The following is a 57,671-nucleotide window of genomic DNA, read 5'->3' as shown; positions in this document are numbered from 1 at the left end:
TATAATTGAGGGAGTATTTTAAAAATATTGCGGGCGAGACTTTAAATGTAATTAATGATGGATATTATATTAATGACCTTAAGGAGAGAGTAGATATAAGAGACCTAGTAAATAAGGCTGTGGATGGTACAGAACTAATTAGCGAGTTTAGAGATTATAGTAAAACTTCAAATGCTTCTTTTAATAAATCAAAGCCAGCTATAGTTAATAATTCTACTATTAATACAATAATAGAGTTAAGAAACAGTGGAATTAGTGGAAATATAGTTGCTCTTAATTTTGCTTCTGCGAGGAACCCAGGCGGAGGCTTTGAAACTGGTGCTAATGCACAGGAAGAAAGCATTGCAAGAGCTTCTAGTTTATATCCATGTCTTATAAAATGTTCAGAGTTTTATGAATTTCATAGAAAGCAAGGTAGTCCATTATACTCAGATAAAATAATTTACTCACCTGATGTGCCAATCTTTAGGGATGACAGCGGCAAATTTCTAAATAAACCTGTTCTTTGTTCATTTATAACCTCTCCTGCGGTAAATGCTAATGTTGCAAGAGGAAGGAAAATTAGTGAAAGTATTATAAAAGAAACTATGAACATAAGGATTAGTAATATATTAAAGTTAGCTTTAAACAAAAATCCAAGTGCTATTGTACTAGGCGCTTTTGGCTGCGGGGTGTTTGGAAATAATCCTAAAGATATTTCACATATGTTTGCATTAAAGCTAAAAGAAAATATGAAGAGTATTAGTGATATAAAAATTGTTTTTGCCATATATGATAGGAATATGACAATGATAGATATTTTTCGTAAAGAGCTAAACAATCTATAAGGAGTGATTAAAATGGTTTTATTAGTAATTGATACACAAAAATTAATAGTAAATCAAAAATTATATGAATTTGATAAATTTATTTCTAATGTTAAAAGGATAATACATGAAGCTAGAGAAAACAATATTGAAGTAATATATGTACGCCATGATGATGGAGAAGGAACTGAATTGACAAAAGGAACTGATGGTTTTGAAATATATGAAGAGTTTCAGCCTATGGAGAATGAAAAAATATTTGATAAAAATGTTAACAGCGCTTTTAAAGGAACAGGTTTATTAGAGTATCTAAGGGATAAGGGAGAAAAAAATATAATCATTGTAGGGCTGCAAACGGATTATTGCATCGATGCTACTATAAAATGCGGCTTTGAACATGGCTTTAATGTTATAGTTCCAGCACATGCAAATACAACAGTTGATAATAAATTTATGTCCTCAGAGCAAAGTTATAAGTATCATAATGAATTTATGTGGAATGGAAGATATGCAAAATGTATTTCATTAGATGAAGTAATTAAAAGAATGAAATAGTAAAGGAGTGTATTTTGTGAAACGTATATTAGTTACAGGGGGAACTGTATTCGTCAGTAAATACATAGCAAAATATTTTGAAGCGAAAAAGTATGAAGTTTATGTTTTAAATAGGGGAACTAAAAAACAAATAGAAAATGTTAATTTAATATGTGCCGATAGAAATGATTTAAAAGATTGTTTATTAAAATATTCCTTTGATGCCATAATCGATGTGTGTGCATATAATCAAAATGATATAAGAAATATCTTAACAGCAGTAAGAGAATTTAAAGATTATATATTTATTAGCTCATCTGCTGTTTATCCAGAAACAAATGAACAGCCATTTTCTGAAAATCAAAAGACTGGTTTTAATTCAATTTGGGGCAAGTATGGGACCGATAAGCTTGAAGCTGAAGAATATTTGCTTTCAAAAGTTCCAAATGCATATGTTTTAAGACCTCCTTATTTATATGGACCTATGCAAAATGTATATAGGGAACCATTTGTATTTGAGTGTGCTTTAAAAAAAAGAAAATTTTATATACCTAATGATGGAAAGATGAAACTGCAATTTTTTCATGTGGAAGATTTGTGTAAAGTCATTGAAAAAATTTTAAAAACTCATCCAGGGGAACACATATTAAATGTTGGAAACACAGAATTAGTAGATATAAATACATTTGTTGAGCTGTGCTATAAGGTTGTAGGAACTCCTTTAGAAAAAGTATATGTAACTAATCACGATAATCAAAGAGACTACTTTAGCTTTTATAATTATGAATATGCACTAGATATTTCGAGGCAGAATGCTTTATTACCGGAACAAAAGGATTTATTTAAGGGATTAAAGGAATCCTATGATTGGTTTAAGGACAATCCTAATGAAGTTATAAAAAAAGATTATATAAAATTTATAAAGGAAAATTTTGAGTGATTTTTGAGGATACAAAGTAGATTTTAAAAGGCGAGTGAAAATGAAAAGAGTTCAAGAAGTTAAAAATGATATTTCTGTGGAGGTGGAATTTATGACTTTACTAGAAAGAGATAGAGAAAAAAGAGAAGAAGGAAGAGAAGAAGGAAAAGCAGAAGCAATAAAAGTGTTGATATTGAAACAATATAGTAAGGGACTTTCTGTAGAGTATATAGCAGAAATAAATGAAATAGATGTTGAATTTGTAAGAGCTGTAGTTAAGAATAATGTACCTAAAATTAATAATTAAAAAGTTAAATTAAAACCAATTATTTTAGATTAAGTATAAACCTTGCCATAAGTGCAGGGTTTATGTTTTTTTGTATGGAACAAAGTTTATTGATTAGAGAGTCATGCTACTGATAATTTTCAAAATCCTCAAATAGAGTGGAATGTAAATAATACGTACATTCAAAAGGAAGGCATTAACTGCGATTTTGGAGTGTTCAATTCATCTGATGAATTTTTTCAGAAGTATAAACAGTGGTTATCGCCAATAAAAAAGTGCATTTATCAAAATATTGGGTTTAAGTTTATGAATAGAAATGCAGAAAAAATTCGCGATTAGTAAAAGTTCATATTTTAAATAAGTGTAAAATAATACAAAAAGTACTTGCTACTTCCCTAGGGTAATGGTATAAATTAGTATTAAGATAGTTAAGTTTAGGAGATTATATATGGAGATATGGGAAAATAATCAATATGTAAGGAGCATAGAACTTAAAAGAGATAAAATAGAGTCTTATTCTAAGTATCCATTTAATTTGCCTGCAATAAAAAATTTGTCAAAATTAAAATTACACCCTAAAGTAACCTTTATAGTAGGGGAAAATGGTTCTGGCAAATCAACTATATTAGAGGCAATTGCAACTGCATATGGATTTAATGCAGAAGGGGGAACTAAGAATTTTAATTTTTCATCATGTGATACTCATTCTGAGCTGCAAAATTATATTAAACTAGTAAAAGGTATAAGGAAGCCAGAAGATGGATTTTTTCTTAGGGCAGAGAGTTTTTATAATCTTGCCACTAATATCGATAATTTGGATCGAGAACAGCCTTCAATTCCAAGGATAATAGATTCCTATGGAGGAATTTCGCTGCATAAACAATCCCATGGAGAATCCTTTTTTTCAGTATTCATGAATAAATTTAGGGGACATGGGTTATATATACTTGATGAGCCTGAAGCAGCGTTGTATCCATCAAGGCAAATGTCTATGATATCGAGGATGCATGAGTTGGTCGGTAAGAATTCGCAATTTATTATTGCTACGCATTCACCAATAATAATGGCATATCCAGATTCAATAATATATGAAATAAAAAATGGAATTAGGGCTGTTAGATATGAAGAAACTGAAAATTATATAGTAATGAAAAGTTTTTTAAATAATACTAAGGGAATTTTAAATATACTTTTAGAAAAATAATGCAAAGTAACAATGCTTCTACGGTAGTACAAGGAAAAAATTCCTCCGTTTCTACGGAATTTTAGGTGTGAATCTTTATAATGTAATATACAATATTTTTATACATTTATCATGAAATCATATTTAGTGAGGTTATCATACTGGAGGAAAAGCGAATATAACAAGAGAGGCTATATAAAATTGTGTTAAGAAAATAATAGAAAATTTATAAGTTAAAATGACAAGTATACTATGGAGGAATAATTTATGAAGCTATTTTTAATAAGACATGGACAAACAGATTGGAATGCAAAAGGAAAAATACAAGGAAGCTGTGATACTGAACTTAATGATACTGGTATGAAACAAGCAGAGGAACTGAGTAATATGGTACTAGAAAATGACTATAAATTTTCAAAAATCTATTCAAGCCCACAAAAAAGAGCACTTAAAACAGCAGAGGTTTTGAGTAGAATTACTAATGTTGAGCATGTAGCAATGGATGAGTTAAAGGAGATTAATTTTGGACAATGGGAAGGAATGTCCTGGAAAGAAGTTGAGGAAAAATATCCAACTGAATATGAAAAATGGCATATAAATCGAAGATACACAAAGCCGCCTAAAGGTGAATCTTATCAAGAAATGCTAGAGCGTGTTCTGCCAGTAATACATAAAATTATTAATGAAAATTATGATAATGTTGCAATTGTAACTCATAGTGCCGTAATTATGTGTGTACAATGTTATTTAACTAACACACCTTTTCATAAAATGCTGAGCTTTAAAACAGAGAATACTTCAATTACAGAAATTGATAGCGATTTATTAACTCAATGTAATAAATAAGTTTTTTCAATTAGTAACTTATGACAGTCTAATACTGGATATTCATGGGCTTAATAAAAATTATAGTGTACAAGTTTAAGGAAATATTTATATATGTTTACATATATAAATAAAATTGCTATAATTAATATGTTTATCTATGTACTGGGGAGGGTCAAAGATGAGAAAACAGACGAGAAAAATAATTATGTTAGTTGTTGCTATTGGAATTATCTTTTCATTAGGTGGGTGTAAAAAATCTAATAGCATTGTAGGAAAATGGCAAGATAAAAAAGATATAGTTGAGTTTAAAAGTGATGGAAGCTTCAAATCACAGTATTATTGGGGTGGTGGTGCTTACACTGTAAGTAAAAATAAGCTTACATTGTCACCAATTATGAGTAATAAAGAAGAATATACATATCAAATTGATAATAATGGTGATTTAATCTTAAAGGGTAAACAATCATATCATTTTACAAGTGTTAAATAATGAAAACAAAATGTATAATTGGTTAATGGCTTTTATTGATTTTGTAAAAATAACGATAAACTTATGTTTGTTGTTATTTTTTTACAATAGGATATAATTATAATAAGAAATACAAACAACGTTAGTAACATTTGGAGGTCGCAAAAGTGGACATAAGAGGGAAAAGCATTATATTAAAACCCTTAACAAGAGAATTGTGCCATGAAATATACAAAAAGTATGTAGCAGATCCAATGATGACAGATGAGACATATGAGTACTCAGTGGAAAAGGTGGATGTCTATTTTAATGAACGCGCAAAAGATCCTAAAAGAAGGATATTTGCTATTATTGTTAATGAAATTGCCATTGGTGAAGTTCAAATAAAATATATTGATAATATAATCAAAAAAGGAAATCTCGGCATTCATCTTGTAAATGATAGCGTAAAGGGAAAGGGATATGGAACAGAAGCAGAAAAACTTATGATTCAGTATGCGTTTGAAGAGCTTGGACTAAATACAATGTATGCTGATGCAGTTCTTAGAAATACAAGGAGTCAACATATTATGAGAAAATTAGGATTTCAATATATTTGTGAAGATGAAGTATTTAAGTATTATGAATTAAAAAAGGATAATTGGTTGAAGGAAGTCTCAGAGGAGTGAATATCATATGTTACCTAAAAGGTTATCGCGAAAAACTATTTATGAAAGTAAATGGGTAAATTTATATCGAGATGAAGTTCTTTTTCCTGATGGCAGGATAATTGATGAGCATCACATGTTAGATTTTCCAAGACAAGCAGTTGCAGCAATAGTAGAAAATGATAAAGGCGAAATATTATTTGTACATTCTTATAGATATACAACTAATTCTTTAGAATGGGAAATACCTGCTGGTGGAATTGAAGCTGGAGAAACTCCATGCATGGCGGCTAAAAGAGAAGTGTTAGAGGAAACAGGCTATGATGTTACAGAGTCTAATTTTATTTATTCTTACAATCCTTCAAATGGAATGTCGAATCAAGTATTTAATATTGTAAAATCCTCAGCTCTTGGAAGTGTTAGTGACTTTGATAAAAATGAAGTAAAAGAGGTTAGGTGGGTTTGTGTAAAAGAAATAAAAAGAATGATAAAAGATAATGAAATAAAAGATGGACTTTCACTTACTGCGCTGCTGCTGTATTTATTGAAATTATATTAGAATTTGCAGCCGTAATAAAGTGGAGATTAAGGAGGGCAATATGGATATAGCAGTACTGTCAGATATTCATGGCAATTATGTTGCACTAACGCGTTGCCTTGAATATGCATTTTCACGCAATATCAGCACATTTTTATTTTTGGGTGATTATATTGGTGAATTAGCCTACCCGGAAAAAACAATGCAGATATTATATGATTTGAAGGAAAAATATAAATGTTATTTTATCAAAGGGAATAAGGAGGATTATTGGCTAAATTACCGCGCTGATGGTGAAAAAGGGTGGAAGGACAAAAATTCTTGCAGTGGATCATTATTATATGCATACAATTCACTTACAGCTAGAGATTTTGATTTTTTTGCAAAGCTAAAGCTAACACAGGACATAAGTATTGGAGATATGCCAGCAGTAACTGTTTGCCATGGCTCACCAAATAAGATAAATGAAAAAATGTTACCAGATGATGCTAGGACTATAGAAGCTATGAATAGTGTGAAAACATCAATCATATTATGTGGTCATTCCCATGTGCAAAGAAAAATTGTATATAACAATAAATGTGCTTTAAATCCAGGGGCTGTTGGTATACCTCTTTTTAGTGGTGGAAAGACTCAGTTTTTGATACTGCATGGAAATGATGGAATATGGTCAGAGGAATTTATTAGTCTTGAGTATGATACTAATATGGTAATTAGAGATATGCATGAGGTAAAGCTTCATGAGCATGCACCTTACTGGAGCCTTATAACCGAAAATATTTTGCATGGAGGAAATATATCTCATGGTAAAGTTCTATCAAGAGCCATAAATTTATGCATGGAAGAGACAGGCAGTTGTGTGTGGCCAGATATTCCAGAAAGATTTTGGGCACAAGCTGTAAATGAAATAATAGGAGATTAATTGTGATAATAAAACATTTTATATAATGGAGGGGATTTTATGATTTTACCAACACATATAGTTGCTTCGGGTGGCATAATTACCAATGGGGAAAACAAAATTTTACTTGTGAAAAATCCACGTAAAGGTTGGGAATATCCAGGAGGCATAATTGAGCCAGGAGAAACATTACCTCAAGGACTAATTAGAGAAATAAGGGAAGAAACTGGTGTTAATGTACAGGTAGTTAATGTTGTTGGCATTTATTCAAATACTAAAAAGAAAAAAGGATATAATGGAGTTAAAGAAGTGCCAACGATTGTTACTATAGATTTTATTTGTAAGTACATATCAGGTGATTTAAGAACTAGTGAGGAAAGTGTTGAAGTAAAATGGTTCACTAAAGAAGAAGCCTTAAAGATAGTAAATCCAAAGCAGCAGTTAAGATTTAGAAGGGCATTAAATTATAAATCAGGTTTTTCGTGCTTAGGGTTTCAAGTAAATTCATCAAATGAAATTGAAGTACATGAAGAGTATTTATTTGATAGATGAATGGCAAAATTAATAATGCTAAGAGGTAATTTAAAAAATATATTGCTTGGGAAATAAAGAATGATTGGTGTAATTCTGAATAAATGCTTATGTGCTTTGAAATGGAGGATATAATATGGAAAAAGTATATTTTGTGAGACATGCAAAGCCAGACTTTTCAGTTCATGATGATTATTTAAGACCACTTACTGAAGATGGCTTTAGGGCATGCAAAAAGGTGACAGAATTTTTAAAAGATAAATCTATAACAAAAGTTTATTCAAGTCCATATAAAAGGGCCATAGATACTGTTAGGAATTTTGCAGAAAAATCAGCATTGGATGTTGAAATTATTGATGATTTTAGAGAAAGAAAAATTGATAATGTATGGATTGAAGATTTTAATGCTTTTGCTAAACAGCAGTGGAGTAATTTTGATTATAAGTTATCTGGTGGTGAAAGTTTAAATGAGGTTCAAAGCAGAAATTTAAAGGCTCTTATGTGCGTACTTGAAAAAAATGTGGACAAAAATATTGTTATTGGCTCTCATGGTACTGCTTTAAGTACAATAATAAATTATTTTAATAGTAAATTTGATTTTAATGAGTTTGAAAGAATTAAAAATTTTATGCCATTTATAGTTTGCTTTACTTTTGAAAATCGAAAGGTTATTAGTATTGAAGAGTTTATGCTGGACTAAAGATAAACCACTGTGAAACTTAAAGCTTATTTGTACCAAAATGCCGTCCTTTGGGCATTATGGTGCACATAAATTTTAATAGTTGAAGCGGTTTATCCATAAATATTTTTAAGGTAGTTGCTCCTTACCTAAGGTAATGGTGTAAATTAGTATTAGATTATATTTTTAGGGAAGGGGATTACTATGGAAAACATTATTATAAAAGATGGAATTGAAAAGATGGATTTTGAAAGGATAACAGAGATGCTTTCAAAGGCATACTGGAGTCCTCAGATTAAAATTGAAGAAATAAAAAAAGGTGCTATTAATTCAGCCTTGGTTGTTGGAGCTTTTGCGAGTGGCAGTGAACAAATTGGTTATGCCAGAGTGATTTCTGATAAAACAAGATTTGCATATATAACAGACGTATATATTGAAGAGAAATTTAGAAAAAAGGGAATAGGTCAAAAAATTATAAATTATATATTGCAGCATGAAGAATTAAGAGATGTGTATCAGTGGCTGTTAATAACAAAGGATGCTCACGGGGTTTATGAAAAGGTTGGTTTCAAGCCTACCGCTAGACCCATGGATTTGATGGAAATAAGAAATAGTAGGCCGCTGAGATAATGGAGGCATTGATTATGGATATTAAAGATATTGCTACTTGGGAGTTATTGCAAAAGAAAATGACCTGGGAACAATTAAAGTACGTACACAATAAAAAAATTTTGGATTTTGGAAGTGGACATGGTATAACAGCTAATCATTTTGCTTTAGATAATGAGGTTGTTGCAATTGAGCCAAATGAAAATATGCTTTACGATAGATTTACAGAAAATGATTATACACAAATAAAAGGCGATGTGAAGGAACTTAAGAATTTCAAAGATGAGTCCTTTGATGTGATATTATGTCACAATGTTCTTGAATACGCACATGAAAGAAAAGAAATTATAAGTGGATTTTCTAGGATATTAAAGAAAGATGGATATTTGTCTATTTTAAAACACAATAGGGCTGGAAGGGTTATGCAGATGGTTGTACTGCTAAATAACTTTGAGCATGCAAATGAATTATTAGAAGGAAAAAATGGACACGCACAGCAGTTTGGTGAAATTAATTACTATGAGGATTCGGATATCTTGGAATGGTCGGATAAATTAAGAATAGAAAAGGTCTTGGGAATGAGAACCTTTTGGGATTTACAACAAAATCAGGATATCCAAAAAAATAAAGAATGGCAGGAAAAAATGCTTAAAATAGAATTAAAGGTAAGCGAATTGGAAGAGTATAAAGCTATAGCATCTTTCCATCATGTTATTTTGCGAAAAAATTAGTATTATGGGGTGAGGTGAATTAAGTGAGGATATTGATTATAGGAGCGAGTGGATATCTTGGAAATACAATATATAAAAAGCTTAAAGCCATCAGTAGTGGTGAAATTTATGGAACATGCTGTAATTCTACTAGTAATGAGTTCCTGAAAATTAATGTGCTAAATAAATCAGATATAAAGAAGTTAATTTCATTAAAGCCAGACATAATTATTTGGAGTATTTATGATCCAGAACAAGAAATATCTTTATCGCAAATAGGTTTAAATGAAATTGTTAATAACCTTTCAGAGCATGTACGGTTAATTTATATTTCTACTACAGTTGGGCAAGGTAAAGATCAATCTGAAAATGTGCTTCCGCACAAGCGTAAGGATGATGAGTATTTTTATAAATATATTAATGGCAAAATTGAAGGCGAGAATATAGTGAAAACCATAATAATCACTTAATAATAAGACCGGGAAGTATATATGGGTATGATTATGATGGTAAAATGGATTCAAGAATGAAAGCATTATTCGAACTTTCAAAAACTGGTGAAAAATATTCAAGAACGGCTAATATGTATTCTAGCTATGTTAACGTAAAAAACTTGGCAGATGCTATAATTGAACTTGCGTATAAAGATATTACAGGAATAATAAATATTTCAGGTGAAAAACCAGTAAGCTATTATGATTTTTATGTGTACTTAGCAAATTTGCAAGGAATTGATAGCAGCTTTATAATACCTGATTATAAAGAGGAAGATAGGTATCATAATTTAAATAATGATAAAAGAAAACTTTTATTAAATACAGTAATAAGGGATTTGTTATGAATTCAAGGTGGAATGCAAATGATGCACTATAAAGATTCACGCCAAAATTCCGTAGGAACGAAGTAACAATGCTGAAGGAACAGTTTAAAAAAATTCTAATAAATCTTGGTTCAAAAATCATAAAATCCTTAGAGATTTCAATTGTCTGAGCATTTTCTCAGCGAGTATAAACATACACGAGGCTTGGGCTTTGCCAATTATCCTTCTTGAACCCAAAGCAAGCACTATTTTAAAATAGCCACCAAGATTTATAGAATTCTTTTAATGTGACGAAGCATTGTTACTTTGCTCTATTTTTTGATTGATCTTGTTACATAAAAAGATGGAACATTAAATTCATGAAGTCTACCTACGCCATTTGTGTCTTGGTATATATCTGTGAGTGTAAAGCCTGCTTGCAGCTGTCCACCAATTTGCTCTTCAATGGTATGTGAAAATTGAATTCCCCAATCATTTTTTATTGAAGCTTCATATAATTGTTTATCTTTTAAAGGATTAAATGGCAACTTATTAACTATTGCGGTTTCTTCATCATTGAAAATATAATTAATGCCATTATCCAAGCCTGCTAATAAAATGCCACCTTTTTTTAATACTCTATAGCATTCCTTCCAAACAGGAAGAACGTCTTCTATATAACAATTAGAAACGGGATGAAAAATCAAGTCAAAGGATTCATCCTCAAAAGGCAAAGGTTTTGTCATGTCAGCTCTAACTGTCTTAATATCATAATTTTCCCTTTTTGCTATTTCCTTTTCACTCAAAAGTTGTTTCTCTGAATAATCAAGTACTGTGCAGTTTGCACCTAATGCGGCGAATATTGGCATTTGCTGACCACCGCCAGAAGCTAAACCAAGTATTTTAGCATTATTAATTTCACAAAACCATTCTTTTGGTACAGGTTTTGTAGGCGTTAATAATACAAACCAATCATTATTTTTTGCTTTTTCAAAAACATTATGGCTAATTGGTTGTCCCCATTCCCATCCGTCTTGAACCCATTTATCAAAAAATTTAGAATTTATTTCCGTATATTGTTTATCCATATGAATAACCCCACCTTTTATTATAATATATTATAGGCTATGTTTTAAATAAGTGTTGATTTTTACACTTATTTAAAACATAGCTTTATTATATCACTTCGTAATATATGATTGCACTATTTTGTAAAATTGTATAAAATTATATATAATCTGATTTGCATAGGAGATAAGAGTGAAAAATAAGTTGAATTTTGAGGCGACTTTAACTAAAGGTTCCTAAAAACCTGTTTTTTACAGTATTAAGAAATTAGTATTAGTTATCGTTGCATTTAACTAATAAGGAAGTGTCATATCCTTTAGATTCAAGGTAAGCAAAAACATTTGTATCATTTAGAGTTACTTTTTGCTGATTAAAATGCGGATCCATCAATTCCGTATAATCAGTTGGAGTAAAAGATTGTTTTTCAGAAATCATGTGGTAGATGCATACCATCATCATTCTGGCAATTGCGATAATAGCTTTTTTGTGTCCACGACGTTTTTTAATGCGTCCATATTTTATTGCAAAGTAAGGTTGCTTTTTACTTTTAATTGCAGCAAGAGCACACTGTACCATCATAGGTTTTAAGTAGACACCTGCTTTTGCAATGCGTACAGATTTTTTCTTGCCAGCAGATTCATTGTTAGCTGGGGAAAGCCCACACCAGGAACAAAGGTGTTTAGCATCATCAAAGATAGCCATATTAACACCAGTTTCTGCAAGGATTATTGTGGCACTAAGTTCAGTAATACCAGGCAGAGAAGAAATGAATTTTACAAATTCATAGTAAGGTTTAATGCGTACGTAAAGCTCTATCTCAGTTTGAGAAATCATATTATTAAGATATTCAAGATGAGATCTGGCAAGTTTTAATTTTTTAGCTTGATCAGTTTCTATATTGTACCCTTTGATAGCATTAATAATTTCGTCAGATTTTGCATTAGCACCTTTTTTAATAAGTTTGCGAATTGCTTTATCTTCAATAGTATCAGAAGTGTTTACAAGCAAATAGGTCATAATTTCTGTTGCTGTTCTACCAAAAGGATCAGACAAGATACTTGCAATTCCAATATTTGAGACAGTCATACAGTTTTGAATTCGGTTCTTTTCAGAAGATTTCATACAAACAAGTTTAAAGCGATAGCGAGCCAGCTCACGCAATTGACGAAAATCTTTTGGTGGAATAAAAGAACATCTGACTAAATCAAATTTATAAAGGTCAGCAATCCACTTGGAATCTTTTTTGTCTGTTTTTTTACCCTTGATTGCTTTGACATATTTGGGATGTGTTAAACACACATCAATGTCAGCTTCAAGATAATTAAAAATAGGAATCCAATACTTACCAGTGGATTCCATACAGACATGTTTGCAGTTATTTTGAATTAGCCAGTTGTGAAACTTCTGAATATCAGAGTTGATGGTAGTAAAGGATTTTTGTTTGTACTCAGATATTCTATTTTTATCAGTAGAGACAATAGTTGCAACGATAACATTTTTGTGGACATCAAGTCCACAGCATATGGGGTAAATAAGCCTCATAATAACATCACCACCTAAATAAAAAGGAAATAGCAACATTGACTGTCATCCTACGACTAAATAAACATGGTTTATTACCAATGATAAGAGTCCGGGCTCAATGTCCCACTTGTTTGTGCTTGAAAGGATGACGGCACATATAATTATACGGGGTCGAAATAAATTCGCCACTTCTCCTCCCGTGCTCTGTAGTATATTGCTATTCCATAAAAAATATTATACCAAATGGAGGATAGGTGCAACAGTTTTTCATAACTTGTTTGTGCCTTGAGCGAAGCGAAAGGAATGAGATAAATTATGAATACAAAAACTATTATGATTTTTCCAGAATTTGAAAATATGGATGTTATAAATGATATCCGTAAGAAATATGATCCCTTGGCGAATTTAGTAGCACCACATATTACTTTAGTTTTCCCTTTTAATAGTGAACTTACTAATGAGGAACTTAGTTTATATTTAAAAAAGAGTTTAAGTGGCATACATCCATTTAAAGTTGAATTACAAGGCTTTAGTAAACAGCAAGATAGGCATGGAAACTACTTGTTTTTAAATGTAGTACAAGGTAAGGAGATAATTAAAAATATTCATGATGTGCTATATAAAGATAAACTAAAGCAATTTGATGAAGGTTATAATTATATTCCACATATGACAGTTGGAAAAATATCTTCTGTGGACTCTTTTAATAAAGCGTTTAATGATGTAAGTAAGTGTAATGCTAAATTTAGCACAGCTATTAAAAAAATATCAGTTGAAATGATTGGGGAACATGGAGAGTCAATTATAATAATAGAACATGAATTTCTAAATTGATGGTATAAAATGATAGCAAGCTTAGATCAGTTAAAAAATAATAATTTGTAAAGGGGATATTAAATATGACTAAATACGAAAAAAGTTTAAACGTTTTAACGGAGCTATTTGCAAAAGATTATCAATTTGCTTTAGCAACGTCAGATGACAATATTCCATCTGTTAGGTTTGTAGATACTTTTTATGATAATGGTGCATTTTATATTGTTTCTTATGCAAAATCGCAGAAAGTAAAAGAGATTGAGAAAAATTCTAGAATTTCAATGTGCAATAAATTGTATCGTTTAAATGGAATTGCTCATAATGTTGGACATCCATTGTTAGAAGAAAATCATGAAATTAGGGAAAAACTAATAAAGGCTTTCGAGCCTTGGTACTTTGCACATAATAACGAAAATGATGAAAATATGTGTTATATAAAAATAGAATTAAAACAAGGTTTCTTTTATAAAGATGGAACTGGATATAAGGTTAATTTTGAAAATAGGAAAGCTGAAGAATTTCCTTTTACATTTGATATTGTAACAATTGAGTAAAGATAAACTATCTGAAACTTGAAATTTAAAGGAGTTATATGTATGTGTGGAGTATGCAATAGAATTCAGGAAACGCTTGAAGGAAAAAACAGATATTTTGTTAAAGAGCTAGAAACAGGTTATGTTGTACTAGGGGATTATCAACGTTTTAAGGGGTATACTTTATTTTTATGTAAGGTACATGCTACTGAAATACATTTTCTAGAAAAAGATTTTAGAAATAAATTCTTAAATGAAATGTCATTAGTAGCTGAGGCTACTTACAATGCATTTAAGCCTGATAAATTAAATTATGAGTTATTAGGACAAGGGGAAGGAGTACATATGCACTGGCATTTTTTTCCAAGACGTGCAGGAGACACGCCAAATCCTGGACCTGTTTGGAAATTACCTAAAGAAGAAATGTATAATGAAAAGTATGTACCTTCTGATGAAGAACTTGGAAAAATGAAAAAGAGTTTAAGAACAGAACTAGAAAAATTACTTTAAATAAAATGGTGGAATGTTTTGGGGATATCTATGAATATGACATACAGATGTCGTATTTTTCATTGTAGAATATTTTGGAAGGGAAGTGTTACAATGAAAAAAGAGGTACTTGTGTTTATTTTTGATGGATATGCAGATTGGGAAAGTGCATATATTTGTTCAGAACTCAATGGAAATGGAGCAGAAACTGATTATGTTGTAAAAACTTTAAGTTTAAATAAAGAGCCTAAGCTTTCTATGGGTGGCTTTAGAATTCTTCCGGATTATTCTATAAGTGATTATCCTGAAAATTTTGAATTGCTGCTTTTAATTGGTGGTTATGCTTGACAGAAAATAAAAACGATGGTGTTAAGCCAGTGGTTGAGTATGCCGTTGAGCATCATATTCCAGTAGGTGCAATATGCAATGCTGCTAATTTTATGGCTGAAAATGGATATCTCGATAATATCAAGCATTCGGGTAATACATTGGAGTATATGAAGTCACAAGCTCCACATTATAAGGGTGATAACAATTTTATTGAAAAACAGGCAGTTTGTGATTCTGGTATCATAACTGCAAATGGTACAGGATCATTGGAGTTTGCTAGAGAAATTATGATTTGTTTGAACTTTAAGTCTGTAGAGAAAATTGATAAATGGTATAAATTTAATAAGTTGGGGGTTTACAAATGAATGGATATTAAACAAGTATATGGTATAATAAGGTGTGATATATAGTTTAGCCAGTTTCACTACATGACAATAAACTATAGTAAAACGGGAGGGAAAAGTGGAGAACGTAAAATGTATATTCTTTGATGTTGGTTATACCTTGATTAATGAGGATGAAGTATGGAAACAAAGGTGTGTAGAACAAGCAGAAATGGAAGATGCAAAAATGCTTGGTATTTCCCAAAGACAAATATATGAGGAAATCATTCAGGCATCTATAACATATCAACCACAATATAGAACAGTTGTAAAGAAGTTTGGCTTTTTAAAAGCTGCTCCGTATCGCCATGAACTTGAAAAACTATACGATAATGTTGATTTAGTTTTACAGTCTTTAGCACAAAAATATAAACTTGGTATTATTGCAAATCAAACGGACGGGCTTGTAGATAGGTTAAATTCTTTGAAAATTTCAAAATATTTTTCATTTGTAATTTCATCATGGGATTATCAAATTATGAAGCCTGATAGCAAGCTTTTTCAAATAGCAATTGAAAAATCAGGTTACAAGGCTTCTGAAACAATTATGGTTGGAGACCGTTTGGACAATGATATATTTCCGGCAAAGAATATTGGTATGAAAACAATATGGATTAAGCAAGGCTTTGGTGGTATGCAGAAGCCTAAAACAAATGAATACCTCCCAGATAGAGAAATTGCAAGTTTAAGCGAATTGTTAGATATATTATAGGAGGATGTGAAAAAATGTATTCTATAGGTTTTACTATACCGCACATAAAGCCTTATGGGCTACTAATAAAAAAGAATACCTATATTTTTCACATGCTCCTATAGATTAAAATATATATTATGGGAGAATATTGATTATGATTAAAAACAATTTAGAAACAAATAGATTAATTATTAGGAGTACTAAAAAAGAAGATACATCGTTTTGCCTAGATATTTGGCTAGATGATGAAATGGGGAAATATTTATCTGATCCACCAAGGGACAAAGTAACTGATGCGTATTTGAAATGGAAAGATGAAGTAGAAGATTATAGTGGGTGCTATTATTTTGTTGCGGTTTCAAAGGAAACAGAAAATTATATTGGGACATGTAGCACTGTGCCAAGTGAAGACAAAAAGCATTGGGATTTAGGATATTGCATACATAAAAAGTATTGGCGTCAAGGATATGCTACAGAAATGATAAAGGCACTAATTGATTTTTGTTATAAGAATGGTGGGCGTAAAATTACAGCTGATGTGGCAAGGAAAAATATTGGATCAAATGCTGTATTAAGAAAACTTGGCTTCCATATTGAAAAAGAAGGTACTTTTAAAAAGCATGGAACTGACATTGTATATGATAATTACACTTACAGGCTTGATTTAAAATAGTTTTGAAGCATTTAGATTGGAAGGGGGAGGATTTTATGGAAAAGGCAAAAATAATTGTATTTGATTTGTTTGAAACATTGATTCATGATATTAAATTTGATTTTAATTCAGGTTTATTTTATCTGCATGAAAATATTTTGTCAAAGGATACTGATAAAGATGAATTTTTAGAGTATGCAGATACATATTGGAAAGAGCTTTATGACAAAAGGAATGAAGATAATTCAGAATTGGCATTTGATGATGAACTGCTAGATTTCAAAAATAAATATGGTTTTAAAGAAGAATTACCACTGGAAGATATTGTGTTTAATTGCGCACTTAAAATAAATTCTACTGAATTATTTGATGATACTATTTCTACTTTAGAGCAGCTTAAATTTTTAGAAATTCCGGTTTATTTATTAAGTAATTCTATATTTAAAAAAAATGTAATGAAAAAATTTATTAACCAATATGATTTAGAAAAATATTTTGTTAGTATACATTTTAGTGCTGATTATAAAATAAGGAAGCCACATAAGGATTTATTTCAAATTGTATTTGACGAGATTAAAAAAAATGATAACACAATCGAAAAGAAGCAGATTTACTACATTGGTGATAATTTTAAAGCTGATGTTCTTGGTGCTGAAAATTTTGGATTTACGCCAGTGTTTTTAAATCGTAAACATGATACTGAGATTAATAAGAAAAATTTTATGGAGATTAAATCTTTAAGTGAGCTGTTAGAATTAGCTATTGAACATAAATGGTAATTTTGTAAATAAGTACATAACGTAATTATATTTAAAGCATATTGAAACGCAAGGTTTAATTAGATATAATATTGTTAATAATTAATAAAAAGATATATTATAAGGTAAGGTTAATATTGATGGGCAAAACTTTAAAAGAATTAAACCTAGAAGATGATTTCTTATTTGCAAAGGTCATGACTGATAAGGAAATTTGTAAGGATCTATTGGAAAAAATTTTAGAAGTTGAAATAGAAAAAGTTGAGTTAGTTGAAGAACAGAAAGTTATAGATTTACTGCTTGAAAGCAAGGGTATTAGGTTAGATGTATATGTTAAAGATCAAAATAATACAATTTATAATGTTGAAATGCAGCGAGGAAAGCACAAAAATTTACCTAAAAGATTAAGATATTATCAGGGAAGTATAGATTTAGACTTAATAAAATCTGGTGATGATTATAAAAAGCTTGCCAAAAGTTATATTATATTTATTTGTACATTTGATTTGTTTAATAAAGGACGTCACAAATATACATTTAAAAATATGTGCTTAGAGGATAATAGTATAATTTTAAATGATGAATCACAGAAAATAATACTAAACACGAAGGGAATTATGAAGGATTTGAATGAAGAACTGCTAGAATTTCTTAACTATGTAGAAAATTCAACAGATGATATAGCTGAAAAATCAAGAGGAAGGCTTGTTAAAAATATACATAGGAGAGTTCAAAAAGTTAAAAATGATATTTCTGTGGAGGTGGAATTTATGACTTTATTGGAGAGAGATAGGGAAAAAATTGAAGAAGGAAGAAAAAAAGGTAGGGAAGAAGGAATAGAAGTAGGAAGGGGAGAAGCAATAAAGCAATTGATATTGAAGCAATATGGTAAAGGACTTTCCGTAGATTATATTGCAGAAATAAATGAAATAGATGTTGAATATGTGAAGAATATAGTTAAAATTAATAATTAAAAGATTTATTAATGCATAGTTATATTATTTATTTTTAATTTAAAAAATAATAGAGATTAAGAGTTCAAGGATTAGAGATTAAATTCTCGATTTTTGAACTTTTTTTTTAGTTAAAGATAATGTTAAAAAAGTGCTAACTTTATTGGTTATAAGTGTATATTAAAGCAATATATGATACAATAATTTGTAAGAAACTGCAAAATATAATTCTAAAAAATGAAAATTTAGGTGGTGGAAAATTGAATATTAATTGGGAACAAGAATGGGACAAGATATATAAGGAGCAAGGGGAAGTTCAAGTTGATGTATTACCAACTGTAAAAATCGCCGTAGATATTTTTAAGAGAAATAAATGTAAAAACATAATGGATTTGGGATGTGGTACGGGAAGACATTCAATATACCTTGCAGAAAGTGGTTTCAAGGTATATGCCACTGATATTTCTGAGCATGGATTAAAAATAACTCAATCAAAGGCTAAAGAGCTGAATTTAGATAATATTGAGTTTAGGAAGCATGATATGAGAGAGATACCTTTTGATGATAATTTATTAGATGGAATTCTTTGTGTATGGACTACAGGGCATGGGACCTTAGAAGATGCCTATAAAAATGTAAATGAAATATATAGAATATTAAAACCCAATGGAATAGTAGTTATCGATTATATTTCTATTGAAGATGAAAATTACGGTAAAGGTACAGAAATAGAGAAAGATACTTTCATTGATAATGTTGAAGGCGAGGAAAACATACCCCATCACTATTCAACTATTGAGGAACTTAGAAAATTATATTCAAATTTTTCACATATAGAGATAAAACCAATAGATTATATTTTCTTTGATAAAAATGGAGAAAAACATACAATAAAAGCTTTTGTTGTTGTAGCCATAAAATAATAAAGGTTTTGAAGGTAGTTCTTTAAAACTCAGTTTAGGGAGGATAAATTATGTTAAGTATAAAAGAAGCGGAAAGAGAATTGTTAGTAGGAGAGAGGCTAAATCCAGGACCGTGGATAAAACATAGCAAGTCAGTTGGTTTGAATGCTAAATTGATTGCGGATAAAATTGACTCGTTAGACAGCAATAAGGCTTATGCTATGGGATTATTACATGACATAGGACGTAGAGCAGGTATAAAATCAATTATGCATACAATTGACGGATATGATTATATGATGAGCTTAAATCAAAAAGAGATTGCAAGAATATGTTTAACACACTCATATCCAATACAAGATGTAAATACGTTTTTTGGGAAATTTGACTGCACGGAAGAACAAAAGATTTTTTTGTCCAATTTTATAAAGAATGCGGTATATGATGATTATGATCGATTAATCCAATTGTGTGACGCAATATCATTGCCAAGTGGTGCTTGCATTATGGAGAAAAGGTTAATTGATGTGGCACTTAGACATGGTTTGCCGAATTTTACTATTGATAAATGGAAAGCGTATTTAGAGTTGAAAAATTATTTTGATAAGTTATGTGGCTGCAATGTGTACACGCTTTTACCAAATGTAATAGAAAATTCTTATGAGAGTTTGATATAAAAGTAAAGGTGAGAAGATGAAAGAAGAGATAAAGAAAATAATTAAACCATATAAAGATAATTATATTAGAGAAATTAGAAAAGATATAGGACATGCACCTCTTATGACTACTGCCTGTGGAGTAATAATTGAAAATTCAAAAGGTGAGATTTTGTTGCAGCAAAGGCGGGATAATGGAAAATGGGGTATTCCTGGTGGAGTTATGGAAATGGGAGAAACGTATGTTGAAGCTGCTAAAAGAGAAGTATTTGAAGAGACAGGCATTGAAATAGAAAATCTATGCCTTTTTGGGATATATTCTGGTGAGGATAGAATTATAGTATATCCAAATAAGGATATTTGTTGTGTTACAAGTATAGTGTTTGAAACAAATGAATATAAAGGTGAAATATTGCAGAAAACAGATGAGGCAATGAGGCATGTTTTTTTTAATCGAAATAATATACCTAAAGAAATTAACGAATTTGATAAGAGGTACATTGAAGATTGGAAAAAATGTATTTTAGGAGTGATTATAAGTTGATTTATAATTATAAGAGAAATTCTAGATATGTGAGGAAAATATGAAATATATAATACGAAAAATGTTATGTTATCTTAAAAGTGCAGGATATTCTAAAACATCATTATCAGTACAAAAAGATAATTATGCTCTAGGAATGTATTTATATGTAGGCTTTCAGATTCTTGATGAAAATTCAGAGGAATACATTATGGTGTGTTGTTTGAAATAGATTTTAAATTTGCTACTATAAATAACAATTTGAGGAGGAGTGAATTTAATGAAATATATTATAGAAACAGATAGATTACGTTTTAGAAGATTTGAATTATCTGATGCAGAAGAACTGTACAAGCATCATCAAGAAGCAGAACTTATGAAATGGATTCCAAATGAAAGCTATCAAGACATAGCAGAAGCAGAGGGTGCTATAAAATTCTATGCTGATTGTGTTAATAAAAATCAGTTACCATTTGTTTTGGCAATAGAATTAAAAGAAAATGATAAATTGATAGGTGATACGGGTATAAACGAAATTGAAGGGAAACAAGGAGAAGTTGAAATTGGGTATTGTATTTGCGAAGGATATCAAGGGAATGGGCTTGCAACAGAAGCTTTAAAAGCAGTAACTGATTTTATTTCAAGTCATTTTGAAGTTAAAACTTTATATGGAAGGATAATGCATGGAAATGAGGCATCAGTTAAAGTAATGGAGAAGTGTGGTTATAATTATATTAATGAGGAGTTTGGTGCAGAAGATGACCCATATGGTAAGGGGATGCTTATCTATAGATTAGCTTAAACTAAAGAAGTATATGTTCTTTTGTGTCTAGCAAATTTCGGAAACAGGTTGGTAAATTTTGTTTCTTATATACCAAAACCAACTCCTTTGACTGTTGAATTGATAATAAAAATATTTTACACTTAAAAATAATAACTATAAATTATTCAACGAATGTAGAATTAAAAAGTACTGGCTTAAGATTGAATTCTTATGAAAGGAGATGGAAACATGCAGAGATTCGAAGGTAAATATGCTATCGCTACAGGTGGGACAGATGGTATTACAAAGGAAAGTATTATTTATATGGGAAGAGAAGGATTAAGTGGTGCCATAATCGCTGGTAGAAATGAAAAGCGAGGTATAAAAGCGGCTGAAGAAATCAAAAATTTAACAGGTTGTGAGTGTTATTATGTTCAAACTGATGTTTCAAAACCGGAGGATATAGTAAATTTATTTAAAGTAGCAAAAATGAAATTCCCTACTATTCATATTTTAATAAATGGTGCTGGAGTATGTCCATCAATGCCAATTGAAGCTGTTGATGCACAAGAATGGGACAGAGTAATGAATACTAATTTAAGAAGTATGCACTTATGTATATTGGAAGCTCTTAAATTTATGAAACCGCAGAATTATGGAAAGATTATCAACATTTCTTCCGCGGCAGGTAGGATTGGTGGTACTGAATCATCTATAGCCTACGCTGCATCAAAAGGTGGAATGATTACTGCTACTAAATGTTATGCAAAAGAATATGGTGTTTACAATATAAATGTAAATGGTATTTGTCCAGGAGCCATTAGAACAAATATGATTTCTAATTTCAATTATACAAGTGCCCCAGAAAATCTAATTAAACAAATCATTCCTCTAGGTAGATTAGGAAAAGTTGAAGATTGTAGTGGAGTTATAGCATTTCTAGCTAGTAATGATTCAGATTACATCACCGGATGTAGTATAGATGTGAATGGTGGAGTATTCATGAATTGAAAAATAACAAGGCGCTGTTGCACAAAATTATTTAATACATAAATTTTAAATATTGAAAAGCAAAGTGTAGTGCAAAATCAAAGAATCTTTGGTAGGCGTAGAAAAATGATGTTAGCGAATAGCGGCTCAAAATCCTAAATAAAATTAATAAAACTAAGCGTCAAATTTTTTAAAGCTTAAGAGCTTTCGATAACTCGCAAAAGGCGCTCGGACAATCTAAATCTCTAAAGCTTTAAAAAATTTTCCCCTAAGTTTTATGCAATTTTATTTAGAAATTTTTTCGCCACTATTCTCTAACATCATTTTTTTCCTACACCTACCAAAGGTTCTTTGATTAATCCACTGCATCTTTATTTCACAATATATAATTGTTATTTAAAAACTTAATAAAGTAAATTTAATGATTTCAGTAATAAATATTGTTTATGTACTACACCAAAATTCCGTAGGCACACTAATATTTTGATTAATTTATGTATTTGAAATGGATCATTAGAAATTAGTGATATAGCTTTAAGAATTACGCCAAAGCCTCTGGTATGAGTTCTTTCCTTAAATTACTGTAAATGCGAAGTAAGTGTAGTTCAGGATGGTTTAAATAAAGTTTTATTAATTTTATTTAATATCCTTTACTACACTTACTTCGCAATAATTTTATTTAAGGTTTCAAGATGCTATTAATCACATCATTTTTATGCAGAGCTCCCACTTATTATTTTGTTTTGCACTACACCTTTGTTCCTTTAGTTATTTTTGTAAGGAAGGTATGGAATTTTTATCAGAAGCTTTCTTACCTATTCGTCTTACCGACGTATCGATTCCAAGAAGTTTAGCTAAATTACCACCAAAGATTTTTTGCTTGTCCTCATCAGTCAAAGGTAAATAGCCATATTGCCATTGTAATTCCTCAGGGATTTGGAAGTTACGTAATCCCATAACTGCTGCACCAATTTGAGCGCCAAATCCAGCACTATCTGTTCCCCAAATAATACGGTCTGGTCCCACAAAACGCATTGCTTCTCCAAGAATTTTTCCAAATTTATATGGTGCAGTTATTGCCCAAGGTACAAGCAAACTTAAACATAGGTACACATTAGGATGCCCCATTGCTACCATATTGAGATCGTCACAATATGGATAACCCATGTGAAAGGCTACAAGCTTTAAGTTTGGAAAATCACGAGCAACATCATCAAGTTGAATAGGTAAGCAATGTTTGCTCTTGCCAGGTGGTACCCATGAAAAACCTGTATGAATGTCTAACACAATACCTAATTCTTCAGCTCTTTTATAAAATGGCCACAGGTCTGGATCGTTTATATAAGTATCTTCTGGCGGATAGTATTTAAATATCTTTGCGCCACGCTCTACCCAATATTCCATCTCCCATATAGCATTATCTACCCCCCTATGCTTAATAGGAGAAAGATTTGGTTCAATAATAAAGCGGTCAGGATGTGTTTGAACAGCTTTCCACGTATCACCATTGGTACACCAACGACTGGAATATCCTGTAGTATCCATCATTGACTCAGGTAAAAGACATGCAATATCCACACCATATTTATTCATTGCACGGATAATATTTTCAGGGTCAGCGTTTTTCTGAAATTCCCAAGGTTCCAGCATATCTTGGAGCTCTTTTGGTGACCCTTGCAATATGGGACGTGTAGCATTATCAATGGCTTTCCACCACATTTTAACACCAGGAAAGTGATTAACTGGTTCCATATTGCCAATTAAATGACATTCTGGATCTATTTTAAAAAAATCATCATCAAAATATTTTTCACTCATTTTAATTGCTCCTTTCTTATATGAGAGGTAAACCTTCTCGTTTATCCATAAATTTTTTTGCACGTACATCCATCAAACCATTATCCTTCCAAAGCTCTGGATAATATTTTTCAAAACCTGCGGTAGGATTCACAGAACAACGAATCCAACGAGATTCAAATAAATTCATGTAACATTGCTGACAGCGAATGCATTTTACAATATCACTGCAGCGACCAGCTTTTACCTTTGCAGGCCAGTAAGGATCAGCAATAGATTGACGACCTAGTGAAATAATATCAGTCCTTCCACTCTTAATTGCTTCAACTGCAGTTTCTGGATTAGTAAAGTTTGGTGTTATAACCGGAAGACCTCCACTTGCCTTTTTAAAACCAGGTGCCCATTGTGTAAATTCATTTTCGCCATCAGGTGCGAATGCAGCTCCCGGATTTTCATAAGAGCCTTGTGATACATTAAAGTAATTTGCTCCTGCATCAGTAAAAAGTTTAACAAGCTTACAAACTTCTTCATGTCCTAAACCATCTTGCATCAATTCATCGCCAGAAAGGCGGCAACCCAATACTTTTTCAAAGCCAACTTTTTTACGTATACGTTCAATAATATTAGTAACTATACGTGCACGATTTTCAGTACTTCCACCATACAAGTCGGTACGATGATTAGAGCGTGGTGATAAGAACTGATGTAGAAGATATCCGTGAGGGGTGTGGAGTTCTACACCATCATATCCAAGTTTATAAGCAACACAGGCTTGTTCCACCATGAAATTTTCAACCTTTTCTATTTCTGCAATAGTAAGTTCTCGTGGGGTATGTCCTTTGAGTACATGGAAAAATTCGGGACAATCCTTTTTTAAGTAAGCAAAGGCTTTAGCCTTAACATCCTCATATTCTTCATCACTAAGGCTCTTTATTTTTTCAAGACCGCCAAGCTCATCAATCAGCGTTATGCCTATTCTTTTAAATTGTTTAGCCCAGCCATTGCTTAGATTACGTAAATCTGTTTCCATAGGAATAGCTGAAGGAGCACCAGCAGCGATGCCATTATGCATCATATTTGGATGACCTTGTCGTCCCCAACCAGGAGAAAGCTGCATAAATACTTTTGTACCCTTATAAGAATGAATGACATCGGCCATTTGGCTTAAATAGCGATATTTCTTTTGGCTGTCACATAATAGAGGATTAAGTGAATCACTGCCACGCCATGGATAGGGGTTTGCCACTACACATTCAGTGATGATAAGACCAAAACCACCTCTTGCTCTAGTTGCATACCATGCATTTGATTGCTCACCTGCATAGCCTTCTGGGCCAGTGTAACCCATATTCATAGGTGACATCGCAATTCTGTTTTTCAATTCTACGTTGCCAATTTGAATTGGTTCAAATAATACATTTGTATCCATTTGGATTGCCTCCTTAAATTTATTAACATTTGTCATATAGTTAGCATATTTGTTAGATAATTGACATTTGTTGTTTTTAAGTATAGAATACTTTTATTACCAATTCAACAGTCAAAGCAACTGGTTTTGATAGATAAAAAACAAAATTTACTAATGTGTTTCTAAAATAGATAAAAAATAAAATTTACTAATATATTTCTAAAAAAAGGAGGGTAAAATGGGGAATAAACATGATTTACGGGTTATCCGCACATACAAATCATTAACAGAAGCTTTTTTACAACTCATGAGTAAAAAACATTTTGAAGATATAACAGTAAATGAATTATGTGAAATGGCTATGATTAGAAGAACGACATTTTATAAGCATTTTGCAGATAAGTATGAGTTTTTTGGTTTTTTTGTAAGACGGTTACAAAGTGATTTTGATGCAATAAATCCTGCTTCAAAGGATTATAGCGACCCATATTCTTTTTATATCAGCATTACCCGTGATGTTCTGAATTTTTTTAAATACCATGAACAATTTGTAAGTATGGTATTAGGTAGCAATTTACTTCCTACACTTCTTAACATACTTTCAGAACAAATAATTTCTGATATTACAGGGAAAATTAAAATTGCTATAAAAAAAGGCGTATCTGTGTCTGCATCTCCTGAAATAGTCGCATCCTTTTTTACTGGTGCAATAATTAATACAATCGGATATTGGCTCATGCAAAAAAAGAAAATATCAGAAGAAGAATTAATTAAAGAAGTAGAAAAAATTCTATACAAGCTCACTGACATTTAATGAAAAGTAAAAGCAATAATATTGTAGGACATTAAATAAAGGTCATACAACATTATTGCTTTTACTTTTCAAATTGTCTATTTATTTGGCTTTTTTCTTTTAAACTTTAATACTCCCAATAAACCAATGGCTGCGCAGGCAATTACAGCTATGGCGCCATATAAAGGAAAGGCACCGTTTTGTGATTTTGAAGTTGGAATGATTTTTTTTATAATATTGCTTATTTGTGCAGTTACATTTTTTTTATCGCTTGCTATTGAAAAATCAATTCTTTTTGTAGCTTTATTTCCTGCAGAGTCTGTAGTTGAAATAACTAATTCATGATTTCCAACGGAAGAGATTTTGTCATTTAATTTATATGCATTTCCATCTAAAGTCATAGTGGTTTCAGATTCAACGATATCTTTTGAAAAAGAAATTTTTGGAGTAACGGAACCAGTGTAAGTATTGCCGTTATTGAGACCTGAAACATATATTTGAGGTGGAGTAGCTTTTATAAAGAAATTAATTGCTTCTTTGTTTATGTTACCTGCTTTATCTACAGCTTCTATTAGTAAAGTGTGTTTTCCATCCATTCCAATAATACCGCCGTGATAATCTTCACCATCAATCATAAGTATTGACATATATGAATTTGGATCATTTATATATACATATGGATCTATAGAATGATTAAAAATTCCATTGTTAACTAATCCTTTAAGCGAAATAGTAGGGGCAGTCTTGTCTATAACAAATCTTATAATCTTTTCCGAAGAGTTTGATGCCTTATCTACGGAAGTAATTACTAACTCATAATTTCCTTCAGCAGAAATAATACCATTATTATAACTTGTACCGTTTAAAGTCATTGTAAATAAGTATGGATTTATATCTGTGCTTGTTATTAAAGGACTTACTGAAGTGTTGTAGTAATAATTATCAGTTATATTAGAAGTATTTATAACAGGAGCAATAGTATCTATTGTGAATTTTAAATGTGATGTAGGGCTGAAATTACCGGCTCTATCTTTTGCAATAGCAGTTACGTCATATGCATTGTTTGCTAAAAAGTCTGGCACATTATCGGGAGAATACTCAACACCATTTATAATAAGTGTATCTACAAAATCATCACTGTTTTCCGTGGTGATAATTGGTTTGAATGCTTTGTTAAAATATTGATTGTCTGAAAAATTAAAATTAAGAACTGGTGCTGTCCTGTCAATTACAAAGCTTATAGGTGTTAGAGTGGATTCATTACCAGCTTTATCATATGCAGTTGCTGTAATAGTATATGTACCTTCGTCATAAAGGCTAAAATAGTATAGTCCGTTATCGTCTCTTGTTACATCAACTGGAATTTCAACGCCATCTTTTTTTACAACAAAACTTGTCCTAGTAGGATCAAAGTTTGAATCTTGAATGTCAATGTAAGGCGTTACAGATTCGCTGTTTAAATAATCACCATCTTTAACTCCAGAAATACTTATATTTGGAGCAGTATTGTCAATTACAAAAGATTTACTAAAGGTAGAGGCATTACCTGCATCATCCTTTGCGGTTACTTTTAAAGTATAATTACCATCTTGAGAGATTTTGTTTCCAGCGAATGATATACCTCCGTTAGTATTTAAATAAAAATATCCATTGCATGCTTTTCCGTTCAATGTAACAGAATAGTTTGCGAGATGATAGTTATCAGACATATTTATAATTGGACTGATTGATCCAGTATAGACACCGCCATTTTCTATATTTCTGCCATATGCCTCATTAAATGAAATGGCTGGTGGAACGGAGTCTATTGAAAATTGGACTTTTGTACTCTTAGTGTATGAAGGTGAATATATGTAAACCGTATCAGGGGAATACACGATAAGAGTATTTTTCTGATTCTTTGGTGTATTCTCAGAGATTGTGTCGCCTTCTAAGGTTACTATATCGTTATCTTTGCTTATAAATTTTAGATTGTATGGTTTATTGTTTAATGTAGCATGTACTAGATTATCATTACCGATACAATTCTTATCTAGTAATGAATTCTTTATTTTTATTATTGGTTTTACTGGTTTAGATGAAGAAGAGTTGTTATTTACTCCTAATATAAGTGGCGTACCATCATCTGGAACTTTTGAAGTATCATCTTTTGAACTTTCATTTATAGATGAATTTATGCTTTGATTATTACTTGTATCTACAGCCAGTACAGTAGATTCTGTAAAAACATTTGAAATAAACAATGAAGCTAAAATTACTGAAAAAACTTTTTTACGATTCAATGTTTTACTTCCCCCTTTTTTAAGATGCCTTATATCATAAAATGTACTGAGTTACATAATATACCAAACACGAAAAAAATTCAACTAGAAATTAAAAAAGTTTAATAGAAAGTTTAAATAAATTAATTTTTATTTTTAACAAACTGGAATATTATTCTGAAAAGTGATATTATAGTATTGATTTTTATATATGGGGTGTTTTACTTGAAATTGGAAAATGAGATGTTTGATAATAAATATAAGATTGTGGATATTCTTGGTAAGGGAGGTATGAGCATAGTTTACCTTGCTAAGGATATTAAACTTGAAAAGTTTTGGGCAATTAAGCAAGTGAAAAAAAGTCTTAATTCTTCTATTGATTTACTTGCGGAAACTAATATATTAAAAAATCTTGACCATCCAGCACTTCCGCGAATAGTTGACATTATTGAAAGAAATGAAAGCATATATCTTGTGATGGATTTTATAGACGGTATTTCACTTGATAAACTTATTGTAAAATCTGGTATGGTTGATGAAAAAACTGTAATTGATTGGGCGAAGCAGATATGTGATGTTTTAAATTATTTACATTCTCAAAAGCCAAACCCAATAATATATAGGGATATGAAGCCAGGAAACCTAATACTTACAAATAGAGGACAGATAAAGCTTATAGATTTTGGTATTGCAAGAAAGTATAAGAAGAATGTTTCTAAAGATACAACTTATATAGGTACAAGGGGGTATGCTGCACCAGAGCAATATGGAGATTATCAAAGCGATGCTAGAACGGATATATATAGTTTAGGTGTTACGCTTTACCACTTAATTACTGGTAAGAGTCCTAATGATCCGCCGTTTGAGATAAAGCCAATAAGAAAAATAGATCCATCACTTTCGGAGGGAATGGAATTTATTATAGAGAAATGTACAAAACAGGATCCAAGTTTGAGATATCAGTCAATAAAAGAAATGATTAATGATTTGGAAAACATACATAAGCTTAATTCAAAGTATAAAGTAGAAGTAAGAAAAAAGTATATTAAAATCTTTGTTAGCGTTATTATGTTTATTTTTTCAGTGTTTCTAATTGCTTCTGGAATTTTTGGAATTAAGGGTGAAAGTGTTAAGGAATATAACAACATGATTGAAAATGGTGATAAACAGGGAAGCTTAAAAAATACAAGTAAGGCCATTGATAGTTTTAAAGCTGCAATAGACAAAAACGAAGAAGATTCAAAAGCGTATATAAAAGCTATTAATACGTACCTTGAAAATGGACAGTATGATCAGTGTATAGATTTTGTTGAGACATACGTAACATCAAAAGGCGCAAATTTACTTAAAGATGATAATCTTAAATATGAGGTTGGAATGGCGTATTTTGATTATGAAAACTATAGTAAAGCCTGCAAGTATTTTGACGCAATAAATGGGAAAAAGGCTGATAATATTGGACCGCTCAAATATTATAAAGTGATTGCAAAAACTTTATCTACATTGAGTATGAGTAAAAATAATGATGTTATTGACTCTGTTAATAATCTTGAAAAATACATAGATGGCAGCTCAGATATACATTTTAAGATTAGTGCATATATAACTTTGTCGCAGATTTACAGAGATAATCCTCAGATATTTGATGAGAATACAGATAAAGAAATAGGAGTTTTGGAGAAAGCAAATACTCTTTCGGTTGGCAAAAATAATATAATAATATATCAGCAACTGGGACAGGCGTATTACAGTAAGGCAGGTGAATCAAGGCTAGAGCAGGAAAAGTATAAATTGTATTTAAATAAAGCACTTGAAAATTACAAAATAGCCATAAATGCAGGAAGTCAAATATCGGATTCTTATTGTAAATTGGGAATGATATATAAGTATTTGGATAATGTAGGTGAAAGTAAAAATGCATTTCAAAAGGAAATTCAGATGTTTCCGGATGATTATAAAGGATATATGGAACTCGCACTTTTAGAATATGATGCACAGCAAGGGGTTTCAAATGGACAAAGGAATTATAGTGACTTTGTTAAGTATTATAAACTTACAATATCTAAAAAATACAATGAGAATGATACCGAATTTATGAATCTAAGTCAAAAATATAATGATATTAAAAATCAAGGTATTATAAGGTGAGGAGGATTTTTTATGAGTTCTATGCAGATTCAAATAGCTAAAATAATTGCAGGCATTTTTGGAATTATATTGAGTATGTTTATTTTGTATTGTACGGTTAAAAACAAAACTATAAAAGAGGAACATGAAAAAATATGTGATTCTAAGGTAAATTACGAGATTAAAGAAAATGGTGGACAAGAAACAGCTGTTTTAGAAAATGTAACGGACAACACAGAGCTACTTGATGATAAAAACAAAGATGATACTGTTTGTTTATAAAATGGAGGATATAACTATGGATAATTACCCTAATATAAATATTTCAGAAAAAAGTATAGAGAAAAAATTTGCTGTCTTGTCTTTTGATAATGCAGAGAATATTGACGAAGAAAAAATTAGCATTATAAATAGTGAGAAAGAGAATTTGCTTCATGTAGAAGTAGAAAATGTGAAAGAAAAGATTAATATTCTATATGATATTACAAATAAAATTACCTTTGAAGAATATTTAAAAGATAAAGTTTTAAGGGTAAGTGAGTTTTCTAATATTTTACTACAGATTCTTAGAAAATTGAAAGAAGTGGAGACTACGAAGCTTAAAGGATTTAGTTTTTTTGATTCAAAGTCTATTTATATTGATAGATATTCAGAAAATATATATTTTATCTGTATTCCTCTTAAAGCAGATGGAAATTTTGAACTGGCATATGAATTTTCAAGACTTATTAAGACATTAATTGTAGAGGTTGTAAGGATTGATGATAGAGAAAATTTTATATCTAAGATATTAAATATCCTTAGGAAAAAAGTATTTAACATAGATGAATTTGAAGAGCTTCTTAAGAAATATTCTAAGGATGAGATTGAGAATAAAGTTGAAGTAGAGGAAGAACAATTACTTAAGCATGAAAATTATAAGGAAGAGCCTATAATTACGCAAGCTCCAGAATTAAGTGAGACGGTAAATCCTAAAACTGAAATTATTGTGAATAGTGATATAAGAACAGAGGACAAAGAAAATAATTATATTAAAGATATAATTAAAATGAAAAAAACTAGAATAAGAAGGCTAAATATTAGGTATGCCCTTATAATTTTAGCGCTCCAGTTGGTTGCTGCGGCTGGTGTGTTTTCAGTTGTGCTTTTTTTTGATAATCAAGAGTATTTAATTGAATCAATAATTATTTCTTTAATTTTAGGGATGGATTTAATACTAACTTTAATTTTAATTTTAAACTTGTCAAATAAAAAAAGAGCTTATGAAGTTAAAGCAGCAAGCAAAAGTACAGAAAATATTCGCAATATAACAGCCAAAAATACAAATAGCATAAAATTGTCAAAGCGTGAAATTGTATCAGAAATGTCTTATTCTACGCAAATTATTGAAGAAGAGTATCCATATTTGGCTCAAAATAAAAATGGTGTTGTCCAAAAAATTTATATAAATAAAGATGTTTTTAAAATAGGAAGATTAGATGAATTTGTTGATTATGTAAGTGATAATAAAGCGGTGGGAAAAATGCATGCGGAGATAAGAAAAATAAATTCAGAATATTATATTAAGGACTTGAATTCTAAGAATGGAACCTACATTAATAACAAGAGGCTAGAAAGTAATGAACTGTATAAGATTAAAGAAAATGATGTTATAAAATTTGCCGATAGTTCTTATGCTTTTAGGCTTAATTAAAGATAAACCACATTGTAACTTCAAATTTATTTGTACCAAAATGCCGTCTCCTGGGCATTTTGGTGCACATGAATTTCAATAGTTGAAACGGTTTATCTATAAAGAGGTGAGTTATGAATAGATTTAATTTGATAGCAGGCGCTTTTAGTGATAAAGGAAAATTTAAAGATACAAATGAAGATAACATATTGGTTAAAATAGGGGAAGATAAAAGTGGAGATTTTGGTATGTTCGTTGTATGCGATGGACTAGGAGGACTGGAATTTGGTGAGATTGCAAGTAATATAGCCGTTATGAAGCTTAAAAAATGGTGGGAAGAGGAATTAGCAAAGATAATAAAGACAAAGATTCAAAATGAAATTCCGATTATTTTGTCTTCTGTACTAAAAAAAATAAATGAAACAATAATTGAATATGGAATTCAAAGAAATAAAAAATTAGGCACTACAATGTCTCTAATATTTATTTATGGCGGAAAGTATTACATATTGCATGTCGGTGATAGCAGAATTTATAGTGTGAAAAATGGGATTGAAAGGCTTACAGAGGATCACTCATATGTTGCGTATAAAGTTAAAAATAAGATGATGACTCAAGAGCAAGCAAGAGTAAGTCCTGATAGACATATACTTATGCAGTGCATAGGCGTAAAAAGAGAAATTGATATTTTTAAGAAAACGGGAATTTTAAACGAAAATGAAATTTTTATAATATGTAGTGATGGGTTTTATAATAAATTGAAGGATGAGGATATAAAATCAAATATTTTAAATTATGATTTTGATGATGAAACCTTGCAAAAAGCAGCTAAAAAACTCGTACAAATTGTTAGAAGTAGAGGCGAAACTGATAATATTTCTGTGATTTTAGTTGGAGCAAAAAAGAATAAAATACTGTAAATTTTAATTACAGGCTATGCTTGATATAAGTTTAATAATAAATTTAATTATATATTAAAATTTATAAAAAAAGTGGAAAATTAATATACTATATGGTATTATATTGATTATAATTAAAAATAATGTTTTACTGTATATTTATTTTGGGTGGTGAATTATGAGTAAGGTTAATTTCATAAAGGACATAGAATTTAGCAATAGCAATTATATTGAGCTTGTTATAAGTCCTGATAGTTTTGTTGATGATTATCAATTTTCAGTTGTTAATAGTAGTGGAAACAATTTGATTAATTGTATTAAAGATAAGTATAAAGCAAATTGCCTGTTATATTATGTTGAAAGTTATATTCCACTTAAAAATTTTATTTTAAAGAATGTTTTTTCAATTGATGAGTTTAAAAAAATAGTAGAGCAAATAGTTGATTTGATTTTATGGATAAAAGAACATAAGCTTATAACTTCAAATTTGATTATAGATATTAAATATTTGTTTATAGATGTATATAGTCATGATATTAAATTTATGTATGTTCCTGTTAGCTCTAATGATTATATAAATTCATCTATGGAAAATCTTGGAATACTTTTAAGGCAGTTGGTAAATAGTAGTCAAATAAAGGGCGGAGAAGAACTAGTAGGCTTTATTTTATCTAAAGTAAATGATGATAATTTTGATATTAATAACTTCAAAAATAAAATATCAAGTTTTAATAAAAATGATGATGAGAATTCTAGTAGATTCGGTAAATTTAAAGGATTTATTATTTCTTTTTTTATTATTATTTTTTTATGCATATGTATACCATTAATAGGTAATGCTTTTAAAATTAAATTAATAAGTAAATATATTGATTACAATGCTTTGATTGTATTTTCAATTTTATTCTTTGCTGCAGAACTAATTTCTTTTATAATAGTGTGTTTTACAGGAAATAAGAAGAGCAAGGAAGAGGAAGTTTACACTAATTTAAAAAGCAATATGAATTATGAAAAACAGCGGTCTAAGGAGGATATTTATATAGCTAGGAAGTCTGAAGATAATAACAAAATAACTAATAGCAGGGAATATAGTCCTGTAATTGAAGATGAATTTGACCTAAATTCCAGAAAGTTAAATAAAGAAAGCGTTCATAGTGATTTAGATAAAGAAAATGGTACTAGTGTTTTGTTTAGTGATAATTCTAATAAGCCATATATCATAAAATTAAATTCTGAAGGTACAGGTAAAATTTATATAGATAAGGCAGCGTTCAATATAGGACGAGATAAGGTAAATTCAGATTTTGTAATTGAAAAACCTACAGTTTCCGGTAAGCATGCATCTATAGTATCAGACAATGGAGAATATTATATTATTGACAATAATTCGAGCAATGGAACATATTTGAATCACATTAAACTTGAACCTAATAAAAGGTACAGGCTTAATAACAAAGATGGCATTATTTTTGCAGACGAAAGTTATTATTTTTATTTAAACTAAAAAAGAATGAAGGGATAGTCTTAAATGCAGTTAACGTTAATAAAAAAGGAGTCTATTAATTCGTGTATTTTGCCAGAAAAGAAAAATGGACAGTACTGGATAACTGAAAAAGATGCAGCTGGCTGTGAGAAAAATGTTATAAGTGTTGAAGGTTATAAAGAAAAATGGTTTTTAATTTCAAATAAAAAAGTCATTATAAGAGATGAAAATAATAATAAGCTTCCTAAGGCAGCAATAGAACCGCTGCAGTTTTATAATGTATATTTTTTAGAATTTAATGAAAGTGCACTTATATATTCCGAGCCAATTACAGCTGATAGGAGGTACTTTAAAAAACTCCTTTTTTGTCCTGGCAATAAAATCATGATTGGTAGAAATAGTGATTGTGATATAGCTTTTGAAAATAATTTTGTATCCTCCAAACATGCAGAAATTAATGTTTATGAAAAAAATATTACTATAAAAGATTTATGTAGTTCAAATGGGACTTTTGTAAATGGATTTAAAGTTAAAGAGAAAGCGCTTGCACCAGGTGATGTGGTTTACATATTAGGTTTGAAAGTTATAATTGGAAAAGGATTTTTAGCTGTAAACAATCCTGATAATAAGGTTAAATATAATGAAAAAGTTTTAAAAAAGTTTATCAAACAAGAAATTGAAGTTTTAAATGATGAAGAAGATGATGATGAGGTAAACAGTGATAATTTATTTTATCGTTCACCGAGATTTAAAAAAGATGTTGAAAGGGTAAAAATAAGAATAGATTCTCCACCGGCTCTTGGAAATCAAGATGAGATGCCGCTTATGTTAATATTAGGACCTTCTTTAGCAATGGGAATGACATCGCTTTTTACAGGTATTGTTACATTACAAAGTGTTATGAGTACACATGGAAATATAATGACAGCAATGCCAACACTTATGATGTCTCTTAGTATGCTTTTAGGAACAGTACTTTTTCCAATATTGTCAAAGAAATATGAAACAAAAAGAAGAAAGAAAAGGGAGAAATTAAGACAAGAAAAGTATAGGAAGTATTTGAAGAAAGTTGATCAGATAATTGTGGAAGAGTGCATTCACCAAAGCAAGATACTCCATGAAAATAATATAACCTTAGATGAATGTGTTACAAGAATCAAGCTTAAGCAAAGAAATCTTTGGGAAAGAACCTATGAACATAAGGATTTTTTGACTGTAAGGCTTGGGCTTGGAAGTATACCTTTAGAAGCTGACATAAGCTATTCTGAAAAAAGTTTTTCTATGGAGGATGATGTTCTCAAAGATGAGTTGTATAAATTAGTAGACAAGCCTAAAATGCTAGAGCAGGTTCCTGTAACTATTTCTTTTTTAGAAAAATGGATTTCTGGATTAATTGGTGAAAGAGCTAAAGTGGTAGAGCTTGTTAAAGGAATTATAGTTCAACTTACAGCACTTCACAGCTATGATGAACTAAAACTTGTATTTATATATGATAAAAATGAAGAAAGTATATGGGATTTTGTAAAGTGGCTTCCTCATGTTTGGAATAAGGATAAAACTATAAGGTACATAGCTGAAAATTCAAATGAAGTAAGGGAACTTTCCTCATATTGTACAGCAGAATTTAAAAAGAGAAAGGATATGGGCAAAGATAAAAGTCTTGAGGAAATGGGACCATATTATATTGTATTTTCAATGAGTAGGGAACTTACTAAAAAAGCTGAAATTGCTGATATGATACTTGAGAATAAGTCAAATTATGGGTTTAGTTTAGTGGCACTTTATGATGAACTTAAGAACTTACCAAAAGAATGTAGAACTATTATAGAATTGGGTTACAATGAATGCAAGATATATGATAAAAGTGATATTACAGGAAAGCATACGGATTTTCAGCCTGACATTTTTCTTAGACAAAATATAGATGATATAGCAATGCATTTGGCAAATATAAAACTTGATTCGTTAGATGCTTCTTATAGTTTACCTAAGGTTTTGACCTTCTTGGAAATGTACAATGTTTCTAAAATTGAACATTTAAATCCACTTGAACGCTGGAAGAAGAATGATCCAACTGCATCATTAGAAATTCCCCTTGGGGCCTCTACTAGTGGTGAAGCTTTTAAAATTGATTTCCATGAAAGATATCATGGTCCTCATGGATTAATTGCGGGAATGACAGGGTCAGGAAAAAGTGAACTTATTATGACACTAATTCTTTCATTAGCTGTAAATTATCATCCTTATGAAGTTGCCTTTATACTTATTGACTATAAAGGTGGAGGCATGGCAAATGTTTTTACAAAATTGCCTCACTTAGCTGGAACAATAACAAATTTGGATGGTGCTGCAGTAAATCGTTCGCTTGTATCAATTCAAAGTGAACTTAAACGTAGACAAGCTATTTTTAGTGAAACGGGTAAAAAATTAAATGTTAGCAATATTGATATTTATAAATATCAGAAGCTTTATAGAGAAAAGCTTGTTACAGAGCCACTTCAGCATTTGTTTATAATATCGGATGAGTTTGCAGAATTAAAAACACAACAGCCGGAGTTTATGAATCAGCTTGTAAGTGCTGCCAGAATAGGAAGAAGTCTTGGTGTTCATCTTATACTTGCGACACAAAAGCCTTCTGGAGTAGTAGATGATCAAATATGGAGTAACACAAGATTTAGAATATGTCTTAAGGTTCAGGAAAAAGAGGATAGCATGGACGTTATAAAAAGACCAGATGCAGCAGAGCTTTCTTTAACAGGAAGGTTTTATATGCAGGTTGGCTTTAACGAATTATTTGAACTTGGACAGTCTGCTTGGGGTGGTGCACCATATTATCCATCAGAGCAGGTAGAAAAAAAGGCATATGATAAAGTTTCAATCATAGACAATTTGGGACATGTAGTTAGAGAAGCTTCAATCGACAGTAAAAAGGCTGTAGTTAAAAATCCACCAAAACAGATTGATGAAGTTGTGAACTATCTTGATGACCTTGCAAAGGAAGAAAACATCAAGGTTAGACCACTTTGGTTAGAACCAATACCAAGTGTTGTATATATAGAAAGTCTAGTAAAGAAATATGGGATTCCTAAGAACGAAAAATATATTTTTAATCCTATTATAGGAGAAATTGATGATCCATCAAATCAAAGACAGCTGCCTATGATACTGCCTATTACAGAAGAAGGAAATATAGTTATTTATGGTGCAGCTGGTAATGGTAAAACAACCTTCTTAACAACAATGATGTATTCACTTATGAAGGATCATTCTCCAAGTGAGCTTAATATATATATTCTTGATTTTGCCTCTGAAACTCTTAATGCATTTTCAAAGGCACCACATGTAGGAGATGTAATTTTATCACATGAAAGTGAAAAAGTGAACAATTTATTTAAAATGTTAAATAAGGAAATAGAAAATAGAAAAAAGATACTTTCAGAATACGGCGGAGATTATATTTCCTATGTTACAAAGGGAAAAGGTAAGGAGGAAACTATAATTGTTATAATCCATAACTTCTCAGCTTTTACAGAAGTTTATGATGAACTTGAAGATAATGTAGCCTACCTTACTCGTGAAGGAACTAAATATGGTATTTATTTTGTAATTACATCTGCAAATACAAGTGCTGTTAGGTATAGAATTTTACAAAACTTTAAACAGTTGTATGTATTACAGTTAAATGATGTGGCTGATTATCCAGGGGTTCTTGGAAGCATACATGGAGTTTATCCATCAAATTATAGAGGAAGAGGAATTTTTAAGAAGGAGGATGTGTATGAATTTCAAACTGCAATTGTAGGTAACAGTTCTGATAGTATATTTGAATTTATACGAGGCTACTGTGAGGAATATGCAAGTACCTGGAAGAAAGCAGGGGCTAAGCGAGTTCCAATATTACCTGAAAAGGCTGATGTAGATTATTTTGAAAATGAAATAGTGCACAATGATTTTGATAAAATTCCTATTGGAGTTGAAAAGGCAAGTCTTAAAACAGCCTATTATAATTTTGAAAATTTGTATATAAATTATATATTGTCATCAGACAATAATAGTGCAAGCTTTTTAGAAGGTTTAGCAGATATATTTGTAATAAAGAAGGTAAGCGAATTAATAGTAATAGATCCATCAGATATGTTTAATAAAACTGAAAATAGAGAGTATAAGTATGCAAAATCTGATGCAGAATTAGAAAATATTGTTGTATATTTGTTCAATACTTTAGTATATAGAAACAATACCTATAAAGATTCAAAGGAAAAGGGAGAAGAAGCTCCTAAGTTTGAAAGAATGATTTGTATCATAAATTCTATGGCAAGTTTAAGAAATAGTCTTTCTGAGGATGGAAAAAATAAGTTAAATGTACTTCTTGAAAAGTGCGAAATGGAATACAATGTAATTTTTGTTATTGCCGATGCTGTAGGAAGTATTAGTTCATATTCCTTTGAAACCTGGTATAAAAAAATCCAATTAAATAGAGGAATTTGGGTTGGTGATGGCATAGGCAATCAATATCAATTTAAAATTTCCAATATGTCAAAGGAGCTGCACAAGAATATTGAAAGTGACTTTGGATATGTAATTGTAAATGGTAAAGCTAGGCTCATAAAATTATTATCATCAAAGAACAGTGAAGGAGATGATATATATGGATAAAATTTTGGTTGATGTTTATGTGCCAGCTATAAATAAAAATTATGATATATATATACCATTTAAAAGTAAATTTTATGAGGTTACTAAACTGATAGTGCATATGGTTTGTGAATTGTCTGAAAATTATTTTATAGGACAAGATGATTCAATAATATGCGATAGAAAATCAGGAGCAATCTACAATATCAATATGTCGTCAGAACAACTTGGACTAAAAAATGGTTTCAAGCTGATGTTAATATAAATTTTAAAAGATGAGAGGAGAAATTAAAAATGGGAAGATCAATAATGGTAGATCCAGCAAAATTACAATCAACATCAAGCAGCATGGATTCACAAATTGCAGAATATGAGAGGCAGTACAATCAGCTTTACAGTGAAGTTGAAAGTATGGGAGCAGCTTGGCAGGGAGCAGATAACCAAGCATATGTATCACAAATTGATGGTTTTAAGGATGACTTTAAGGCAATGGTGCAGGTAATGAAAGATTACTCAGACTTTTTAAAGTCAGCATCAAAGGTTTATACACAAGCTCAAGATGACACTATAAACGCAGCAAGAAGACTTACAAATTAACAGACAACTCGAATAAAATCATTAACAAAAAATAAAGAAAGAGGGAATAAAAAATGGCAGCAGATGGAATTAAGATTTCTTTTGCAGAGGTATCAAAAACAGCATCAACAATAAGAACATTAAATCAAGGATTAACACAAAAACTTGAGGAAATAAAAAAAGAAATAAATGATTTATCAGGAACATGGCAGAGTGATTCAGGAAATACAGTTAGAGAAAAATTTAACGCATTAGCACCAAAGTTTGAAGATTACAGAAAAGTAGTAGATTCATACTCAAAATTCTTAGACAGCGTAGTAACAAACTACACTCAAACAGAATCAGCAATAAATAACAATGCAAGTGCTTTTAGATAATAAAACATTATATGGATATAATATCTGAAAAATCGAAATTATAAATACTGAGTTTATCCTGACAAATTAGAATTTAACTCAGAGTACGGAGTACAGAGTACAGAGTACAATGAAGGATGATTTTTCTACGCGAGCGTAGAAAATCTAAAAACTTATTTTTTTATTGCTTATGCAATCGTACCATATATGGTGCTCAGCGAAGCTGACAACATTTAAGTTTAAGATTTACCTGAAAGAATCGAAAGGTAAATCATCATTCACTGTACACTGTGCTCTGTGAGTTGTACTCTAATTCAAACTCCAGTTTGTGTATCTATAATTAAATATGAAAATAATTAAAATTTACATAGATGATAAAAAATATAAAGCGGGGAGGGATTTTAGTGATTAATGTTTCAGTAGCAAGTTCGGAAGCTAGTAAATTAACTAATAATTCTAATGAAGCTAGTGATGTAAAAAAGGATGTAGACAGTATAAGGAATGGAATTGATAGTAGTTGGAAGTCAATTGAAATAATGAGTTTAAATTTAGATGTTGACAAAATTATGGGGCAAATGAGTTCATCGATAAATGAGCTTCAAACCTTAAGCAATGATATAGTAACCACTGCAGAGGAAATAAGAAGAGAAGAAGAGGAAGCGGAAGAAAGGAGAAGAGAGGCAGAAGCAAAGGCAGCGGAGGCAAAAGCAAATTAAAAATTGGAGGTGATTATTTTGTCGCGGCTTGAAATAAAAATTAGTGAAGTTAAAAGATTAAGCAGTAAACTTGGACCAGATTCCACAAAAATGTCAAGTATAGCAGATAGTATAAATTCAGTACGAGGTAACTTAGACAGTAGAATAACTGCAAGAAAAAATATAGGCTCAAGATTAAGCAGTGCATATAACGAGGCAAAGTCTATAGAAACAAAATTGAAAATGTTAGAGAAGTTTATAGATGATTCCATGGATAGGTATGAAAAAGCAGAAACCAAGGTAAATAAAGAAGCAGAAGAGTTAATAGCTTTATGGAATATAGAATATGGAGGAGAGTTTGCATTAGAGTGGAGAGGCATGATGTATGATGTGCCGGGCAATTCAGCGTTAAATGAAGAAATATATGAAGCTGGCAATGAAAATTTTGAAGATATAGGGTCAGAAATAGAAGATGCAAAAAGAGAACAAAAAATTTCATATACGCTAGTAGGGGTTACAGGATTATCTAATATGAATTCCGAAAAGTTTTTAATTACAAATGATGGTATGCAATTTAAGCTGTTTAAGCAAAATGGACAAATATGGATTAAGGTTGTTAATGGTGGAATAGAAAATCAAGCAGATTTTTCATATTATAGAGGTTTACTAAAAGATGGGCTAGGTGGAAAGTGGAAGTGGAATAAAGACTTTGTAAAAGACTTGGTAAATGACGGTGTTCCACTTTACAGTAAAGCAGATAAGGGTTTTTTCAAAAGGAATACTAATAAGTTTTTAAATACTAAAATGGGATCATTGGATAATTATATTGGTAATATTGGAAAGAATCCGTTAAAAGTAGGAGGAGATACCTGGGCAAATACCTTTAAAGAAAATATGAATGTTAAAGAAGCATTTGCAGGAATTAAAAATATTGATAAGGATGCCTCGTTACTAACAAAAGCAGGTAAATTTGCAGGACCAGTTGGAATTTTATTAACTGTAGGTGATGATGCTTATGGAGAATTTTATGGTGCGAATGCAAATAGAAGTATGGGGGAAAAAGTACAAGATACCGTAATAGATGTGGGAGTCGATTTAGGTACTGGCTCAGCTGCTATGGCAACAGGGGCTGCTGTTGGTTCCTTTTTCTTGCCACCATTGGGTACTGTAGTTGGTGTAGGAGTAGGTGCACTAGCCAATATGGGTATGAATTACAAGTTTGGAGGGCCACCACCTGAAAGTATTGTAGATCGTACTAAGGATGAAGTAAAGGATACTGTAAAATCAGCAGAAAAATTTGGTGGATGGGTAAAAGATAAAATAGGAAAATATTTTTGGTAAAGTTGGTGAACTTGTTTATGTTAAAAAAATATTCAGAAAGCGATTTCTATGAATTAAAAGATGTATCAGAAGATAGGCTAAATCCAGCTGGAATTGCAGCGTTTTTTATAGCTTCCTTTGCAGTTAGTGCCATATTTACAGCTGTTTGTGTTTCTGGATCGTACAAGAATAAAAATATTACAAATCCAATTTGGCATAAAATTATCAATGTTATGCTAATATTATTGATAATTCAAGCAATAATTACATTTTTATATTGGGGAACGAAAAAATCATTTAAACATCAAAGATTTCAAGCAGTGTGGCTAAATATTATTTCAATAAAAATATCAATAGATGCATATCCATTTTACTTTTTAGCTTGTGAGGATAAGCATGCACCTAGTTATATGTTTGATATTGGATGGCTTTTTTTACTAGGTGGATTTGTATATTTGATTTTATCTACAATTAGGGGAGTAGTTAGAGTAAGAAGGGGAATGTTCAGGAAGGGAGGAAGATATTTATATGATTTTTCTAATTCAAAATTGCATTTTAGTATTCCTTTAATATATGGAATTGTACTTATAGTAGGAAATATATCGAGAAATTTATCTGCTTCTAGTGATGAAAATACCCCAATATTTGGATTAATAATTATTTTAGTATTTATTGTTTTAGTTCAGTATGGCATAGCAATGGCATGGCCAGAGTTTTTTTTATTAGCTTATTGCAAATTTAGATTCAAATCATTTACTGAAGAAATACCAAAAGCATGGTTAAAAGAATTAAAGGATGAACATATAAATGAAGACTTACGTTATTGGTGCAATAAACCTATAGCCGTATTAAAGTCTATTACTGGATGGAAGGTAAAAGAAAAAGCTCCCTTTACTGCGCTTATTGCAATTTATCTTGAGGCCTCAATGATAATTTTTGTTGTTTTAATGTTGGGAGGGATTCGCAAAATAATTATAGGCGAAATTGCTATATATAAATTAATAGAATTGATTATTGATGCAGTAGAAGTTTCTTTTTCACTAGGACTTTTTATAATCGTGCCAATGTTAATTTTATTTAAACTTATAAATGTAATATTTAAAGGGAGAAGAATTAAAAAATGAAGATAAGACGATGTCCATTAGTTTTTAACAATGTAATAAGTGCAAGTATAAACTGCAAAGTAAATGAGTGGTATAAATTTGCTGCTGAATTTAGAAACAGGATAATTAGGAGTGGGCTTTATGCAACAGGTCCTATTATATATAAGTATGAAAATTTTAATAATATAGATGATGAAGTTAAATTCACATTTTATTTACCAGTTAATGAGCCAATTAATATAGAAGAAAATGATACATTTAATTTTTATAAGTTGTGGAAATTTGAAGATGGACTAGCTATAAGACATGCAGATTTAGATGAGGATATTGAAAAAGATAACAAGATACTTAAAGCATGTGCAATAGCGAATGAATGCAAATTAGAGGAACCATTTTATAACATTTATTTAGATGTATATGGCGGCGGAATTATAGATATTTATGCTCCAATAGTAGGGAAGTGATAGTATGATTAACCCAAATGATTCAATTAGATTTACAAATGTAGTTTCAAAAAAGTACCACTTTTATTATGAAGATATGGATAAAGCAATAAAAGAATTCCTCAATGATATAGATAGAAAAGGAGCAATAATAAAAGGTCCATTATTTTATTCTCTTAATAATATTCCAATGGATAAAATGATGGATGTCGAATTATTTATGCCTATTGAACAAGATAAGTTCGAAATTGATAATGATATGTGTTTTTATAGCTATTTTAGTATAGAAAATATGGTTTCTATTTATATGTTTGCTAATTTTGAAAAAAATACAGAAATAGCATATGTAGCTTTGTTAAATTATATTGATGAAAATAAATTAAAGCAGGTAACTCCAATATTTCATGTTCTATCAGGAGATAAAACAATGCAGTATGTAATTATAAAAATTGGAGTGATTTCTGATTCTGATAAGGAAGATGAAAAAAGTGTACAAGAATCACTAACTGATATAAAAAATTTAAAAATTAAAGAAATATATAAGAATAAAATAGATAATGCAAGTGTGTTTAGATAATAAGCTTTTATGAAAAGAAGTTGTGGAAGCTCACCCTTTATATAGCTTTAAAACAGAAGGAGAAATTCATAATGAAAATTAATGATAGTACTATAAAAGAGGTATTACAACCATTTCAATAAGATGATGAACAAGCAATGTATTACTGCTATGGTCTTACAACAGCGACATTTGGATAAACTATGCTGTTTGGTAATATAATAGCAGTATTTTTAAGTAAATACCATATTTTGGGTTTTGATGATAAAAAATTAATTATGGTTCGTATAAATATGCTTGCAAAACCAATAGAAACTAAAACAATTGAGTATAAAGACATAACTAATATAAAAATATCAAATTATTTTTTTGGATTATGAAAAAAATATGGATACAAGGTGGAAGTAAATTAAAAATAAAATTAAAAATAAATAAAAGAGTTGTAACTATCAATAAACAGAGAGAAAACTTGGAGAATATTTGTAATATGCTGAAAAATAAATTTGAATAATTTAAAGTTAAGTTATATTTGAAGATTTCAGAAAAGTAGTAGGTTCATACTCAAAATTCTTAGACAGCGTAGTAACAAACTAAATTCAAATAGAATCAGCAATAAACAACAATGCAAGTGCTTTTAGATAATAAAACTTTTAGAGATAAGAGTAGAGAGAATGTGGATTTATCTTCACTTTACTCTTATCTCTGATTCTAAAGATAAACTACTTGAAACTTCAAAATTAATTTGTATTAAAATTCCATTTTTGAACATTGTGATGTAAATTGATTTTGGTAGTGGAAATAGTTTATCTATACAATTAAATATGAAAATAATTAAAGTTTACATAGATAGGGATAAAAATAAAATAGGAAGTCTTTTTAAATAGGAGAAAATATGCTAAATAATTGTAAGGAAGAAGATTTTTATGGATTTAAATTATTATTAGGAGATGGATATGACCAAAAAATATCAGGTGGATTATGGGGAATAGATGTTTGGAGTTTTATTAATACTTTAATGTTAACACTTGAATTAAAAGGTAATATAAATATTAATCATGGATTTTGGAGTAAAGTTGTCTTAGCGAATCAGATATTATTAGCTATTCAAATTGTTGTAACAGTTTTTTTTATGAATTTTAAGAATTCATATATTCATCAGAAAGCTCAATCGGTTGTATGTTGTTTATTACTTTTAAAATTATCTTTAGAAGGATACCAACTTTTTTTCCTTATATGTGAATCTCATAAATTTTATAATAAATTAAGAGATACAGCTGTTTTAGGATTTTTTTTAGGTATTATCTTATTAATTGTGTCAAGTTTTGTGTATATAAAAAAGGTTAAGAAAGGTGATTTTAGTAAGAAAAATTATTGTGATATTGATACTGGTAAATATCCATATGCATTAGTATTTGGAGGTATAATGACTGTTAAGGTTATTATGAACCATAGTTCTGAAACTACCTCAACATTAATATTTCTTGCATGTTTGATAGGTATTCAGTATATAATAGCAGCATCATTGCCTAAAAGTTTAATTTATAGTTACTGTAAATTTAGATTTAAGTCATTTATAGAAGAAATGCCAGAGATAAAAAAAGAGAAAAAATCAGTAATAATAAAAAAGAGTATAAAAGCAATGAAAGCAAATGTATTTAAGTGGTATAGAATGCCTATAAAAGCCTTAAAATCATTTGCTGGGTGGAGGGTTAAAGAAAAAGCTCCAATTATAGCATTGATATTGGCTTATTTTGAAACTGCAATTATTATATATGTTGCTTTAATAGCTTTATTTGTTTTTGGAGTTGCTTTTCGAAGAGTGTATTCATACCAATTGCTAAGTGTTCCTGGAATTGTATTTTCAATGTTTGTGAGCTTTATAGTGATTATTGTTATGATAGTTTTATTTAAAATCATAAAAGCATTGTTTAATAAGTGAAACTAATTGATTAGTAGATAAGGAGAATAAAAAATGAAGATAAAACGATGCCCATTAGTTTTTAACAATGTAATAAGTGCAAGTATAAAATGTAAAGGAAATGAATGGTATGAATTTGCTGCTGAATTTAGAAACAGGATAATTAGGAGTGGGCTTTATGCAACAGGTCCTATTATATATAAGTATGAAAATTTTAATAACATAGATAGGGATAAAAATAAGATAGAAAGTCTTTTTAAATAGGAGAAAATATGCTAAAGAATTGTAAGGAAGAAGATTTTTATAGTTTAAATTTATTTGTGAAAAATAAACTTGATAAAAAAATAATACCTGGATTTTTTGTTTCTTCAATTATTTGGGCGTTTGTTATGACCTTAGTAATAACAGTTGACGTTCAAAATAATACAGGTATTAATCATCAAATTTGGAATAAAGTTATTAGATTAAGTCAGGTAATGCTTGTTTTGCAAGTTTTGGTTACTGTTTTTTTTACTAATTTGAAAAATTCATTTAAATACCAGAGAGCTAAAATGATTGCAATTTGTTTAGTGATTTTAAAATTTTCTATAGAAGGATATCAGATTTTTTTCTTTTTTTGTGCAGACCAAAACGTACCTAATTATATATCTAATGTGGGAACTGCAATTTTAATTGGTGGCATTGTTCCACTAATTATATTCATTTATGTATATGTATATTTAATCAAAAAAGGATGTTTTAGAAAAAAGGGTAAGAAATATTCAAGCAATAATGCTGCCGTGTATGTGGGAGGACCATTAGCTTTTGGAATTATATTAATAGGTGGAGTTATGGCAAGACATACTTCTGGGAACACTACAGCGATAGTGACGCTTATATGTATGGCTGTTATTGAATACTTAATGACGATTGTATTGGCTAAATTTTTTATTTTAGTTTATTGTAAATTTAGGTTTGAATCATTTATTGAAGAAATGCCACAAATATTATTAGAAGAAAATATATGTTGGTATAAGAAACCACTATTGGTATTGAAGTCCGCTGCTGGATGGAAGGCAAGTCATAAAGCGCCTGCTAATGCACTTGCTATAGTTTATCTTGAAATTTCAATGACAATCTTTATTGTTCTAATTATAATGGTAGGCATTTATAGAATAACTACAGGTAAAATTTCTGATATATATAAATTAATAAGTATATTTACTGGTGGAGTAGGAATTTCTTTAGTTTTAGGGCTTCTTATAATTGCATTAGTATTAATTTTATTAAAGCTTATAAAAATAATATTCAAAAAGTAAGTTTTTAATATTTAACAGGTACCTTTCGAGTGCTTTTTTGTATTGTTTTATAATATATTGATAATTTCAAGATTAATAGTAATGTATTTGAAGTTTCAAGGTAGTTTATCTTTAATATGATGTTTAAGATTTATGATAAAATAATAATATAGGTTATAAATGTACTTTAAAATTTATTTTACAGGAGAAAAAATATGACTATTGTTTGTATGTCGGCTTCAAATATTAAACATACTGGACAAGATAGCACTTTTTTAAAAACTTGTAATCTTATTAAGAATATGCTAAAAGTAAAACTCATAGTGAAAAATAAGGAGAAAATAAAAGATTATGAAGTACAAAACATGCAAATTATTTAATAACACTGAAAAAATGCTTCTGCCAAATCGCGCAGCTAGTGCAATATACTATGCGTCAAACAAGCGTGATCCACAGACTATACGAATTATGGTTGTTATGAAGGATATAGTTGATGGTGATATGCTTATGCATAGTGTTCAAAAAGCAATGGAAAGATACCCATATTATCATATTGCTGTTGTTGAAAATGATGGTAGATATATTAATGTAAAGAACAACAGACCTATTGTAGTAAAACATACGGATAAGCCGGCAAACCTCGGCAGCGAGGAAGTAAATTACCATATGATAGCTTGGTCATACAGAGAAAAAAACATCTATCTAGATGCTTCACATGGACTTCTTGATGGAATTTCTATGCTGGAAGTTTTGAAAACAGTAATTTTACTTTATTGCAATGAGAAATATGATGTAGAATTATCCACAGATGGTATCTTAACAATGGAAAATATCATTGAGGATGAGGAATGGCAGGAACCATTTACAGATGACTTAATTTTACCAAACGATGATATAGGTGATTCCAACAAAGCTTATCAGTTGCCTGAAGTTTGGAAAGGCAATACAACAAGAATATCCTTTCTATTACCACAAGAGGAGTTTATGAATTATGTAAAACAATATCATGGAACCCCTGGAATAGTGATAACAAACTTTTTTTCCGAAGTTATTATGCGGCTATGCGACGTGCAAAACCTACCAATTGTTACAACAATGTATGTGAATAGCAGACCTGTGATTGGCAAGGATAAAGCAGGAGGATGCTTGGTTACATCAGTAGAGCTTCCACTTACAGAAGAGATGAAAAAATTAGACCTTGGTAAGCGAGTATATGAGTATCGTAAAATGCAAAATGAAAAAACTTCTAAAGAGAAGATATTAAAAAAAATTAGCAGACAGGTCAGAGAATACACCAATAATGACAAGCTTGAAGGACTTCAAGAAAAGCTTGATAAGCTTGGAAAAGCAGATTCGGTGTTTCAGGTTGGGACATTTTCAGTAAGTTCCACAGGGAGAGATCCATTTGGTGAAGTTAGTAAGTTTATTCGTGAGGTTCATAACATAGTTATTCCTACTACGTATCTTATAGAGATGAATTGTGTTAATCATATGTTTACTATAGATTTTCTCCAGAGTTTTTCAGAAGCAAGGTATGTGGATGAATTTGAGAAAATTCTTAAGGAAGAAGGGATACCATATATTCGTCAGAAAGCAGAAAATTATAATACTGCCAGTGCTATTTATGATAAGATTAATGATAATGTGTTATAATTACGGACAAAAGATTAGTTTATAGGAGAGTTGAAGGATGGATTTAAAGGATAGAGCAAGGAGATTAAAATCAGATATACCAGCTGTATTTATTGCTTTAAAGAAAAAAGAAACACCCTTAATTGCAAAAGTTTTTGCAGGTATTACAATTGGATATGCATTGTCTCCTATTGATCTTATACCTGATTTTATACCAGTTATAGGTTTGCTAGATGATGTAATATTAATTCCAATATTTATAGCAATAACAATAAAATTCATTCCTCCTAAAATATTTAATGAGTGTAGAATTGAATCGGAAAATTTATGGAGTAATGGTAAGCCTAAGAAGTGGTATTTTGCAGTGCCAATTGTATTAATATGGATAGCATTAATAGTGCTTGTTATTAAATTAATCAGGGTATAATATAAATATAGACAACTTTTTGTTAGGATAAACTTGGAATTTGTAATTTTGAAGTTTCACTATACATACAAAAGTTGCTAGGTTTTAGGAGGTATGAGATTGTGAAAATACATGATAAATGCTTGCCGTGTATTGTTAATCAAGCTGTTAAAGTGGCAAATATTACAGGAGTTCATAAAAAGGAAGAGTTATTAAGGGAAGTTTTCACCTACCTAAGCAAAATGGATTTTGAGATAACAACACCAGAAATTATAGGAGAAATCTTTGAAATAATAAAAAAGCATACTAATAATCCAGATCCATATAAGGAAACTAGAAGTTATTATAATACATTGTTTTTAAAAATGTTACCCCAATTTGAAAGTAAGCTTGAGCAAGCTGAAAATTCATTTCAGTTAGCAGTGAGATATGCTATTGTTGGTAACATAATAGATTTTAATCCTATCCACAATACACTATTAGAGGATATTTTTGATTGTTTTGAAAAAATGGAAGATGCAAAATTAGCAATAGATGATTCTAAGGCACTAATGAAGGATATTTTAAATGCAAATATTTTATTATATTTAGGTGATAATTGCGGGGAAATTTGCATGGACAAGCTTCTCCTAAAAAAAATAAAAGAAGTAAATCCTAATGTTAAAATATTTTTTGGAGTACGTGGTAAACCTGTTGTAAATGATTCTATAGCTGAAGATGCATATGCTGTAGGAATTGATGAATATTCAGAAGTTATAGATAATGGCGATGGTTCTCTTGGAACTGTTCTTAATCGAACAAGTCCTGAGTTTAGAGAAGTTTATAAAAAGGCTGATGTAGTAATTGCTAAAGGACAAGCCAACTATGAATGTTTGAGTGAAGAAAACAAAAATATTTATTTTCTTTTAATGACAAAATGTGATGTAATTGCAAAGGATATTGATGTTGAGGAAAAGAAAATGATTTGTATGAAAAATAGCTAAGAATACTAAACGAAGCTCAAACAAATGATTTTAGGATATACTACATAATGCCATATACATTAGAAAAATTAGGAGAGGTATTGTTATGGAATATACCACTGTAAAAAATAAAATTGAAAATATTAATGTACAAGCAGGCGTACCTACATTAGAAGAAGCTAAGTTAATATTGGAGGAAGGTAGCAAATTAAATCCTGGTCCGTGGGTAGAACATTCTTTATATGTAGGAAAAGCAGCGGAAGCCATTGCAAAAGAAGATAAGGAACTAGATTCAAATGTAGCATTAATACTTGGAATGTTGCATGATATTGGTAGAAGGTATGGAGTAACCAATGAGAAACATAGTATAGATGGTTATAAATTTGCCATGCAAAAAGACTATAGCTTGTGGGCGAGAATCTGTATAACTCATGGATATTTGCTTAAGAATGCGGAGGATACATGTGGAAAGAGAGATTGTACGTCTTTGGAGCAAGACTTTATTAAAGAATATTTGAAAAACATTGAATTTACACCATATGATAGATTGATTCAATTATGTGATGCTTTAGCGCTGCCATCAGGATTTTGTTTATTAGAAAAAAGAATGTTAGATGTTGTTATGAGATACGGCTTTAATGAATTTACACTTGAAAAATGGAAAGCCACATTTGATATACAAAAGTATTTTGAGGAGAGAATGGGAAAATCTATTTATAGTGTTTTACCTAAGGTAAAAGAAAATACTTTTGGTTTTTAAATATGAAATTGCAGAAAAATACATAGCAAAGATTATGAAATAAAATCTTTTATAATTATTTTATAATTTTTTAATACTTTAATTTGATAATCTTCCTTTTTTATACTCAAAATATACACTATATAATCGATAAATAAAAATAATAAACTAATTATAGATGGACAACTTTAAATGTGAAAATTTAAGATTCCAAGTTTATCCTATCACCAATATTTTCAATTCACAGTTCACGATGCACAATTCACAATGAAGGATGATTTTTCTCTGCTATCGCTCGAAAAATCCGAAAACTTAATGCTTACGCATAACGTAAAATACAGTGTCCAGCGGAGCTGACATTATAAGTTCTAAGATTTTCTACGCTCGCGTAGAAAATCATCCTTAATTGTGCATTGTGAACTGTGAATTGTGAATTGAAAATATTAGCATAAGGATACATTTGGTATTTATAATTTCAAAGTTTCAAGTGGTATATCTTTAGTAAAAGGAGGGTGTAATAAATGGATATAAATAATGTTATGAACACATATAATATGACATCTCTATGGAATAGTATGAATTCATTAGGAACTTCAGGTTCTTCAAGTGTTCCATTGGTAGACAATGTTGATTCTGCTGTTGAAGAAAACTATGCACAAGCTAACTATTTTGGACAAAATACAAATTCAGAACTTCAAAATATCTATAATCAGGTTGAACCAACTTATGGGATTCCATTAACATATGACAGTTCTGGCAATATCACAAGTCCAACAACTACAACGCTGCCAAGTCCTGATACATCTACAGAATACTCTAATATACTTCCACTTATTCAAAGCAGCGAATCTACTTCGGAGTTAAATTCAGAGAATATTTTAAATGAATATGATTCTATAGAAAATGGCACTTATCAAGAAAACCTTTCGAGTATTTTAGCTTCAAATTCAAACGGTACATATAATTCTGATAGTTCTATACAAAATAATGAAACTCAAAGTACAGGAAATTATTTGGATTATAGTGTTTAAAGAGGGACTGTGAGATAAAATTGTTTTATGCACAAACTTTAAATATTACGAATTAAATTAATTCACAATTCACGATGCACAATTCACAATGAAGGATGATTTTCTGTAGCAAAGCTACAGAAAATCTTAAACTTAATTTTTTATTGCTTGAGCAATAGCACCATAAATGGCGCTAAGCAAAGCTTATAATATTTAAATTTAAGATTTACCTGACGCAAGAAAGGCAAATCATCTTTCATTGTGCATTGTGAACTGTGAATTGATTAAATTAGTTCGCAATAATTTTAAGTTATGTATTAAATAATGTAATTGCGATAGCCCTTTTAATATAAATCTAAGAATTTTTTAATGTGATTTTAATTTTAGTATATAATAATTCATAACATAAATTATTATTCATTGCTGAAAAACGTATGAGCAATAGGTGGAGGTAATACATAATATGGCTGTTAATATCACAAAGAAAAATTTTAATAAGGTACCTGAAATTACAGTGTTCTTTTGGATTATAAAAATACTGACTACTGGAATGGGAGAAGTAGCATCAGATTATTTTGCTAGTCAGATAAATCCAGTAATTGCGGTAGCGGCTACTGGTATTTGCCTGATAATAGCATTGACGATACAACTATTGTTACGCAGATATGTGGCTTGGATTTACTGGTTAAATGTTGTTATGGTAAGTATTTTTGGTACTATGGCAGCGGATGTTTTGCATGTAGGCTTTGGAATACCATATATAGTATCAACAACGTTCTTTGCCATAGTGCTTACAATTATTTTTGTTGCATGGTATTTAAGCGAAAAAACTCTGTCTATGCATAGTATTTTTACTCGCCGTCGTGAGTTTTTTTACTGGGCAACAATATTAACTACTTTTGCGCTTGGAACTGCAGTTGGAGATATGACGGCTTCAACTATGCATTTAGGTTACTTCTTATCTGGTGTAATGTTTACTATTTTGATTGCAATACCAGCTATAGCTTACTTAAAGTTTGGTTTAAACGAAATTTTTGCGTTTTGGTTTGCCTATATAATTACACGACCATTAGGTGCTTCATTTGCAGACTGGATGGGTGTTCCTGCTAGTAGAGGTGGTCTTGGAATTGGAACTGGTTCAGTTAGTTTAGGATTAACAATTATAATTCTTTGTTTTGTTGGGTATATGGCAATTACACGTAAGGATGTTAAGGTTGATTAAAAAGTTATATGAACATTTATCTAAAGTTACTTATAAAATATAATAAGTAGCTTTTTTTTATTTTGAGGAGGCATTTAAATTGGAGAATTATATTTATGCTGGCGTGGGTTTTGTTATAGGAATTATAGTTCCGGTAGTAGTTAGGAAAGTAAAGCTTGAATTAAATTTAGTTAAGGGAAAGATTGGTGATGAAAAATATAATGAATGTAAGAAGTTTTTAATTCAGTTAGCGGAATTGCATCCAGAGGATTTTGCTGAAAATAAAATTGTAGACTTATTGGATAAATTGGATAATAAATATGGAGATCATTTGTCAAGAGCACAAATAAAAGAAATTGTTGATTTTGTAGGTAAAACCATTGAAGCCGATGTAGTTAAAGAAATTGTAAAGTAAATAAATACATTTACAACAGCACTGCTGTTTGCTATAATAAGTACAATATCTTAGTTATACTAAAAATAGTCAATAAAAAATTTTTATTAAGGAGTGAAATTCAAATGATTAAATTTAGACAAAAAACAAAAGTGATTATTGCAACAGCGGTTATATTTTCAGGTTTTTCAACTATTAGTGGATATGTTGCAAATGCTGCAACAGGAAATTTATCAAGTTCAGGCTCAATTGCAGCGTCAGCAGTAGGAGATGCAACAACAACATCCAATAATTTAGTGGCTTCTGTAATTGCACACGATAACAATAATATTACAATTGCATGGGAGAAACCAGCAGATTACAATAATATTTCAGACTATAATGTATATGTTAACGGTACACTTGTAGGTGATGCTAATAATAACAAAGCTTCGCAATCTAAAAAATTCATAGATAGTTTTTATAGTACCAATAGTTCGGCTCAACAAATAAATATGCATAACTATATAGTTACAGGACTTACCCCTAATACTTCTTATAATTTTGTGGTTAAAGCAATAGATAGTAAAGGAAATATCTTAACTCAAAGCAGTACAATAACTCAAAGCACTGATATTACGCAAGCAGTTGAAGACGTTACTAATTATGGTGCTGTTGGAGATGGTACTACTGTTGATACTGCCGCTATTCAGAAAGTCATTAACAATTGCCCAGCTGGTGGTGAGGTTTTGTTACCTGCAGGTAAGATTTTTAAATCTGGAGCACTTTGGTTAAAGGATAATATGACATTAAGAGTGGATGGAGAATTACTTGGTTCAGACAATGCACAGGATTATATTAGTGCACAGCATCCTGTAGCTGCAAAAGCAAAAAATAATGCACTTATTAATGCTGTAGGCTCTGGTGTTACTCAAGGTATAAAAATTGTAGGAACTGGCGTAATAAATGGAAGTGGTTGGAAACAAGATAGTCCGGAAGCAGGAACAGGATTTCCAGATGCATTACCAAGTTCTATATCTACAGTTGCACAAAATGGTGATCTTTCAGCTAGTCAATATAATTTAGGAATTAAGAATGGTCTTGCTAGTGTAGCTGCTTATGCTACAAGATCAGATTTAATTTCTTTAAGTAATATAAACAATGTATATATAGGTGATGGAATTTCCATTGAAAACCCATCACAACAAACTATAGGAACGAATAAATGTAACAATATGATTATAAATGGCGCTTTAGTTAAAACTTATGGCTGTAATAATGCAGATGGAATAGATTTTAATGCACAAGGGTTAATTGTAACGAATAGTGTTTTTGATACAGGAGATGATGATATAAACTTTGCCGCTGGAAGAGGCTTACAAGCCGAAGAGACAGGTTCTCCAGTAAGCAATATATGGATATTTAACAATTACTTCGGACATGGACATGGAGCTGTAGTTGCAGGAAGTTATACTGCTTCAGAAATAGAGAATATATTAGCAGAAGATAATGTTATGAATGGAACAGGTTCTGGGCTTCGTTGTAAATCTGCTAAAGGAATAGGCGGCGGAGCACAAAACATCTATTTTCGAGATTCTGCATTAGCTAATATAAATGATGGAGAAGGTCAACCGTTTATATTTACATCTGCATATACTAATTCTACTGCAACGGGTTCTTATACACCTGCACCAGATTTACCAGTATTTAAACATATTTTTGTCAACAATTGTAGTGTAAATGGCTCTAAAAGTTATGGAATATTTGTAGCTGGATTACAAGGTGGAGAACACACAGACATTAATTTTACAAATGTATCTTTTGCTAATACTTTAGGAGCTGATATAAGTTATTTGACCAACAGTACATTTACAAACGTTACTTTCCCGAAAATGACAAATCCTTGGAAGGTGACAAATTCGCAAGGTGTTGTATACTAGCTTTAAGATGTTTTAAATGAAGGTTAGGTATCCATGCAAGGTAATATTAAGCTATACTGATTATATTATCTTGTATGGATATCTTTTTAATAGTAACAATTTTATATGAAGTTGGTGTAAAAATATGTTATTATTATATAAGAGGTGATAATTTATGGGTTTAGTTATGGTTGTTGGTGTGACAATAATAGCAATGTTTTTTGCAGTATTTTGTGGGGTTATTAAGGGAATTAAGAAAGAAAGCGAAAATATATATTTAGGAGAAAAAGCTTATAAAAATAAAAAATAAATTTTCAAGATATTGTATTATATAATAAATAACATAGGAGTGTTAGTATGGATTATTTAGTTAAAACAACAAAGAACGAGCAATTTATAGATATAACAAGTCTTGTTGATGAAACAGTAGCTAAAAGTGGGATTAAGGATGGGATGGCAGTAGTTTTTGTTCCACATACAACTGCTGGAGTGACAATAAATGAAAATGCAGATCCTGATGTTGTAACAGATATTTTATCAGGATTAAATAAAGCATTTCCCGAAAAAAATGGATATTTACACATGGAAGGCAATTCGCATGCACATATAAAGGCATCACTAATGGGTTCTTCCTGCAATATTATTATTGAACATGGTAAATTAAAACTTGGAACTTGGCAGGGAATATATTTTTGCGAGTTTGATGGACCAAGAAATAGAAAAGTATATATAAAAGTGATATGATTAAATACTATATACTTTTAATATAGGCATCTATGTAAGGTGGTGTAGGTCAGTAGCAGACTACATTATATTATATAGATGCTTTTTTAGTAATTTAATTTCAATAAACTGGTAATGTGAATAAACTTTGAAATATAATTTGATATATTTAAGAAACTTAAATTGTTTGGTATAATTACTTTAATATGGGGCTGTAGCACAAAATTATTTTATACACAAATCTTAAATAAGAGGTGAAAATCAAAATGACTAATAGGCAAAAAACAAAACTAATCATTTCAATAGCAGCTGTATTTATAAGTTCTTATACTATGAGTGCATATAAAATAAATGCAGAAACATTACCTTCAAATAGTACAGGAAAGATAATATCAATTGCCAAAGCAGCAGTAGCTTCAGCAGCGACAACGGATAATAATTTAGCTGTCTCTGTAATTGCACACGATAACAGTACTGTTACCTTAGCATGGCAAAAACCAGCAGACTATAGCAATATTGCAGATTACAATGTGTATATGAATGGAAAGCTTATAGGAAGTGCAAATAATAATAAAGCGTCATCGGCAAAGCAGTTTATAGACAATTTTTATAATGATTCTAGTAATAGTTCAGCTGTAAAAATAAATATGCATAATTATATAGCTACAGGACTTACACCGGATACTTCTTATAGTTTTGTAGTTGAAGCTGTTGATAGCAATGGAAATGTAATTACAAAAAGTGATGCTATAACACAAAATACTGATAAGGCTTTAACGGTTTTAAATGTAACTGATTATGGTGCAGTTGGAGATGGAACTACGTTAGATACAAATGCTATTCAAGCAGCTATTAATGCTTGCCCACAAGGAGGAGAAGTATTAATACCAGCTGGTAAGACTTTTAAAACAGGA

The 57,671-nt window shown here is 30.3% G+C and carries 66 protein-coding genes and 1 pseudogene (1 of these 67 running past the window's edge); 62 read left to right on the top strand and 5 right to left on the bottom strand.

What is annotated here, in order from left to right:
- The first annotated feature begins 5 nt into the window (after window positions 1-5).
- The 16 genes and pseudogenes from CUEA01_RS10810 to CUEA01_RS10735 all read left to right on the top strand — a co-directional run bounded on the left by CUEA01_RS10810 (window position 6) and on the right by CUEA01_RS10735 (window position 10,481).
- Window positions 6-827, top strand: a complete 822-nt coding sequence (locus CUEA01_RS10810; RefSeq protein ID WP_234121647.1) for a TIGR02452 family protein — start codon at window positions 6-8, stop codon at window positions 825-827.
- Window positions 828-839: 12 nt separating this feature from the next.
- Window positions 840-1,361, top strand: a complete 522-nt coding sequence (locus CUEA01_RS10805) for a cysteine hydrolase family protein (RefSeq protein ID WP_234121646.1) — start codon at window positions 840-842, stop codon at window positions 1,359-1,361.
- Between the two features lie 16 nt (window positions 1,362-1,377).
- The gene (locus CUEA01_RS10800; RefSeq protein WP_234121645.1) at window positions 1,378-2,280 is read left to right on the top strand and encodes an NAD-dependent epimerase/dehydratase family protein; all 903 of its coding nucleotides are present in this window, start codon (window positions 1,378-1,380) and stop codon (window positions 2,278-2,280) included.
- 43 nt (window positions 2,281-2,323) lie between these two features.
- Window positions 2,324-2,566: pseudogene (locus CUEA01_RS10795) on the top strand (Rpn family recombination-promoting nuclease/putative transposase); the annotation flags it as partial.
- Between the two features lie 427 nt (window positions 2,567-2,993).
- A complete protein-coding gene (locus tag CUEA01_RS10790; protein WP_234121643.1) occupies window positions 2,994-3,749 on the top strand; it encodes an AAA family ATPase in 756 nt (251 codons plus the stop codon).
- Window positions 3,750-3,995: 246 nt separating this feature from the next.
- Complete coding sequence (cobC, locus tag CUEA01_RS10785; RefSeq protein WP_234121642.1) at window positions 3,996-4,574, top strand: alpha-ribazole phosphatase; 579 nt, start codon at window positions 3,996-3,998, stop codon at window positions 4,572-4,574.
- A 160-nt stretch (window positions 4,575-4,734) separates the two neighbouring features.
- Window positions 4,735-5,046 carry a hypothetical protein gene (locus CUEA01_RS10780; RefSeq protein WP_234121641.1) on the top strand — a complete coding sequence of 104 codons (312 nt, stop codon included), beginning with the start codon at window positions 4,735-4,737 and terminating at the stop codon, window positions 5,044-5,046.
- Window positions 5,047-5,192: 146 nt separating this feature from the next.
- A complete protein-coding gene (locus tag CUEA01_RS10775) occupies window positions 5,193-5,693 on the top strand; it encodes a GNAT family N-acetyltransferase (RefSeq protein ID WP_234121640.1) in 501 nt (166 codons plus the stop codon).
- 7 nt (window positions 5,694-5,700) lie between these two features.
- Window positions 5,701-6,231, top strand: a complete 531-nt coding sequence (locus CUEA01_RS10770; RefSeq protein ID WP_234121639.1) for an NUDIX hydrolase — start codon at window positions 5,701-5,703, stop codon at window positions 6,229-6,231.
- Between the two features lie 40 nt (window positions 6,232-6,271).
- A complete protein-coding gene (locus tag CUEA01_RS10765) occupies window positions 6,272-7,132 on the top strand; it encodes a metallophosphoesterase family protein (RefSeq protein ID WP_234121638.1) in 861 nt (286 codons plus the stop codon).
- 39 nt (window positions 7,133-7,171) lie between these two features.
- Window positions 7,172-7,663, top strand: a complete 492-nt coding sequence (locus tag CUEA01_RS10760) for an NUDIX hydrolase (protein ID WP_234121637.1) — start codon at window positions 7,172-7,174, stop codon at window positions 7,661-7,663.
- A gap of 115 nt (window positions 7,664-7,778) precedes the next feature.
- Complete coding sequence (locus CUEA01_RS10755; protein ID WP_234121636.1) at window positions 7,779-8,342, top strand: histidine phosphatase family protein; 564 nt, start codon at window positions 7,779-7,781, stop codon at window positions 8,340-8,342.
- A 183-nt stretch (window positions 8,343-8,525) separates the two neighbouring features.
- Entirely contained in the window at window positions 8,526-8,951 is a 426-nt protein-coding gene (locus CUEA01_RS10750; RefSeq protein WP_234121635.1) for a GNAT family N-acetyltransferase, read from the top strand.
- Window positions 8,952-8,965: 14 nt separating this feature from the next.
- On the top strand, window positions 8,966-9,661 hold the full coding sequence (locus CUEA01_RS10745) for a class I SAM-dependent methyltransferase (RefSeq protein WP_234121634.1): 696 nt from the start codon (window positions 8,966-8,968) through the stop codon (window positions 9,659-9,661).
- 23 nt (window positions 9,662-9,684) lie between these two features.
- Window positions 9,685-10,110 carry an NAD-dependent epimerase/dehydratase family protein gene (locus CUEA01_RS10740; protein ID WP_234121633.1) on the top strand — a complete coding sequence of 142 codons (426 nt, stop codon included), beginning with the start codon at window positions 9,685-9,687 and terminating at the stop codon, window positions 10,108-10,110.
- 44 nt (window positions 10,111-10,154) lie between these two features.
- Window positions 10,155-10,481 (top strand): Rossmann-fold NAD(P)-binding domain-containing protein, encoded by a 327-nt coding sequence (locus tag CUEA01_RS10735; RefSeq protein WP_234121632.1) that lies wholly within the window; start codon window positions 10,155-10,157, stop codon window positions 10,479-10,481.
- Between the two features lie 290 nt (window positions 10,482-10,771).
- Here CUEA01_RS10735 and CUEA01_RS10730 read toward each other — a convergent pair whose 3' ends face one another.
- Window positions 10,772-11,527: a class I SAM-dependent methyltransferase gene (locus CUEA01_RS10730; RefSeq protein ID WP_234121631.1), complete on the bottom strand. Its 756-nt coding sequence runs from the start codon at window positions 11,525-11,527 to the stop codon at window positions 10,772-10,774.
- Window positions 11,528-11,780: 253 nt separating this feature from the next.
- Window positions 11,781-13,088 (bottom strand): IS110 family RNA-guided transposase, encoded by a 1,308-nt coding sequence (locus tag CUEA01_RS10725; RefSeq protein WP_234121630.1) that lies wholly within the window; start codon window positions 13,086-13,088, stop codon window positions 11,781-11,783.
- Between the two features lie 258 nt (window positions 13,089-13,346).
- Here CUEA01_RS10725 and CUEA01_RS10720 point away from each other — a divergent pair, with 258 nt between their 5' ends.
- The 15 genes from CUEA01_RS10720 (at window position 13,347) to CUEA01_RS10655 (ending at window position 22,494) form a co-directional block, all read left to right on the top strand.
- Window positions 13,347-13,865, top strand: a complete 519-nt coding sequence (locus CUEA01_RS10720; protein ID WP_234121629.1) for a 2'-5' RNA ligase family protein — start codon at window positions 13,347-13,349, stop codon at window positions 13,863-13,865.
- Window positions 13,866-13,930: 65 nt separating this feature from the next.
- Entirely contained in the window at window positions 13,931-14,401 is a 471-nt protein-coding gene (locus CUEA01_RS10715; RefSeq protein WP_234121628.1) for a pyridoxamine 5'-phosphate oxidase family protein, read from the top strand.
- 42 nt (window positions 14,402-14,443) lie between these two features.
- On the top strand, window positions 14,444-14,890 hold the full coding sequence (locus CUEA01_RS10710; protein WP_234121627.1) for an HIT family protein: 447 nt from the start codon (window positions 14,444-14,446) through the stop codon (window positions 14,888-14,890).
- Window positions 14,891-14,908: 18 nt separating this feature from the next.
- The gene (locus CUEA01_RS24925; protein ID WP_268906155.1) at window positions 14,909-15,217 is read left to right on the top strand and encodes a DJ-1/PfpI family protein; all 309 of its coding nucleotides are present in this window, start codon (window positions 14,909-14,911) and stop codon (window positions 15,215-15,217) included.
- Window positions 15,214-15,564: a DJ-1/PfpI family protein gene (locus CUEA01_RS24920; RefSeq protein WP_268906154.1), complete on the top strand. Its 351-nt coding sequence runs from the start codon at window positions 15,214-15,216 to the stop codon at window positions 15,562-15,564. Before CUEA01_RS24925 ends, CUEA01_RS24920 begins: the two co-directional genes overlap by 4 nt.
- Window positions 15,565-15,661: 97 nt before the next feature.
- The gene (locus tag CUEA01_RS10700) at window positions 15,662-16,294 is read left to right on the top strand and encodes an HAD family hydrolase (protein WP_234121626.1); all 633 of its coding nucleotides are present in this window, start codon (window positions 15,662-15,664) and stop codon (window positions 16,292-16,294) included.
- 136 nt (window positions 16,295-16,430) lie between these two features.
- Entirely contained in the window at window positions 16,431-16,949 is a 519-nt protein-coding gene (locus CUEA01_RS10695) for a GNAT family N-acetyltransferase (protein WP_234121625.1), read from the top strand.
- Window positions 16,950-16,984: 35 nt separating this feature from the next.
- Window positions 16,985-17,707: an HAD family hydrolase gene (locus CUEA01_RS10690; protein WP_234121624.1), complete on the top strand. Its 723-nt coding sequence runs from the start codon at window positions 16,985-16,987 to the stop codon at window positions 17,705-17,707.
- A 119-nt stretch (window positions 17,708-17,826) separates the two neighbouring features.
- Window positions 17,827-18,660, top strand: a complete 834-nt coding sequence (locus CUEA01_RS10685; protein ID WP_234121623.1) for an Rpn family recombination-promoting nuclease/putative transposase — start codon at window positions 17,827-17,829, stop codon at window positions 18,658-18,660.
- A 239-nt stretch (window positions 18,661-18,899) separates the two neighbouring features.
- Window positions 18,900-19,562, top strand: coding sequence for a class I SAM-dependent methyltransferase (locus tag CUEA01_RS10680; protein WP_234121622.1), 663 nt, complete (start codon window positions 18,900-18,902; stop codon window positions 19,560-19,562).
- A gap of 50 nt (window positions 19,563-19,612) precedes the next feature.
- Window positions 19,613-20,218: an HD domain-containing protein gene (locus CUEA01_RS10675; RefSeq protein ID WP_234121621.1), complete on the top strand. Its 606-nt coding sequence runs from the start codon at window positions 19,613-19,615 to the stop codon at window positions 20,216-20,218.
- A 16-nt stretch (window positions 20,219-20,234) separates the two neighbouring features.
- Window positions 20,235-20,741: an NUDIX hydrolase gene (locus CUEA01_RS10670; protein ID WP_234121620.1), complete on the top strand. Its 507-nt coding sequence runs from the start codon at window positions 20,235-20,237 to the stop codon at window positions 20,739-20,741.
- Window positions 20,742-20,781: 40 nt separating this feature from the next.
- The gene (locus CUEA01_RS10665) at window positions 20,782-20,952 is read left to right on the top strand and encodes a hypothetical protein (protein ID WP_234121619.1); all 171 of its coding nucleotides are present in this window, start codon (window positions 20,782-20,784) and stop codon (window positions 20,950-20,952) included.
- A 48-nt stretch (window positions 20,953-21,000) separates the two neighbouring features.
- A complete protein-coding gene (locus CUEA01_RS10660) occupies window positions 21,001-21,522 on the top strand; it encodes a GNAT family N-acetyltransferase (protein WP_234121618.1) in 522 nt (173 codons plus the stop codon).
- Between the two features lie 210 nt (window positions 21,523-21,732).
- Entirely contained in the window at window positions 21,733-22,494 is a 762-nt protein-coding gene (locus CUEA01_RS10655; RefSeq protein WP_234121617.1) for an SDR family NAD(P)-dependent oxidoreductase, read from the top strand.
- Window positions 22,495-23,241: 747 nt separating this feature from the next.
- Here the strand turns inward: CUEA01_RS10655 and CUEA01_RS10650 are convergent.
- Both CUEA01_RS10650 and CUEA01_RS10645 read right to left on the bottom strand, forming a co-directional pair.
- Window positions 23,242-24,291: an amidohydrolase family protein gene (locus tag CUEA01_RS10650; RefSeq protein WP_234121616.1), complete on the bottom strand. Its 1,050-nt coding sequence runs from the start codon at window positions 24,289-24,291 to the stop codon at window positions 23,242-23,244.
- Window positions 24,292-24,307: 16 nt separating this feature from the next.
- Window positions 24,308-25,699 (bottom strand): NADH:flavin oxidoreductase, encoded by a 1,392-nt coding sequence (locus tag CUEA01_RS10645; protein ID WP_234121615.1) that lies wholly within the window; start codon window positions 25,697-25,699, stop codon window positions 24,308-24,310.
- 217 nt (window positions 25,700-25,916) lie between these two features.
- On the opposite strand from CUEA01_RS10645, the gene CUEA01_RS10640 reads away from it, so the two are divergent.
- Entirely contained in the window at window positions 25,917-26,492 is a 576-nt protein-coding gene (locus tag CUEA01_RS10640) for a TetR/AcrR family transcriptional regulator (RefSeq protein ID WP_234121614.1), read from the top strand.
- 77 nt (window positions 26,493-26,569) lie between these two features.
- On the opposite strand, the gene CUEA01_RS10635 is transcribed toward CUEA01_RS10640, so the two are convergent.
- Entirely contained in the window at window positions 26,570-28,753 is a 2,184-nt protein-coding gene (locus tag CUEA01_RS10635; RefSeq protein WP_234121613.1) for an Ig-like domain-containing protein, read from the bottom strand.
- A gap of 195 nt (window positions 28,754-28,948) precedes the next feature.
- Here CUEA01_RS10635 and CUEA01_RS10630 point away from each other — a divergent pair, with 195 nt between their 5' ends.
- The 30 genes from CUEA01_RS10630 to CUEA01_RS10490 all read left to right on the top strand — a co-directional run.
- A complete protein-coding gene (locus CUEA01_RS10630) occupies window positions 28,949-30,880 on the top strand; it encodes a protein kinase domain-containing protein (RefSeq protein ID WP_234121612.1) in 1,932 nt (643 codons plus the stop codon).
- Between the two features lie 12 nt (window positions 30,881-30,892).
- Window positions 30,893-31,141 carry a hypothetical protein gene (locus CUEA01_RS10625; protein WP_234121611.1) on the top strand — a complete coding sequence of 83 codons (249 nt, stop codon included), beginning with the start codon at window positions 30,893-30,895 and terminating at the stop codon, window positions 31,139-31,141.
- Between the two features lie 16 nt (window positions 31,142-31,157).
- Window positions 31,158-32,552, top strand: a complete 1,395-nt coding sequence (locus CUEA01_RS10620) for an FHA domain-containing protein (RefSeq protein ID WP_234121610.1) — start codon at window positions 31,158-31,160, stop codon at window positions 32,550-32,552.
- Window positions 32,553-32,665: 113 nt separating this feature from the next.
- The gene (locus CUEA01_RS10615; protein ID WP_234121609.1) at window positions 32,666-33,451 is read left to right on the top strand and encodes a PP2C family protein-serine/threonine phosphatase; all 786 of its coding nucleotides are present in this window, start codon (window positions 32,666-32,668) and stop codon (window positions 33,449-33,451) included.
- A gap of 157 nt (window positions 33,452-33,608) precedes the next feature.
- On the top strand, window positions 33,609-34,934 hold the full coding sequence (locus CUEA01_RS10610; RefSeq protein WP_234121608.1) for an FHA domain-containing protein: 1,326 nt from the start codon (window positions 33,609-33,611) through the stop codon (window positions 34,932-34,934).
- A 24-nt stretch (window positions 34,935-34,958) separates the two neighbouring features.
- On the top strand, window positions 34,959-39,569 hold the full coding sequence (essC, locus tag CUEA01_RS10605; RefSeq protein ID WP_234121607.1) for a type VII secretion protein EssC: 4,611 nt from the start codon (window positions 34,959-34,961) through the stop codon (window positions 39,567-39,569).
- On the top strand, window positions 39,562-39,813 hold the full coding sequence (locus tag CUEA01_RS10600) for a methyltransferase (protein ID WP_234121606.1): 252 nt from the start codon (window positions 39,562-39,564) through the stop codon (window positions 39,811-39,813). The genes essC and CUEA01_RS10600 overlap by 8 nt, the downstream gene beginning before the upstream one ends.
- A 29-nt stretch (window positions 39,814-39,842) precedes the next feature.
- Window positions 39,843-40,145 carry a WXG100 family type VII secretion target gene (locus tag CUEA01_RS10595; RefSeq protein ID WP_234121605.1) on the top strand — a complete coding sequence of 101 codons (303 nt, stop codon included), beginning with the start codon at window positions 39,843-39,845 and terminating at the stop codon, window positions 40,143-40,145.
- A gap of 53 nt (window positions 40,146-40,198) precedes the next feature.
- Window positions 40,199-40,501 (top strand): pore-forming ESAT-6 family protein, encoded by a 303-nt coding sequence (locus CUEA01_RS10590; RefSeq protein ID WP_234121604.1) that lies wholly within the window; start codon window positions 40,199-40,201, stop codon window positions 40,499-40,501.
- A 383-nt stretch (window positions 40,502-40,884) separates the two neighbouring features.
- Complete coding sequence (locus tag CUEA01_RS10585) at window positions 40,885-41,196, top strand: hypothetical protein (RefSeq protein ID WP_234121603.1); 312 nt, start codon at window positions 40,885-40,887, stop codon at window positions 41,194-41,196.
- 18 nt (window positions 41,197-41,214) lie between these two features.
- Complete coding sequence (locus CUEA01_RS10580; RefSeq protein WP_234121602.1) at window positions 41,215-42,516, top strand: hypothetical protein; 1,302 nt, start codon at window positions 41,215-41,217, stop codon at window positions 42,514-42,516.
- Between the two features lie 17 nt (window positions 42,517-42,533).
- On the top strand, window positions 42,534-43,619 hold the full coding sequence (locus CUEA01_RS10575; protein WP_234121601.1) for a hypothetical protein: 1,086 nt from the start codon (window positions 42,534-42,536) through the stop codon (window positions 43,617-43,619).
- Complete coding sequence (locus tag CUEA01_RS10570) at window positions 43,616-44,062, top strand: DUF5085 family protein (protein ID WP_234121600.1); 447 nt, start codon at window positions 43,616-43,618, stop codon at window positions 44,060-44,062. The genes CUEA01_RS10575 and CUEA01_RS10570 overlap by 4 nt, the downstream gene beginning before the upstream one ends.
- A 4-nt stretch (window positions 44,063-44,066) precedes the next feature.
- Window positions 44,067-44,618, top strand: a complete 552-nt coding sequence (locus CUEA01_RS10565) for a DUF5085 family protein (protein WP_234121599.1) — start codon at window positions 44,067-44,069, stop codon at window positions 44,616-44,618.
- Window positions 44,619-44,800: 182 nt separating this feature from the next.
- Window positions 44,801-44,977: a hypothetical protein gene (locus CUEA01_RS10560; protein ID WP_234121598.1), complete on the top strand. Its 177-nt coding sequence runs from the start codon at window positions 44,801-44,803 to the stop codon at window positions 44,975-44,977.
- 512 nt (window positions 44,978-45,489) lie between these two features.
- Window positions 45,490-46,536, top strand: coding sequence for a hypothetical protein (locus CUEA01_RS10555; RefSeq protein WP_234121597.1), 1,047 nt, complete (start codon window positions 45,490-45,492; stop codon window positions 46,534-46,536).
- Window positions 46,537-46,569: 33 nt separating this feature from the next.
- Window positions 46,570-46,779, top strand: a complete 210-nt coding sequence (locus CUEA01_RS10550) for a hypothetical protein (protein WP_234121596.1) — start codon at window positions 46,570-46,572, stop codon at window positions 46,777-46,779.
- Window positions 46,780-46,787: 8 nt separating this feature from the next.
- The gene (locus CUEA01_RS10545) at window positions 46,788-47,813 is read left to right on the top strand and encodes a hypothetical protein (RefSeq protein ID WP_234121595.1); all 1,026 of its coding nucleotides are present in this window, start codon (window positions 46,788-46,790) and stop codon (window positions 47,811-47,813) included.
- 194 nt (window positions 47,814-48,007) lie between these two features.
- Window positions 48,008-48,172 (top strand): hypothetical protein, encoded by a 165-nt coding sequence (locus tag CUEA01_RS10540; protein WP_234121594.1) that lies wholly within the window; start codon window positions 48,008-48,010, stop codon window positions 48,170-48,172.
- Window positions 48,144-49,445: a hypothetical protein gene (locus tag CUEA01_RS10535; RefSeq protein ID WP_234121593.1), complete on the top strand. Its 1,302-nt coding sequence runs from the start codon at window positions 48,144-48,146 to the stop codon at window positions 49,443-49,445. Before CUEA01_RS10540 ends, CUEA01_RS10535 begins: the two co-directional genes overlap by 29 nt.
- Before the next feature lie 37 nt (window positions 49,446-49,482).
- Window positions 49,483-49,851, top strand: coding sequence for a YkvA family protein (locus CUEA01_RS10530; protein WP_234121592.1), 369 nt, complete (start codon window positions 49,483-49,485; stop codon window positions 49,849-49,851).
- Window positions 49,852-49,952: 101 nt separating this feature from the next.
- Window positions 49,953-50,813, top strand: a complete 861-nt coding sequence (locus CUEA01_RS10525; RefSeq protein WP_234121591.1) for a damage-control phosphatase ARMT1 family protein — start codon at window positions 49,953-49,955, stop codon at window positions 50,811-50,813.
- A gap of 85 nt (window positions 50,814-50,898) precedes the next feature.
- Complete coding sequence (locus CUEA01_RS10520) at window positions 50,899-51,552, top strand: HD domain-containing protein (RefSeq protein ID WP_234121590.1); 654 nt, start codon at window positions 50,899-50,901, stop codon at window positions 51,550-51,552.
- Between the two features lie 500 nt (window positions 51,553-52,052).
- Complete coding sequence (locus CUEA01_RS10515) at window positions 52,053-52,562, top strand: hypothetical protein (RefSeq protein WP_234121589.1); 510 nt, start codon at window positions 52,053-52,055, stop codon at window positions 52,560-52,562.
- Between the two features lie 442 nt (window positions 52,563-53,004).
- The gene (locus CUEA01_RS10510) at window positions 53,005-53,763 is read left to right on the top strand and encodes a COG4705 family protein (RefSeq protein WP_234121588.1); all 759 of its coding nucleotides are present in this window, start codon (window positions 53,005-53,007) and stop codon (window positions 53,761-53,763) included.
- 79 nt (window positions 53,764-53,842) lie between these two features.
- Window positions 53,843-54,157, top strand: a complete 315-nt coding sequence (locus tag CUEA01_RS10505; RefSeq protein WP_234121587.1) for a hypothetical protein — start codon at window positions 53,843-53,845, stop codon at window positions 54,155-54,157.
- Between the two features lie 104 nt (window positions 54,158-54,261).
- A complete protein-coding gene (locus CUEA01_RS10500) occupies window positions 54,262-56,055 on the top strand; it encodes a glycosyl hydrolase family 28 protein (protein ID WP_234121586.1) in 1,794 nt (597 codons plus the stop codon).
- A 154-nt stretch (window positions 56,056-56,209) separates the two neighbouring features.
- Window positions 56,210-56,344, top strand: a complete 135-nt coding sequence (locus CUEA01_RS24915) for a hypothetical protein (protein WP_268906153.1) — start codon at window positions 56,210-56,212, stop codon at window positions 56,342-56,344.
- A gap of 47 nt (window positions 56,345-56,391) precedes the next feature.
- Window positions 56,392-56,778: a secondary thiamine-phosphate synthase enzyme YjbQ gene (locus CUEA01_RS10495; protein WP_234121585.1), complete on the top strand. Its 387-nt coding sequence runs from the start codon at window positions 56,392-56,394 to the stop codon at window positions 56,776-56,778.
- A gap of 245 nt (window positions 56,779-57,023) precedes the next feature.
- Window positions 57,024-57,671, top strand: partial view of a glycosyl hydrolase family 28 protein gene (locus tag CUEA01_RS10490; protein WP_234121584.1) — the 5' end (the start) only. 1,476 nt of this gene lie beyond the right edge of the window; the window shows 648 of its 2,124 coding nt (coding positions 1-648); its start codon is at window positions 57,024-57,026; the stop codon falls past the right edge of the window.

The sequence above is a fragment of the Clostridium hydrogenum genome, from assembly GCF_021432385.1.
Taxonomy (GTDB): Bacteria; Bacillota; Clostridia; order Clostridiales; family Clostridiaceae; genus Clostridium_S; species Clostridium_S hydrogenum.
This window is presented reverse-complemented; position numbering and strand designations above follow the sequence as displayed.

Excerpts from the sequence above, each read along its gene's own strand:
- CUEA01_RS10595 (WP_234121605.1), top strand. The coding sequence starts at position 39,843 with ATGGGAAGATCAATAATGGTAGATCCAGCAAAATTACAATCAACATCA.
- CUEA01_RS10735 (WP_234121632.1), top strand. The coding sequence starts at position 10,155 with ATGGATTCAAGAATGAAAGCATTATTCGAACTTTCAAAAACTGGTGAA.
- CUEA01_RS10530 (WP_234121592.1), top strand. The coding sequence starts at position 49,483 with ATGGATTTAAAGGATAGAGCAAGGAGATTAAAATCAGATATACCAGCT.
- CUEA01_RS10535 (WP_234121593.1), top strand. The coding sequence starts at position 48,144 with ATGAAGTACAAAACATGCAAATTATTTAATAACACTGAAAAAATGCTT.
- cobC (WP_234121642.1), top strand. The coding sequence starts at position 3,996 with ATGAAGCTATTTTTAATAAGACATGGACAAACAGATTGGAATGCAAAA.
- CUEA01_RS10545 (WP_234121595.1), top strand. The coding sequence starts at position 46,788 with ATGCTAAAGAATTGTAAGGAAGAAGATTTTTATAGTTTAAATTTATTT.
- CUEA01_RS10750 (WP_234121635.1), top strand. The coding sequence starts at position 8,526 with ATGGAAAACATTATTATAAAAGATGGAATTGAAAAGATGGATTTTGAA.
- CUEA01_RS24915 (WP_268906153.1), top strand. The coding sequence starts at position 56,210 with ATGGGTTTAGTTATGGTTGTTGGTGTGACAATAATAGCAATGTTTTTT.
- CUEA01_RS10745 (WP_234121634.1), top strand. The coding sequence starts at position 8,966 with ATGGATATTAAAGATATTGCTACTTGGGAGTTATTGCAAAAGAAAATG.
- CUEA01_RS10540 (WP_234121594.1), top strand. The coding sequence starts at position 48,008 with ATGACTATTGTTTGTATGTCGGCTTCAAATATTAAACATACTGGACAA.
- CUEA01_RS10695 (WP_234121625.1), top strand. The coding sequence starts at position 16,431 with ATGATTAAAAACAATTTAGAAACAAATAGATTAATTATTAGGAGTACT.
- CUEA01_RS10655 (WP_234121617.1), top strand. The coding sequence starts at position 21,733 with ATGCAGAGATTCGAAGGTAAATATGCTATCGCTACAGGTGGGACAGAT.
- CUEA01_RS10575 (WP_234121601.1), top strand. The coding sequence starts at position 42,534 with ATGTTAAAAAAATATTCAGAAAGCGATTTCTATGAATTAAAAGATGTA.
- CUEA01_RS10765 (WP_234121638.1), top strand. The coding sequence starts at position 6,272 with ATGGATATAGCAGTACTGTCAGATATTCATGGCAATTATGTTGCACTA.
- CUEA01_RS10760 (WP_234121637.1), top strand. The coding sequence starts at position 7,172 with ATGATTTTACCAACACATATAGTTGCTTCGGGTGGCATAATTACCAAT.
- CUEA01_RS10645 (WP_234121615.1), bottom strand. The coding sequence starts at position 25,699 with ATGGATACAAATGTATTATTTGAACCAATTCAAATTGGCAACGTAGAA.
- CUEA01_RS10570 (WP_234121600.1), top strand. The coding sequence starts at position 43,616 with ATGAAGATAAGACGATGTCCATTAGTTTTTAACAATGTAATAAGTGCA.
- CUEA01_RS10620 (WP_234121610.1), top strand. The coding sequence starts at position 31,158 with ATGGATAATTACCCTAATATAAATATTTCAGAAAAAAGTATAGAGAAA.
- CUEA01_RS10675 (WP_234121621.1), top strand. The coding sequence starts at position 19,613 with ATGTTAAGTATAAAAGAAGCGGAAAGAGAATTGTTAGTAGGAGAGAGG.
- essC (WP_234121607.1), top strand. The coding sequence starts at position 34,959 with ATGCAGTTAACGTTAATAAAAAAGGAGTCTATTAATTCGTGTATTTTG.
- CUEA01_RS10550 (WP_234121596.1), top strand. The coding sequence starts at position 46,570 with ATGAAGATAAAACGATGCCCATTAGTTTTTAACAATGTAATAAGTGCA.
- CUEA01_RS10685 (WP_234121623.1), top strand. The coding sequence starts at position 17,827 with ATGGGCAAAACTTTAAAAGAATTAAACCTAGAAGATGATTTCTTATTT.
- CUEA01_RS10690 (WP_234121624.1), top strand. The coding sequence starts at position 16,985 with ATGGAAAAGGCAAAAATAATTGTATTTGATTTGTTTGAAACATTGATT.
- CUEA01_RS10555 (WP_234121597.1), top strand. The coding sequence starts at position 45,490 with ATGCTAAATAATTGTAAGGAAGAAGATTTTTATGGATTTAAATTATTA.
- CUEA01_RS10780 (WP_234121641.1), top strand. The coding sequence starts at position 4,735 with ATGAGAAAACAGACGAGAAAAATAATTATGTTAGTTGTTGCTATTGGA.
- CUEA01_RS10500 (WP_234121586.1), top strand. The coding sequence starts at position 54,262 with ATGATTAAATTTAGACAAAAAACAAAAGTGATTATTGCAACAGCGGTT.
- CUEA01_RS10730 (WP_234121631.1), bottom strand. The coding sequence starts at position 11,527 with ATGGATAAACAATATACGGAAATAAATTCTAAATTTTTTGATAAATGG.
- CUEA01_RS10640 (WP_234121614.1), top strand. The coding sequence starts at position 25,917 with ATGGGGAATAAACATGATTTACGGGTTATCCGCACATACAAATCATTA.
- CUEA01_RS10710 (WP_234121627.1), top strand. The coding sequence starts at position 14,444 with ATGTGTGGAGTATGCAATAGAATTCAGGAAACGCTTGAAGGAAAAAAC.
- CUEA01_RS10660 (WP_234121618.1), top strand. The coding sequence starts at position 21,001 with ATGAAATATATTATAGAAACAGATAGATTACGTTTTAGAAGATTTGAA.
- CUEA01_RS10665 (WP_234121619.1), top strand. The coding sequence starts at position 20,782 with ATGAAATATATAATACGAAAAATGTTATGTTATCTTAAAAGTGCAGGA.
- CUEA01_RS10770 (WP_234121639.1), top strand. The coding sequence starts at position 5,701 with ATGTTACCTAAAAGGTTATCGCGAAAAACTATTTATGAAAGTAAATGG.
- CUEA01_RS10725 (WP_234121630.1), bottom strand. The coding sequence starts at position 13,088 with ATGTTGCTATTTCCTTTTTATTTAGGTGGTGATGTTATTATGAGGCTT.
- CUEA01_RS10560 (WP_234121598.1), top strand. The coding sequence starts at position 44,801 with ATGCTGTTTGGTAATATAATAGCAGTATTTTTAAGTAAATACCATATT.
- CUEA01_RS10625 (WP_234121611.1), top strand. The coding sequence starts at position 30,893 with ATGAGTTCTATGCAGATTCAAATAGCTAAAATAATTGCAGGCATTTTT.
- CUEA01_RS10495 (WP_234121585.1), top strand. The coding sequence starts at position 56,392 with ATGGATTATTTAGTTAAAACAACAAAGAACGAGCAATTTATAGATATA.
- CUEA01_RS10520 (WP_234121590.1), top strand. The coding sequence starts at position 50,899 with ATGGAATATACCACTGTAAAAAATAAAATTGAAAATATTAATGTACAA.
- CUEA01_RS10510 (WP_234121588.1), top strand. The coding sequence starts at position 53,005 with ATGGCTGTTAATATCACAAAGAAAAATTTTAATAAGGTACCTGAAATT.
- CUEA01_RS10515 (WP_234121589.1), top strand. The coding sequence starts at position 52,053 with ATGGATATAAATAATGTTATGAACACATATAATATGACATCTCTATGG.
- CUEA01_RS10600 (WP_234121606.1), top strand. The coding sequence starts at position 39,562 with ATGGATAAAATTTTGGTTGATGTTTATGTGCCAGCTATAAATAAAAAT.
- CUEA01_RS10790 (WP_234121643.1), top strand. The coding sequence starts at position 2,994 with ATGGAGATATGGGAAAATAATCAATATGTAAGGAGCATAGAACTTAAA.
- CUEA01_RS10565 (WP_234121599.1), top strand. The coding sequence starts at position 44,067 with ATGATTAACCCAAATGATTCAATTAGATTTACAAATGTAGTTTCAAAA.
- CUEA01_RS10650 (WP_234121616.1), bottom strand. The coding sequence starts at position 24,291 with ATGAGTGAAAAATATTTTGATGATGATTTTTTTAAAATAGATCCAGAA.
- CUEA01_RS10670 (WP_234121620.1), top strand. The coding sequence starts at position 20,235 with ATGAAAGAAGAGATAAAGAAAATAATTAAACCATATAAAGATAATTAT.
- CUEA01_RS10590 (WP_234121604.1), top strand. The coding sequence starts at position 40,199 with ATGGCAGCAGATGGAATTAAGATTTCTTTTGCAGAGGTATCAAAAACA.
- CUEA01_RS10715 (WP_234121628.1), top strand. The coding sequence starts at position 13,931 with ATGACTAAATACGAAAAAAGTTTAAACGTTTTAACGGAGCTATTTGCA.
- CUEA01_RS10610 (WP_234121608.1), top strand. The coding sequence starts at position 33,609 with ATGAGTAAGGTTAATTTCATAAAGGACATAGAATTTAGCAATAGCAAT.
- CUEA01_RS10615 (WP_234121609.1), top strand. The coding sequence starts at position 32,666 with ATGAATAGATTTAATTTGATAGCAGGCGCTTTTAGTGATAAAGGAAAA.
- CUEA01_RS10720 (WP_234121629.1), top strand. The coding sequence starts at position 13,347 with ATGAATACAAAAACTATTATGATTTTTCCAGAATTTGAAAATATGGAT.
- CUEA01_RS10805 (WP_234121646.1), top strand. The coding sequence starts at position 840 with ATGGTTTTATTAGTAATTGATACACAAAAATTAATAGTAAATCAAAAA.
- CUEA01_RS10755 (WP_234121636.1), top strand. The coding sequence starts at position 7,779 with ATGGAAAAAGTATATTTTGTGAGACATGCAAAGCCAGACTTTTCAGTT.